At 34.8% G+C, this 57671-nt stretch carries 46 protein-coding genes (1 of these 46 only partly in view); 13 read left to right on the forward strand and 33 right to left on the reverse strand.

The window, feature by feature from the left end:
- Positions 1–196: 196 nt before the first annotated feature.
- Positions 197–2068, forward strand: a complete 1872-nt coding sequence (locus tag C8N37_RS20635; protein ID WP_108160706.1) for a DEAD/DEAH box helicase — start codon at positions 197–199, stop codon at positions 2066–2068.
- 98 nt (positions 2069–2166) lie between these two features.
- Here C8N37_RS20635 and rlmB read toward each other — a convergent pair whose 3' ends face one another.
- The 4 genes from rlmB to C8N37_RS20650 form a co-directional block, all read right to left on the reverse strand.
- Complete coding sequence (rlmB, locus tag C8N37_RS20640; protein ID WP_108160707.1) at positions 2167–2940, reverse strand: 23S rRNA (guanosine(2251)-2'-O)-methyltransferase RlmB; 774 nt, start codon at positions 2938–2940, stop codon at positions 2167–2169.
- Between the two features lie 107 nt (positions 2941–3047).
- Entirely contained in the window at positions 3048–4859 is a 1812-nt protein-coding gene (locus tag C8N37_RS20645) for a DNA polymerase III subunit gamma/tau (protein ID WP_108160708.1), read from the reverse strand.
- Complete coding sequence (locus tag C8N37_RS23310) at positions 4831–4926, reverse strand: H-X9-DG-CTERM domain-containing protein (RefSeq protein ID WP_373866220.1); 96 nt, start codon at positions 4924–4926, stop codon at positions 4831–4833. The genes C8N37_RS20645 and C8N37_RS23310 overlap by 29 nt, the downstream gene beginning before the upstream one ends.
- Before the next feature lie 173 nt (positions 4927–5099).
- Positions 5100–5765: an aquaporin gene (locus C8N37_RS20650; protein WP_108160709.1), complete on the reverse strand. Its 666-nt coding sequence runs from the start codon at positions 5763–5765 to the stop codon at positions 5100–5102.
- A gap of 264 nt (positions 5766–6029) precedes the next feature.
- Here C8N37_RS20650 and C8N37_RS20655 point away from each other — a divergent pair, with 264 nt between their 5' ends.
- Positions 6030–7232 (forward strand): hypothetical protein, encoded by a 1203-nt coding sequence (locus C8N37_RS20655; protein ID WP_244914494.1) that lies wholly within the window; start codon positions 6030–6032, stop codon positions 7230–7232.
- A 78-nt stretch (positions 7233–7310) separates the two neighbouring features.
- Here C8N37_RS20655 and C8N37_RS20660 read toward each other — a convergent pair whose 3' ends face one another.
- Together C8N37_RS20660 and C8N37_RS20665 are read right to left on the reverse strand one after the other, a co-directional pair.
- A complete protein-coding gene (locus C8N37_RS20660; protein WP_108160710.1) occupies positions 7311–8768 on the reverse strand; it encodes a hypothetical protein in 1458 nt (485 codons plus the stop codon).
- Positions 8769–8853: 85 nt separating this feature from the next.
- Positions 8854–11655, reverse strand: coding sequence for a TonB-dependent receptor (locus tag C8N37_RS20665; RefSeq protein WP_108160711.1), 2802 nt, complete (start codon positions 11653–11655; stop codon positions 8854–8856).
- A gap of 276 nt (positions 11656–11931) precedes the next feature.
- Here C8N37_RS20665 and C8N37_RS20670 point away from each other — a divergent pair, with 276 nt between their 5' ends.
- The 3 genes from C8N37_RS20670 (at position 11932) to C8N37_RS20680 (ending at position 14582) form a co-directional block, all read left to right on the forward strand.
- A complete protein-coding gene (locus C8N37_RS20670; protein WP_244914495.1) occupies positions 11932–12597 on the forward strand; it encodes an ABC transporter ATP-binding protein in 666 nt (221 codons plus the stop codon).
- Position 12598: 1 nt separating this feature from the next.
- Positions 12599–13954 (forward strand): ABC transporter permease, encoded by a 1356-nt coding sequence (locus tag C8N37_RS20675; RefSeq protein WP_108160712.1) that lies wholly within the window; start codon positions 12599–12601, stop codon positions 13952–13954.
- A gap of 151 nt (positions 13955–14105) precedes the next feature.
- Positions 14106–14582 (forward strand): hypothetical protein, encoded by a 477-nt coding sequence (locus C8N37_RS20680; protein ID WP_108160713.1) that lies wholly within the window; start codon positions 14106–14108, stop codon positions 14580–14582.
- A 52-nt stretch (positions 14583–14634) separates the two neighbouring features.
- On the opposite strand, the gene C8N37_RS20685 is transcribed toward C8N37_RS20680, so the two are convergent.
- The 9 genes from C8N37_RS20685 to C8N37_RS20725 all read right to left on the reverse strand — a co-directional run bounded on the left by C8N37_RS20685 (position 14635) and on the right by C8N37_RS20725 (position 23461).
- Complete coding sequence (locus C8N37_RS20685; protein WP_108160714.1) at positions 14635–15348, reverse strand: 16S rRNA (uracil(1498)-N(3))-methyltransferase; 714 nt, start codon at positions 15346–15348, stop codon at positions 14635–14637.
- A gap of 5 nt (positions 15349–15353) precedes the next feature.
- Positions 15354–16667, reverse strand: a complete 1314-nt coding sequence (locus C8N37_RS20690; RefSeq protein WP_108160715.1) for a hemolysin family protein — start codon at positions 16665–16667, stop codon at positions 15354–15356.
- 8 nt (positions 16668–16675) lie between these two features.
- A complete protein-coding gene (locus C8N37_RS20695) occupies positions 16676–17218 on the reverse strand; it encodes an inorganic diphosphatase (RefSeq protein ID WP_021188159.1) in 543 nt (180 codons plus the stop codon).
- Between the two features lie 5 nt (positions 17219–17223).
- Positions 17224–17874 (reverse strand): DedA family protein, encoded by a 651-nt coding sequence (locus C8N37_RS20700; RefSeq protein WP_108160716.1) that lies wholly within the window; start codon positions 17872–17874, stop codon positions 17224–17226.
- A 175-nt stretch (positions 17875–18049) separates the two neighbouring features.
- The gene (locus C8N37_RS20705; RefSeq protein ID WP_108160717.1) at positions 18050–18463 is read right to left on the reverse strand and encodes an HIT family protein; all 414 of its coding nucleotides are present in this window, start codon (positions 18461–18463) and stop codon (positions 18050–18052) included.
- A gap of 118 nt (positions 18464–18581) precedes the next feature.
- A complete protein-coding gene (greA, locus tag C8N37_RS20710; protein ID WP_045753662.1) occupies positions 18582–19055 on the reverse strand; it encodes a transcription elongation factor GreA in 474 nt (157 codons plus the stop codon).
- 142 nt (positions 19056–19197) lie between these two features.
- The gene (locus tag C8N37_RS20715) at positions 19198–19896 is read right to left on the reverse strand and encodes a response regulator transcription factor (RefSeq protein WP_108160718.1); all 699 of its coding nucleotides are present in this window, start codon (positions 19894–19896) and stop codon (positions 19198–19200) included.
- A gap of 13 nt (positions 19897–19909) precedes the next feature.
- Positions 19910–21568: a sensor histidine kinase gene (locus C8N37_RS20720; RefSeq protein WP_108160719.1), complete on the reverse strand. Its 1659-nt coding sequence runs from the start codon at positions 21566–21568 to the stop codon at positions 19910–19912.
- 6 nt (positions 21569–21574) lie between these two features.
- Positions 21575–23461 (reverse strand): alpha/beta hydrolase family protein, encoded by a 1887-nt coding sequence (locus C8N37_RS20725; protein ID WP_108160720.1) that lies wholly within the window; start codon positions 23459–23461, stop codon positions 21575–21577.
- A 158-nt stretch (positions 23462–23619) separates the two neighbouring features.
- Between C8N37_RS20725 and C8N37_RS20730 the strand changes: the two genes are divergently transcribed.
- Positions 23620–23904 carry a DUF4286 family protein gene (locus C8N37_RS20730; protein WP_108160749.1) on the forward strand — a complete coding sequence of 95 codons (285 nt, stop codon included), beginning with the start codon at positions 23620–23622 and terminating at the stop codon, positions 23902–23904.
- An 18-nt stretch (positions 23905–23922) separates the two neighbouring features.
- Here C8N37_RS20730 and C8N37_RS20735 read toward each other — a convergent pair whose 3' ends face one another.
- The 6 genes from C8N37_RS20735 to C8N37_RS20760 all read right to left on the reverse strand — a co-directional run bounded on the left by C8N37_RS20735 (position 23923) and on the right by C8N37_RS20760 (position 28036).
- Positions 23923–24330, reverse strand: coding sequence for a DUF983 domain-containing protein (locus tag C8N37_RS20735; protein ID WP_108160721.1), 408 nt, complete (start codon positions 24328–24330; stop codon positions 23923–23925).
- A gap of 11 nt (positions 24331–24341) precedes the next feature.
- Complete coding sequence (locus C8N37_RS20740) at positions 24342–24521, reverse strand: hypothetical protein (RefSeq protein WP_244914496.1); 180 nt, start codon at positions 24519–24521, stop codon at positions 24342–24344.
- A gap of 121 nt (positions 24522–24642) precedes the next feature.
- Positions 24643–25338 (reverse strand): RluA family pseudouridine synthase, encoded by a 696-nt coding sequence (locus C8N37_RS20745; RefSeq protein WP_108160723.1) that lies wholly within the window; start codon positions 25336–25338, stop codon positions 24643–24645.
- A 154-nt stretch (positions 25339–25492) separates the two neighbouring features.
- The gene (locus C8N37_RS20750) at positions 25493–26497 is read right to left on the reverse strand and encodes an MlaD family protein (protein ID WP_108160724.1); all 1005 of its coding nucleotides are present in this window, start codon (positions 26495–26497) and stop codon (positions 25493–25495) included.
- Between the two features lie 4 nt (positions 26498–26501).
- Positions 26502–27275, reverse strand: a complete 774-nt coding sequence (locus C8N37_RS20755; RefSeq protein WP_108160725.1) for an ABC transporter ATP-binding protein — start codon at positions 27273–27275, stop codon at positions 26502–26504.
- A gap of 2 nt (positions 27276–27277) precedes the next feature.
- A complete protein-coding gene (locus tag C8N37_RS20760) occupies positions 27278–28036 on the reverse strand; it encodes an MlaE family ABC transporter permease (protein WP_045753671.1) in 759 nt (252 codons plus the stop codon).
- Positions 28037–28293: 257 nt separating this feature from the next.
- On the opposite strand from C8N37_RS20760, the gene C8N37_RS20765 reads away from it, so the two are divergent.
- From C8N37_RS20765 to C8N37_RS20775, 3 genes are all read left to right on the forward strand, one after another.
- The gene (locus tag C8N37_RS20765) at positions 28294–29817 is read left to right on the forward strand and encodes a DUF6600 domain-containing protein (RefSeq protein WP_108160726.1); all 1524 of its coding nucleotides are present in this window, start codon (positions 28294–28296) and stop codon (positions 29815–29817) included.
- 162 nt (positions 29818–29979) lie between these two features.
- Entirely contained in the window at positions 29980–31152 is a 1173-nt protein-coding gene (gene pncB, locus C8N37_RS20770; RefSeq protein ID WP_108160727.1) for a nicotinate phosphoribosyltransferase, read from the forward strand.
- The gene (locus C8N37_RS20775; protein ID WP_108160728.1) at positions 31145–31846 is read left to right on the forward strand and encodes a class I SAM-dependent methyltransferase; all 702 of its coding nucleotides are present in this window, start codon (positions 31145–31147) and stop codon (positions 31844–31846) included. The genes pncB and C8N37_RS20775 overlap by 8 nt, the downstream gene beginning before the upstream one ends.
- Before the next feature lie 83 nt (positions 31847–31929).
- Here C8N37_RS20775 and C8N37_RS20780 read toward each other — a convergent pair whose 3' ends face one another.
- The 9 genes from C8N37_RS20780 to C8N37_RS20820 form a co-directional block, all read right to left on the reverse strand.
- A complete protein-coding gene (locus C8N37_RS20780) occupies positions 31930–32403 on the reverse strand; it encodes a hypothetical protein (RefSeq protein ID WP_045753675.1) in 474 nt (157 codons plus the stop codon).
- 158 nt (positions 32404–32561) lie between these two features.
- Complete coding sequence (locus C8N37_RS20785) at positions 32562–33356, reverse strand: glycoside hydrolase family 16 protein (RefSeq protein ID WP_108160729.1); 795 nt, start codon at positions 33354–33356, stop codon at positions 32562–32564.
- A gap of 424 nt (positions 33357–33780) precedes the next feature.
- Entirely contained in the window at positions 33781–34944 is a 1164-nt protein-coding gene (locus C8N37_RS20790) for a PDZ domain-containing protein (RefSeq protein ID WP_186812866.1), read from the reverse strand.
- 357 nt (positions 34945–35301) lie between these two features.
- On the reverse strand, positions 35302–36804 hold the full coding sequence (locus C8N37_RS20795) for a RagB/SusD family nutrient uptake outer membrane protein (RefSeq protein WP_170114574.1): 1503 nt from the start codon (positions 36802–36804) through the stop codon (positions 35302–35304).
- A gap of 20 nt (positions 36805–36824) precedes the next feature.
- Entirely contained in the window at positions 36825–39998 is a 3174-nt protein-coding gene (locus tag C8N37_RS20800) for a SusC/RagA family TonB-linked outer membrane protein (RefSeq protein WP_108160732.1), read from the reverse strand.
- Positions 39999–41223: 1225 nt separating this feature from the next.
- Positions 41224–41742 (reverse strand): lipid-binding protein, encoded by a 519-nt coding sequence (locus tag C8N37_RS20805; RefSeq protein ID WP_108160733.1) that lies wholly within the window; start codon positions 41740–41742, stop codon positions 41224–41226.
- An 11-nt stretch (positions 41743–41753) separates the two neighbouring features.
- Positions 41754–42383 carry a DUF5011 domain-containing protein gene (locus C8N37_RS20810; protein ID WP_108160734.1) on the reverse strand — a complete coding sequence of 210 codons (630 nt, stop codon included), beginning with the start codon at positions 42381–42383 and terminating at the stop codon, positions 41754–41756.
- A 31-nt stretch (positions 42384–42414) separates the two neighbouring features.
- Positions 42415–43905 (reverse strand): SusD/RagB family nutrient-binding outer membrane lipoprotein, encoded by a 1491-nt coding sequence (locus C8N37_RS20815; protein WP_108160735.1) that lies wholly within the window; start codon positions 43903–43905, stop codon positions 42415–42417.
- 11 nt (positions 43906–43916) lie between these two features.
- Positions 43917–47132 carry a SusC/RagA family TonB-linked outer membrane protein gene (locus C8N37_RS20820; RefSeq protein WP_211322317.1) on the reverse strand — a complete coding sequence of 1072 codons (3216 nt, stop codon included), beginning with the start codon at positions 47130–47132 and terminating at the stop codon, positions 43917–43919.
- 1265 nt (positions 47133–48397) lie between these two features.
- Between C8N37_RS20820 and C8N37_RS22880 the strand changes: the two genes are divergently transcribed.
- From C8N37_RS22880 to C8N37_RS20835, 4 genes are all read left to right on the forward strand, one after another.
- Positions 48398–48535 (forward strand): hypothetical protein, encoded by a 138-nt coding sequence (locus C8N37_RS22880; protein ID WP_170114575.1) that lies wholly within the window; start codon positions 48398–48400, stop codon positions 48533–48535.
- Positions 48536–49263: 728 nt separating this feature from the next.
- A complete protein-coding gene (locus tag C8N37_RS20825) occupies positions 49264–50262 on the forward strand; it encodes a helix-turn-helix domain-containing protein (RefSeq protein WP_108160736.1) in 999 nt (332 codons plus the stop codon).
- A 262-nt stretch (positions 50263–50524) separates the two neighbouring features.
- Positions 50525–51100 (forward strand): MauE/DoxX family redox-associated membrane protein, encoded by a 576-nt coding sequence (locus tag C8N37_RS20830; RefSeq protein WP_108160737.1) that lies wholly within the window; start codon positions 50525–50527, stop codon positions 51098–51100.
- A gap of 149 nt (positions 51101–51249) precedes the next feature.
- A complete protein-coding gene (locus C8N37_RS20835; protein WP_045753684.1) occupies positions 51250–51573 on the forward strand; it encodes a hypothetical protein in 324 nt (107 codons plus the stop codon).
- A gap of 69 nt (positions 51574–51642) precedes the next feature.
- Here C8N37_RS20835 and C8N37_RS20840 read toward each other — a convergent pair whose 3' ends face one another.
- The 3 genes in view from C8N37_RS20840 to C8N37_RS20850 are tightly spaced (at most 17 nt apart) and all read right to left on the reverse strand, a layout consistent with a single transcriptional unit that may run on beyond the window.
- The gene (locus C8N37_RS20840) at positions 51643–52992 is read right to left on the reverse strand and encodes a RagB/SusD family nutrient uptake outer membrane protein (protein WP_108160738.1); all 1350 of its coding nucleotides are present in this window, start codon (positions 52990–52992) and stop codon (positions 51643–51645) included.
- A 17-nt stretch (positions 52993–53009) separates the two neighbouring features.
- Positions 53010–56207: a SusC/RagA family TonB-linked outer membrane protein gene (locus C8N37_RS20845; protein ID WP_108160739.1), complete on the reverse strand. Its 3198-nt coding sequence runs from the start codon at positions 56205–56207 to the stop codon at positions 53010–53012.
- Positions 56200–57671, reverse strand: the 3' portion of a protein-coding gene (locus tag C8N37_RS20850; RefSeq protein ID WP_108160740.1) for a TlpA family protein disulfide reductase. It continues 952 nt past the right edge of the window; 1472 of the gene's 2424 nt are visible here — the last part of the coding sequence; the start codon falls outside the window, past its right edge — the gene reads right to left on this strand; its stop codon occupies positions 56200–56202. The genes C8N37_RS20845 and C8N37_RS20850 overlap by 8 nt, the downstream gene beginning before the upstream one ends.

The following is a 57671-nucleotide window of genomic DNA, read 5'->3' on the forward strand; positions in this document are numbered from 1 at the left end:
GACTGAACCTTTTTTGATGGATAAAAAAACAACAGAACAGAGCTGCCATTAAAGGTATTTAAAATGGATTAAGATAGATTTTGTCATCCAAAAAACACAATATATCAAATACTTATGTCAAAAATTAGTTTGGTAAATATTATTTCCCTATATTTGCATCGCCTTAGGCAATAGAGCCTATTGTATAAATTAATTCATGAACCCATTTTTAGAACTGGGAATCCGTGAGGAAATTGTTAATGCCATCTCAGAATTAGGTTTTGAAAAACCTTCTGAAATTCAGGAAAAAGCCATTCCTGTTTTATTGACTGGTAACGACGATTTTGTCGGATTAGCCCAAACCGGCACAGGTAAGACAGCAGCATTTGGTCTTCCATTATTACAGCAATTAGACTTTTCTCAGAAACATCCTCAAGCGTTGGTATTATGCCCGACACGTGAGCTTTGTTTGCAAATCTCGAAAGATATAGAAAGATATGCTAAAAACCTAGACAACGTACATGTTGTTGCGGTTTATGGAGGTGCAAATATTAGTGACCAACTACGTCAGATCAGACGTGGAGTGCAAATTGTAGTAGCGACCCCAGGTCGTATGTTAGATATCATTGGCCGTAATGCTATTGATTTCTCTCAAGTAAAATATGTTGTGTTAGATGAGGCGGATGAGATGCTTAATATGGGCTTCAAAGAAGACATCAACAACATTTTGTCAGAGACTCCTGACACTAAAAAAACATGGTTATTCTCAGCTACCATGCCTTCAGAGGTTCGTCGTATTGCTAAAAACTATATGACTGATCCTGTAGAGATGACTGTAGGAACAAAAAACACAGGTAATGCAAACATTGAGCATCAATATTATTTGATTAGAGCTAAAGATAAATATGCTGCTTTCAAACGTATTGTTGATTCAAACCCTGATATTTTTGGTATCGTATTTTGTCGTACAAAAATTGAAACTCAAGAAATTGCAGAATCTTTAATTAAAGATGGTTACAATGCCGATTCACTACACGGAGATTTATCTCAACAACAACGTGACAAAGTGATGAAACGTTACCGTGACCGTAGTTTACAACTATTAATCGCTACAGATGTAGCGGCGCGTGGTATTGATGTAAACGACGTAACTCACGTAATTAACTTCTCTTTACCTGATGAAATTGAAAACTATACGCACCGTTCGGGCCGTACAGCTCGTGCTGGTAAAACTGGTATTTCAATCTCTTTAATCAACATTAAAGAACAAAGCAAAATCCGTCAACTTGAAAAAGTTATCGGAAAGCAATTTGAACGTAAACAAGTTCCTCAAGGAGCTGATGTTGTTGAAAAGCAATTATTGACAATCATCAATAAAGTTCAGAATGTAGAAGTTAATGAGGATCAAATCAATCAATTCTTACCAGCTATTATGGAAGGTTTTGAGTCGTTATCGAAAGAAGATATCGTAAAAAGATTTGCTTCATTAGAGTTCAATAGATTCTTAGATTATTACAAAGGTGCACACGATTTAAATATCGAAGCACGTGATATCAGCAGCAATGGCCGCGAACGTGGCGAAAGAGGTGAACGTGGTGAAAGAGGCGAGCGTGGTAGTTCAAAAGGATTTACTCGTTTGTTTATGAACTTAGGTTCTGTAGATGAATTCAGCCGTGGAGACATGTTAGGATTTATCTGTAACAACGCTAAAATCTCTGGTAAATCAATTGGTAAAATTGATCTAAAAGGAGTATTTACTTTCTTCGAAGTTGAAGATGCTGAAGTTGCTAAAGTATTTGAAGGATTCAAAGAAGTTGATTTCAACGGACGTAATGTTCGCATCGAAGTTTCTGGAGATGGAAAAACTGAAAACCGTGGTGGTGGAAACAGAAGCCGTGGTGGAAGTGGTGAGCGCAGAAGCTTTGGCGGTGGTGAAAGACGTGAAGGTGGATACCGTGGTGGAGATCGCAGAAGCGGTGGCGGTGAAAGACGTGAAGGTGGATACCGTGGTGGAGATCGCAGAGAAGGAAATGCTGGTGGTTTTAGAGACTTTTCTGGAAAAAGAAAAGAATCTAGTAACAAGTACTAATCTATTCAAGCTATACATAATAAGAGCGGCTATCCAAAAGATAGCCGCTCTTATTATTTATGTTATAAACTGTTTACATCAACAAAACAGCCCTATTGTTATTTCACTCGTTGACGAATAGCTTCGTAAAGTACTACTCCAGCTGAAACAGATACGTTTAATGAACCTATTTCTCCAAACATAGGTATCTTTGCTAAATGATCAGCAATACGAATTAAATCGTCTGATACACCTGTGTCCTCAGCTCCCATAATGATACATGTAGGTACAGTATAATCCACATCATAGATACTATCTTTTGTCTTCTCCGTACTTACGACCAACTGTATACCGGACTCAATTAAAAATTTACCAATCTTGGCCAATCCTTCATGACGACATACCGGGATTTTATATAGAGCACCTGCCGAAGTCTTAATCGCATCAGGATTGATCTCTGCAGAACCTTTTTTCGGTACGATGATCGCATGAACACCTGAACATTCGGCAGTACGTGCGATAGCGCCAAAGTTGCGCACATCCGTAACGCCATCTAACATTAAAAATAAAGGAACCTCACCTTTTTCATAAATTTCGGGAACAATGTCTTCGATTTTCTGATAAGTAATCGGAGAGATAACAGCAATGACTCCTTGATGGTTTTTGCGTGTGATGCGGTTTAATTTTTCAATAGGAACTTGTTGAAATCCTAAATCGTGCTCTTTCAAAAGAGCTTTCAATTCTAAAACTAAACTTCCACCTAAACCTCTTTGTATAAATAATGATTCAATTTCTTTACCACTATCTATCGCTTCTATAACGGCACGAATACCGAAAACCATCTGATTGGCTTCACGATCTGATGATCTATCGTGTCTTTGATAATTTTGCATGCTCAATATTCTAAATAAGAATTGGTTTTTAGCAATTAGCTAACCAATTTGAAAGGCAAAGATACAAAAAGAAATATGGGTTAGTGCAATAAATAGTTGGACTCGTGTTAACTTAAACCCAAGTTTAATTCTTTTCTTAATGTTTCTAAAAGTGGGTTCTTTTGAACCATTGCCTGATATTTCTCTTGAGAAGTATAAGGTTTACGAACTAAATCGTGTTCCATAATAACACCATGAAGATCGAGAGAGAAATTACGTAGCACTGGGCGAAGGTAATTTAAAATATCAATTTTTGCAGTGCTCAGCACATCCATTTGCACCATGTTTTCGACATCAACTTCTATTTTATTCCCAACTAACTTGGGTGGAACTGCAGTCATCAAGGTGTAGAGATTGATTCTATTTTCTTTTTTAATTTGAGTAGCTAAAACTTTCCAAGCTTGTATAAATTGCTCCTGACTGATCTCCTCTTGTTCTGTACCTTTAACTAAACTAGGTTCATCTCCACCATCCTCTTCTACTTTTGAATCAAAAATAGAATTTAGATCGGGCAATGATGGCATAGAACTTTTGGCTGATCCCCAAGCTCCTTTTTTTACTTTGGGAGGTAGATTTAAGGGTTCTGGTTCTACTGCTTGTTCTTTTACTGTAGCTATAGGTGCTGCTGAACTTGTATATGTTGATGGTTTTTCTTCATTTACTGGTACTGAGGGTTTTACCGCAGGAGCAGGTGTACTAGGAGCTTGTGCTAAATCAGGGCGTTTTTTTTTTAGTCCTTCGCTTGCTTCGGGCAACTGAATACTTCCCATCTGGCTTAATTTAATGGCACTGGATAAGTGACACATTTTTAAAAGCGCTAATTCAACTTGAAGTCGTTGATTCTTACTTGTTTTATAGTTAATCTCACATTGATTAGCAATATTCAATGCGGATAACAAGAGACCTGTTGACGATTTTTGAGCTTGATCTAAATATTTCATTCGTATACTTTCACTCACTTCAAGCAACTTTAAAGTACTAGGTTCTTTCGCTACTAATAAATTTCTAAAATGTGAGGCCAAACCAGAAATAAAATGGCTACCGTCAAATCCATTATTCAGAATATCATTTAATGTTAATAATACTTGTGCTGGATTTTCGATTAAAATAGCATCAGTCAGTTTGAAAAAGTAATCGTAATCTAAAATATTTAAATTATCAATGACTGCCTGATAGGTTACGTTCTTATTTGAAAAGCTAACGATTTGATCAAACATCGATAAGGCATCACGCAAACCACCATCTGCTTTTTGAGCGATGATATGGAGCCCGTCTTGATCATACTGAATATCTTCATGAGCAGCAATATGAGCCAAATGGTTGGCCATATCTTCTATACGAATACGATTAAAATCAAAAATCTGACAACGCGATAGAATCGTTGGTAATATTTTATGCTTCTCGGTTGTTGCTAAAATAAAAATAGCATAAGTAGGCGGTTCTTCCAAGGTCTTTAAAAAGGCATTGAAGGCTTGCTGAGATAGCATATGAACCTCATCTATAATATAGATCTTAAATTTTCCTACTTGTGGTGGAATACGAACTTGATCAATGAGATTACGAATATCATCTACAGAATTGTTGGATGCTGCATCTAACTCATGGATACTAAATGAATTGCCGTTTTGAAAAGAGATACAACTGTCACACTGACCACAGGCTTCACTTTTGTCGGAAATATTTTCACAATTAATTGTTTTGGCTAATATGCGCGCGCAGGTTGTTTTTCCAACACCTCTAGGTCCACAAAATAAAAATGCTTGCGCTAACTGATTGTTATGAATAGCATTTTTAAGTGTGCCAGTGATGTGTTGCTGGCCGACAACCGAATCGAAGGTGACTGGGCGATATTTACGAGCAGAAACAATAAAATTTTCCATTGTACGAAGATACAAATTTTGTATGTCCATCACAATATAAAAAGTGCTTCTTGAAAAAAGCGTTCAACCCAAATTTACATGCTCAGAATAAAGTAATTCAAATATGGGTATCACTGATGAAGTTAAGAGAATTAGTAAAACTCAATTTTTCTAAACCTTTGTATACGCTATTAAGGTTACTACTAAAAGAAAAAAGGGCTTTCGTGATGAATTAGCCCTTCTTTAAAGTTTAATAATTCGCTAAACACCTTTTGGGTCAAGAGTACGCCATACGATAGCCGCAACCACAGCTCCAGCTATAGGCGCCACTATAAACAACCAAAGCTGCGAAAGCGCTTGTCCCCCTGCTAATAACGCTGGTCCAAAACTACGTGCAGGATTAACTGATGTACCTGTGATTGGGATGGCGACTAAGTGAATCAAGACCAAGGTAAGACCTATTGCTAACCCAGCCATGGTAGAATTTCCTACTTTAGAGGTAGTCGCTAAGATGACAAATAAAAAAATAAAGGTTAAAACAGCTTCCGTTAAAAATGCAGCGTTAAGACCATACTCATTTTGATATCCTTTGCCCCAACCATTGGATCCATAAGCCCATTCTCCAGGCTTAAACCCAGCAATTTGCCCGCCTAGAATTTGTTGTAGCACAAAAGCTGCTAATAATGCACCAATTAGTTGTGCAACAATATATATAGAAGCGTCTTTTATCGAAATTTTCCCGGCAACTAAAACACCTATTATTACAGCAGGATTAATGTGGCATCCACTTATACCTCCTATAGCATAAGCAAAAACAACGACAGAGAGACCAAATGCAAGTGCAATTCCCAACAATCCTAAGCCTGACAATCCTCCTAATGTTGTAGCTCCCGCAATAGCGGCAGCTCCACAACCAAATAGTACCAAACCGAAAAGTTCCGATCAGTTCGGCAACAAATTTTGTAAAAGATTTAATTTCCATTATTTTTAAGTTATAATATATTCAAACAAAGTCAAAAAATTGAAAAATTAAATACTGTCTCAATTATTTAAATTAAAGTAAATATATAGCTACAAAAAGCTAAAGCAATTCCTATGAAAAAATAAGTCATATCGCTGTAACTAAATGAATATATTGAAGTTTTTAATATTATTTTTATGTAACTTCATTATTAATAAATTGTTAAGGACTTGAAATCTCTATTTTCATATTTGGCCGCAGGATTACTTTCACTACTGTTTATCTTTATACAGAAGCCAAAGGTGTATGCCCAAGACCATCAAGTTGATTTCTACAATGCTCCATTTTTCTTTTCATTAGATTCGACTTTCTTAGTTGATTTTCCTACTGAAATAGACGAAGGCCATGTACTTGATTTTTATAAAAAAATTGAGCAAAGTAAAGATTCTACTTTGATCAAATCCTTACTGGCTTATAAGAAAAAATACAATCTAAACGACTGGATATATTATCAGCTCATTCGTCAAACGGCACAAGAAATAAGCCCCAAACAGGATAATTATAGTCGATACACCTTATACAAATGGTATTTGATGTGTAAATCGGGTTATGATGCCCGTCTTGCTGTGGGTAATAATCAAATTATATTTTATATAAAAAATAATGAAGATATCGCTGATATTCCGTTTTTCTCCATTGACGGCAATCAATATACCTGCTTAAACTATCACGATTATGGAAAACTATTCCAACGTAACGGCGTTTATAAACCAGTCTCTTTGAACATCAATGAGGCGGTCAATGACTTTAGCTATAAAGTGACACAAATGCCTGATTTTAATCCGCATAATTATGTAGATAAAAAGATAAATTTCCAATACAATGAGCGATTGTACCATTTCAAAGTGAAGATTAATAAAGATGTCAATAAGATATTTGCCAATTATCCTGGGGTCAACTTCGAGACTTATTTTAATATTCCGCTCAGTCGTGAAACGTATCAGACTTTAATTCCTGTACTTAAAGAAAATATTAGGAAAATGGATACGATTAAAGGTGTGGATTATTTAATGCGATTCACACGTTACGCATTCCTTTATGAAAATGATGATGCTAATTTTGGTAAAGAGAAAAGATTATCCCCGGAGGAAACGCTAAACCATGCATATAGCGATTGCGATGATCGAGCTGCACTATTCTTTTATTTAGTCAAGGAAATCTATAATCTCCCAATGATCACCTTATTGTTTCCTACTCATATCACCATGGCGGTTCAATTTGACAAACCAATTGGTGATGCCATCTTGTACAATGGTAAATACTATTCGCTATGCGAACCGACTCCTCAGAGTCAGAATCTGGAAATAGGCCAAATGTCTGATAAATTAAAAAACGAATCGTATCAGGTGGTGTACCATTACGAACCGAAGTAATCAACAGAGTAAGTCGATCATTAGTGAAAAAAAAATCCTGCACAAGGCAGGATTTTTGATTTATAGCATTCAAGTATCTTATTTGACTTGACCTGGAGTTGTATAAGGTAAATTTTGAGGATCATAATGAGCCCACCCTTTCGTCCAATCTGTTGTTCCAAAAGCACCTTTGTAAGCTACCTTTTCAAAGAATGAACCACTTACTTTAGCATGGGTAAATAATGCTCCCGTAGCTGCTGCTGAACCTGATGATAAAGTAAAATCTGGATCGGCAGGAGTGCTTGAAATATCTTTACCATAATTATACGGTGCAACGAATAAAGATGATGCAAATTTGGTATTATCAAATACATTGCCTGCACGTAATAATGTATTTACTGCAGCAGAATTAGTCGTCGAACTTACTTTTAAGTCTGCATCTTTTGATCCATAAACCAAGTTATTTGCAAATATTGCAGAACCAGTTAAAAAGTTATTCGAAGTGGTATTAGCCGTTACCACTTTGGTATCGTCGATATACAATCCTGCAAATGGAAATCCAGAGATAACGGAGTTCAAAATGCTGATCGATGAATTACGGCGAATTTGTGCTCCATGCTGATAGTTACCGATAGCTGATTCACCCGCTTTTTTGATCGGGCCTAAGATCGTTACATTTGAAAATACGGCTGAAGTTTTAGGTGTTTGATCCGTACCCGTAGAATTATTGTCTGACTCAAAACCATTTGAACCAGATTGATCTGCCATCGTAGATGCTCTTTGTGCCAATGCAAATTGAACATTACCAGCATATCCAAAATCGGTATCAAAATCATCATCCCAAGTAGCTACAGCCAATAAGTGTTTCGCATTTACCGTACCACCAAACCACTCAAAAGCATCATCACCTGAACGATAGACTTGAATATAATCCAGTGTGGTACCATTTCCAACACCTGCTATTGTCAATCCATTAATTTCATTATCTGCTGAATACTCAATACCTGCATATTCAATACGTACATATTTCAATACACCAGAGTTATCTGCAGCATCAGTACCGCCGTAGTAGATGTAATTTTTAGCATCTTTATCTTTAGGTCCTTCTAAACCACCTTCGATCATCACATCGTTTCCTTGGTTTACTGGAGCTTTACCCAAAAGAATAACACCACCCCAATCACCACGAGTTCTAGCACCTGCAGGTAAAGCTGATGTAAATACAATTGGTTTATCAACAGTACCTGTTGCATTGATTTTTGAACCTCTTGTTATGGTCAATGTAGCCTTTGTTGCTTTATCTCCTTTAATAATAGTTCCGGGTTCAATCGTCAATGTAGCACCATTAGATACAAATACGAATCCTTTTAATAAATAGATCTTATTAGCAGACCAAGTTGTGTTTGCCGTAATCTCTCCGGTTACCACCACGACATCTTTATCAGTTGGATTGGTAGGTGTTTCCGTATTGTCACCGTCATCTGTAATCTTGGTTTCTTTACATGCGCCAGCAAATAATAAGGCTGCTAGTGATAAGAATAAAAATCTTTTTTTCATTTTTTAAGTTTTTAAAAATCTTGTTACAAAAAAATACTTTTGTTATGTCTTTATATTTAAAGTAATATTAAGTTTATATTATCTTTTAAAAGGTGTAATTGAATGATAATGAAACATTTGCACCAGGCTTATATTTAAACCAAGTTTCGTTATCAATATTTCTCACTTTATTATCAAAGTAGACATCTATCGGGTTGTTTAAAATATCGCTGGCATTCAGCTTAACCTCGCCTTTATTTTTCATCACTTTATATCCGACTTGAAAATCTAACACATTGCGCGGCGCTTCCCATGCACTTGCAAAAGTCTGGCCTCCTGGTTGGATGATACGTTTTCCAATGCGGTTATATAGGATATTCAGATTCAATTTATTGTCGATAGCAGTATGTTGTAAACCGGCGTTGATCACGTATGGAGACTGACCAACCATTGGTCTTGTTTTTTCTAAATAAAGCTGATCATCTGCGTTTGTAATTTCTGAATGAACATATGTCAAGTTTAAGTAAGCCGTCGTATTTTTAAAGAATGACTGCTCGTTTACAAAATCTAATCGCTTACGCACTTCTAATTCTGCTCCATAAATATTTGCTTTTGGTGTATTTCCAAAGCTGATATCAGGTGTAGAGGTAACGTCATAACGTCTTGGCTCGATAGCATTAGTAAATTGTTTGTAAAAAGCAGATATCGATAATATCTCACCTGCAGAAGGATAGATTTCATAACGTAAATCAGCATTATTGATAGATGCTCGCTTTAAATTAGGATTACCAGTAATCATTCCTAATTGTTCGAAATCATAAAACTTAAATGATGCTAATTCTCTTAACTCTGGTCTCGCAAGCGTACGGTAATAAGATGCTCTGAAATTTGACTTAGGAGTCAATCCGTATGTAAAATTAACAGAAGGTAAAAAGTCTAATTTCGTATCATTTACATCACTAACCATCTTCATGGCATCGACATCAAGGGCATCGATTTTTACGTTATAATTTTCGACTCTAAGACCGTAAACTACTCTAAATTTATCATTGAATTTTTGATCAAGCATGGCGTAGCCGAAAGTAGTCAGTGAGCTACCGGTATACTTGTCACCATTCATCATGATCTCTTTGAATTTAAAATAATTTTTATCAATGTTTTCCTTAGAAAATATTTGGTCAGCAGGCAATTGTGTTACCGTATTGATCAAATCCACATCATTTAAAACGTCGCCATTCAATTCTAACCCAATAAAGCGTGCATCAAAATTTCTTTTTCTATAATTGGTTCCTGCACCTACCTTTAAAGTGGAAGGTGTGGAAAGAAATGTCATTGGCAAATTATAGCTGGCTTCCCCAGAATAAATATTTTCATTTAGCTTGGCAAATAATCTCGCATTTTGCTTCCCGATTGAACTAATATTAGCTGCGTATGGTACTGATGGATCATTGGCAGATTCCATCGGTCTTACATAATTAAGTTTAACTTGGTTGGGCTGATCATTTAAGATATTGCTCCAAGATGCAGTCCATTTTATTTTGTCATTGCGATCACTTAAAACATGCTCCCCATCAAGTGTTGATTTTAACAAAGATTTTTGCATGATATCATATGCGGAGAATTTGACATCATAGGAAGATCCAAGGTCGGTACCTCTTCTGTCCGTGTAGGTGTTGTCATAATTTCTGTTATAAAGATTTTTCCATGTGATCTTACTTTTTCCATAAGTATATCCAAAGTTGGCTAAAGCACCTAAATTGGTCGAGAACTTATATTGATCATCTGTATAATCATATTGATGCCATTGACGCTTAACATTGGGCAAGATATTTTGCGAATTTCTGTAGGTCACAGAAAATAATGCACCAAAGCGATTGCTGTTTTCAAATTGTTTTACTTTACCTAAAGAAAACTGATAGTTTTGTGAAGGTAATGCCGTTTTATTTTTAACAGTAAGATCATTCGGTAATGATTTTAATGCTAATCTATTTTCTTTACTTGATAGTCCATCCTTATATTGTTCTCTAGAGTACATATTCGTAGCCAGATTACTTGATCCATCATCAAAACCTAAATAGTTTTGTAAGTTTTTCTTAGTCTGCAAGAAATCTTTGAATGTAGAAGCTGTATTATATCCATACCCTAAACCAAAGGAAACAAAGTTTTGATCTGGAATATCTTTTGTTGTGATCTGTACTGCTCCACCGGCAAAATCTGCTGGTAAATCTGGAGTTGCAGTTTTAGAAATTGTGATTTTATCAATTAAATTTGAAGGGATGATATCAAATGAAAATGCACGACGATTAGCCTCTGTACTTGGTAAAACAGTGCCATCCATCATAGAAACATTATAACGATCACTTAAACCGCGGACTACCACAAATTTATTGTCTTGAATAGTCGCCCCACTCACCCTACGAATAGCTTCCGATGTATTTTTATCCGGTGATCTTCTGATTTGTTCACTTGAAATACCATCGGATATGAGTGCACTATTTTTCTGCTGTGCATATAAAGCTCCAATGGATTCTTTTTTATAAGATCCTGTCACCACAACTTGATCTAACAATTGACCTTCAGAATTATCCATTACAACATCTAAATTTGTAATTTCATCTGCTTTAATTTCTACATCTGTAATTTGCTTTGTAGCATAACCGATGAAAGCATACTCTACCGTATACTTACCCACTGACAATCCAGGAATATTATACTTACCTGAAACATCCGAACTAGCAGCTCTTGCTGTCCCCATAATGCGAACAGTTACTCCAGTGATTGTCTCTCCATTTTTACTGTTCGTAATAGATCCTATTAACTTTCCACTACCTTGTGCAAAAACAGCTGTCGCTATTACCAATAAAATTAGTGTGGCAACAAATTTCTTAAGTGTTAATTGTGGTTTCAATTTATTTGTTTTTTTGTTTCTGCAAATCTATTACCATGATATTACGTGTACATTACCTTAACATTACTATTACATTAGTGACAGGTTAAAAAATTGTTAACAGCATCGTTTCCACCTACTATACATGTTTTACTGTGTTAACAATTGATTAACAAGGAAAATGTTAAGTGCGAACGGACTTAATAATTAATACATATGTGATGTAATAATCTCATAACAATTCGAATTATGTGCAGGAATTAAGTTAAATTTAGCTTTTGAAAGAATGATGATACTATGCACAAAAATCCAATGATAGCAACACAAGAACTTTCCTTCCAATATAAAGGAGGTACTCGGATAAAGTTTCCATCTGTTGAAATTCAAAAAGGGCAGCATACCCTTCTTCTGGGAAACTCAGGAACTGGTAAAACAACATTGCTCAATCTCTTGGGCGGACTATCGAAACCAACTGAAGGAAAGGTATGGATCAATCAGAAAGATATCTATCAATTTGGCACATCGGAACTCGATCAATTTAGATCGCAACATATCGGTTTTATCTTTCAAGAAGCGCATCTTTTGAAAAATTTGACTATTCTTGAAAATATACAGCTTGCACAATCGCTTGCTAAGAAAAAGGTGAATAAAAGTGAAATTATAAGTGTATTGCACAAACTTCAATTATCAGAAAAAGCTCATGCCTATCCAAATGAATTGAGTAGAGGTCAATTGCAGCGTGCAGCTATCGCTCGTGCTGTCATTAATAAACCATTACTTTTGATTGCTGATGAACCCACCGCTTCTCTTGATGATCAAAATACGGATCGGGTTTTAGCTTTACTCATGGAAATCGCCGATCAGCAAGGTGCAACGCTACTGATTGCTACTCATGATAAAAGAATCAAAAATAGTTTTTCGAACACCTACGATTTAAATACCATAAATCCTAACAATAACTAGCATGAATACTCTTCAAATAGTTTGGAAAAATATCAGCAAACAGACTGGATCGACTATTCTCAGTATTTTACTCACCGCCTTCGGTGTGGCTATACTTTGTGTACTTTCTATAACAAGTGAAAGTTTTGAAAAACAACTTGAAAATAATAGTAAAAATATTGATCTCGTAATTGGTGCAAAGGGAAGCCCATTACAGCTGATATTATCTAGTGTTTATCACATTGACAATCCTACAGGAAATATCCCATTGGCAGAAGCTGAAAAATTGCAAAATAATCCATTAATAAAATTAGCTGTACCGGTGTCATTGGGCGACAATTATAGAGGCCATCGCATCGTGGGTACAGATTCTAGTTTCCTAATCTTGTATGAAACCAAAGTTCAACAGGGAAAGTTATTTCAAAAAAATTACGAGGTAGTTATAGGAACTGATGTTGCAAATAAACAAAATCTTAAGATTGGCGATCATATTCACAGCTCACATGGGCTCAGTAAAGGTGGCCATAGTCATGACGATCATCCTTTTACAGTGGTAGGAATATTGGCCCACAATAATAATATTACAGATAATCTCATCTTGACCAGTTTGAGTAGTGTGTGGGATGTGCATGGCATAGCACATGATGAACATCATGAAGAGTTGACTACGGAAGAATTGCAAGCGAAAGAGGATCTTGCAGAAACTCGGGATGCGTATCTACATCACCACGGTGAGGCGACAGACGAAGAGCATGATCATGCACATGAAGATGATCAATCTGCTGATTCGGATAGGGTAGTCAAATCTATCGGTGCCGATATGATACATTCTTCTGGTCTTGAAATTACAGCATTATTGGTTCAATACCAATCTCCGGCAGCGATAGCCGTATTGCCTAAATTTATTGCTCAAAATACACAAATGCAAGCTGCTTCACCTGCGATTGAGAGTGCTCGTTTATTTTCATTATTGGGTGTTGGTATTGATTCATTGCAGATCTTGGCCTATATCATCATGGCTATTGCGGGGTTAAGTGTATTTATAAGTCTGTACAATGCATTAAAGCAGCGGAAATATGATTTAGCGATCATGCGTACCTTAGGTGCTTCCAAACTTAAGCTTTTCACATTGGTGATTTTTGAGGGAATGGTGATTACTATAATCGGTGGATTTCTAGGATTGATATTTGCACATATCGCGCTTTACTATATCAGCCTACAAACGAGCCAGAGTGCTGATTTTATCCATGCATTTAAACTCAATCCTGTTGAACTGATTTTCGTTTTACTTGCTTGTATCATTGGTATTATTTCTGCTTTAATTCCAGCAATCAAAGCTTATAAAACAACAATATCACATATTTTATCGGGTAATTAATAGACATTGAAATCTTCATGGGCAGAAGTAATCCATAATTGCGATAAAGATTTTGCTCATGATCGCCTAATCGCTTTTTAACATCACACTGAATGTAACATGGTTTTTCATATTGGAGAATGACAGATTACATTCATAAATATTATTTTAAATGAAAAAAACATTAGTATTCTTAAGTTTACTTTTCTCCTTTTGTTTGACGGTAAATGCACAAATAGGCCGTGACCCTAATACTCCAGACCATACCCCAATGATGAATAAGACCTGGGAAGCGATTGATAAAATGGCTTATAAGGTGTCTTATAATGGAAGTAAGAAAATCTACACCCCTTTCTACCCTACAGAATTAAAGGCTTTAGAAAATAAAACAGTTGAAATGCCCGGATATATGGTTCCATTAACCAGTGGCAGAACGCATAAAAACTTTATGATTTCGGTATTACCTGTAGCACAATGTATGTTCTGTGGGTCGAATGGAATTCCACCGATGGTTGAAGTATTCTTAAAGGGCGATGCTATAAAATTTACTGAAGAACCTATCAAACTAAAAGGTAAAATGGTTTTTAATAAAGATCCACTTAAAGGAAATTCGGAAATTATGATTGTAGATGCAGTCCTGATCAAATAAAATAAGCCGCTAATCGCGGCTTATTTTATTCGATATATGTAATTACATGACCCTATCTATTCAGCAAAGAAACTTCAACGCAAGAGGTCATAGCAGCAGTCTCAGTTCTTAACCGAGCATCTCCTAATGAAATCGGTTGATAACCTAAGTGCAGTGCTTGATCAATTTCTGTGGTAGAAAAATCACCTTCTGGACCAATCAATAAGATATATTGTGCATTGGGTTGCAAGACTTGATTTAAAAACTGTTTTTCACTATCGATACAATGTGCTATTACTTTTGTTGCAAGATTAGATTCTTGTTGCTTACAAAACTGTGAAAAAGTAATAGCAGGATTTAATTTGGGAATATAAGCTTTCAGCGATTGTTTCATTGCGGCTATAATGACCTTATTTAACCGATCCAATTTAACCTCTTTTCGTTCAGAATGCTCACAGATGATCGGGGTGATCTCCTGGATACCGATCTCTGTAGCTTTTTCTAAAAACCATTCAAAACGATCAATATTTTTTGTTGGTGCGACTGCTATATGCAAATGATAAGAAGATTTCTGATAGTTTTCCTGCACATTTAAGACCGTCAAAACCGTTCTTTTGGGATGTGGATCTAAAATTTCAGCTTCATATAACCCTCCTCTTCCATCAATTAAGTGAACCTTATCTCCGATTTGGAGTCGAAGTACGCGAATGGCATGCTTGCTTTCTTCTTCGCTTAAAATAAAGTTTTTAAAGTCAGGTCTAATCTCTTCTGTAAAAAAAAGCTGCATAATCTCTAATTATCTTGGTTATCATCCATAGACTCAACCAATTCTAATTTAACAAATTCTATATTCTGTTGTGTTTTACGAATGATCGTAAAGGTATAACCGAATACTTCTTTATACTCTCCTACTTCTGGAATCTTATCAAACAAATCACTTACTAATCCAGATACGGTATCGTAATCTTGGCTCTCTGGTAATTCTAAGGGTAAAAACTCATTTACATCATGAATACTTGCCCCAGCATCAACCATATATTCGGTTTCGGAGATACGTTCTACTACTGGTGTTTCTTCATCGTATTCATCTTGTATCTCACCGACTAATTCCTCAACAATATCTTCCAAAGTAACCATACCTGCTGTACCACCAAACTCATCCAATACAATGGCTAACTGAATTCTCTTCAACTGAAATTCGGCCATTAAATCGTTAATTTTTTTTGTTTCAGGGATAAAGTATGGTTTTCGCATAATCTCTTTCAACACCACTTCTTTACCTTTCATGACGATGGGTAAAATATCTTTGGTGTGTACGATACCTACAATCTGATCAATACTATCTGCATATATTGGGATACGGGAGTACCCTTGCTCCGTCACTGTATTGATGAAGTCTAAGGCGACGCAATCTTCTTCAACAGCAACAATTTTCGTTCTTGGAACCATGATATTCTTCACGATTCTTTCGTTAAAATCGAACACATTTTTAATTAATTCGTGTTCGGAAGTATCTAAGGCACCGCTTTCTTTACCTTTATCTAGTAAATATTGTAATTCTTCTGATGAGTGTGAAGATTCACTTGGATGTGGCTGAACACCAATTAGTTTTAACAGAAAATTTGCAAATCCATTGAAAACATAGATCAAAGGCATTAATAACCAATAAAATATACGTAGGGGTATAGCCACTTTCATCGTCGTGGCAACTGGTTTTTGAATGGCAATTGATTTAGGGGCTAACTCGCCCAATACAACATGTAAAAATGTGATGGTTCCAAATGCTAGCGCAAATCCAGTCCATTTTGCCCAACTCTGAGATGTATCTACCTGAAAAAATGAAAACACATTGGATACAATCTCCGTCATTACGGCCTCACCTTTCCATCCTAATCCTAATGATGCCAAAGTAATACCTAACTGCGTTGCAGCTAGGTATTTATCCAAATGTTCCGTAATATTTTTTGCAATTTTAGCAACATTGCTTCCAGATTTTGCTTGGAGCTCAATTTGAGAAGCTCTTACTTTGACTATGGCAAATTCTGCGGCGACAAAAAAACCATTTGCAACTACTAAAAATATTGTCCAAAAAATATCGAGGGCCATTATGGGGGTTATTTATTACCGAATTCTTTATTGTACAATTCTATACTATCCAATAGAATTTGTTGTGCGACTTCACGTCCTTGTACACCTTCTACAACAACATTTTTCTTTTCTAATGCTTTATAGCTTTCGAAAAATTGAACAATTTCTTTCATACTATGAGGGGAAAGTTGTTCGATATCTGTAATGTAATTATATACAGGATCATTTTTAGCTACAGCAATGATTTTATCATCTTGTTCGCCACCATCAACCATGTTCATGACACCGATAATCTGTGCTTCAACCAATGTCAAAGGCAGAATATCAACAGAACAGATTACTAAGATGTCTAATGGATCTTTATCATCACAGTAGGTTTGTGGGATAAAACCATAATTGGCAGGATAAACTACTGAAGAACTCAAAACACGGTCCAATAATAAAAGACCAGTTTCTTTATCTAATTCGTATTTTCCTTTTGAACCATTTGAAATTTCAATAATTGCATTTACCGAATTTGGCACATTAGTACCAGGAGATACTTTATGCCAAGGATTTTGTGTACTCATTTGATTTACTGTATGTTTTGTTTGTTTTTATTTGCTCTCATCTTACGTTTGATCAAGGCAATACCTATTGGTAAAAAGGCAACTGCGATCAATCCTACAATAATATATTCTACATAATTAATAATCCAAGGAAATTCAATTCCTAAGAAATAACCCGATAAGGTTAATAATAATACCCAAAGCAATGCTCCAGATATATTAAAAATCACAAATTTTTTAAAATCTAGTTTGACTACGCCAGCAAAAATAGGGGCAAATGTACGTACAATAGGTACAAAACGTCCAATAATAAGAGCTGTACCACCATATTTATGATAAAATTCTTCAGCCATTATGACGTATTTGCGTTTAAAGATCAGACTGTCCTTTCGTTTAAACAGCATAGGACCAGCTCGATAACCAAACCAATATCCCGCAAAATTTCCTAGTACTCCAGCACCGATTAAGCCTGCACAAAGCGTCACGATATCAACCTGAATTTTATTTAATGCACAAAATAGTCCAGCTAAAAATAACAAATAATCTCCCGGTAAAAAGAAACCAAAAAATAAACCCGTTTCAGCAAATACAATGAGTAAAACCAAATAAAAACCGCCAGAGCTCAATAATTCCTCTGGGTTCAATAATTGTTGAAAAGACAACAAAAGATCTTGCATAATTTCTTTTTTATGTTTTCACTTATTTTGTGAAAAAAATCATCCTAATATAATCACTATCGATGACTTTTTATATAGACATATAATTTCTATATAAGACTGCAAAGATATAATATATTATAGTCTTTTTTTATATTAATATTTAAAATACTACTTAAGAAAAGGATCTTTTCGATTAATTATCAGTTGTCACATTGATAATTGATTCTTTTATTGCTTCCGCAATTTCTGTAAATTCTTCATGAGTAAGCGACAATCTTGGTCGAGAAAAATTTAAATCTTCAACATTATTTAGCGGGACTAAATGAATATGTGCATGCGCCACTTCTAATCCGATAACGGCAATTCCAATTTTTTTACATGGAAAAATACGTTCAATACCTTGAGCTACAATTTTTGAAAAAACCCAAAGAGCCATGTATTCGTCATCATTAATATCAAAGATGTAATCAGTTTCACGTTTTGGAATAACCAATACATGACCTTTTGCCAAAGGACTCACATCTAAAAATGCTAAAAAATCATTACTCTCTGCTACTTTATAAGCAGAAATTTCTCCTGACACTATTTTTGAAAAAATTGTAGACATATTCCAATTGTTTATAAACCAAATATAAAAAAAGGCTGCTTGTAATGCAACCTTTAAATTGTATGATAACGTTTTAATAATATGCGGTTATGGCAAAACCGCACATAACCGTCATTATTTATCTTGAAATATCGATAATTTCAAATTCGATCTGACCTGCTGGAACATCTATTACGGCTACATCACCTTTAGATTTACCCAGTAAACCTTTGGCAATCGGAGATTTAACAGAGATCTTACCTAACTTCATATCTGCTTCAGTTTCAGACACCAATTGGTAAGTCATTTCAGCGCCATTTTTCTTGTTTTTAATCTTTACAATAGAAAGTGCTAATACTTTTGATGTATCTAATTTCGATTCATCAATCAATCTTGCCCCAGCTAATGTGTTTTCCAAGTTCGCTATTTTCGCTTCATGTAAACCTTGCGCTTCTTTTGCAGCATCATATTCTGCATTCTCAGATAAATCACCTTTGTCTCGAGCTTCTGCTATTGCATTTGAGATCAGGCTTCTTCCTTCAGTTTTAAGATAGTGCAACTCGTCCTTGAGTTTTTGTAATCCCTCTGCGGTGTAATAAGTTACTTCTGCCATAATTATTATTATTTATTTTTATCTTATTTTTTCAAAATGAAACAAGACCATGTTATCCTTGTCAGATAACATGGTCTCGTTCGATGTAATACGAAGGTAAGAATTGTTTTGAACAAAACAAATTCTAACTTCTTAATTCACATTAATTCTCTTCATCATCCACAAATCGATAACCTAACCCCCTAACAGTCTGTAAGTAATGTGGTTTATCTGGATTTTTTTCAATCTTTTTTCTTAGTCTAACGACGTGCATATCCAGTGTACGGGTATTAACATTAGAGCTATACCCCCATACGACTTCCATTAATTCTTCACGTGTTATTTCTTTACCGACATTTTGTAAAAAATGCAATAAAATTCTATTTTCCAAAATTGTCAATTCAATCTTTTTACCATCTCTAATTAATGAGTGGATATTGGGCTGATGTTCCGTCTTACCAAAATGATATACCTCTGGTGTATTTTTAGGCAAAAAGAAGCGAACTTTATTCTCGATCATAGCGATCAATACATCCATATTGAAAGGCTTACTGATATAATCCGTCACCCCAAAGCTATAGGCTTCAATTTTATCAATATCCTGAGATTTGGCCGTCATCATGATGACTATGTTTTCAAATCCTGCTTTTCGAATATTTTCACAAATCTCATTACCTTCTTTACCGGGCAACATCCAATCTAATAATACAACATCTGGTCTTTTTTCTAAAATCAACTTTTCAGCCTCATTTCCATCCCCCGTTTGAACAACATTGTATCCTTCCGTTTCTAATCTGTGACGAACTAAAAAGCGTAGATTTTCATCATCTTCAATAACAGCTACAGTTATTTCTTTGCTCATAATTAATTATATTTTAAACTGAAAAAATGAGTGTAAAGGTAGTTCCTTTACCTACTTCACTTTTTACAGAAATTTCTCCTCCCATAAATTCTGTTATCTCTTTACAAAAGGCTAAACCTAAACCAATACTTCCTTGTTGATTGTACTGACTCTTTATGCGATAGAATTTCTTAAATATATTTGAAAACTCACTTTTATTTATTCCTATTCCTTCGTCCCTAAAGATAATAACAAAATTCTTTTTATTTTGTTGTATTTTAATATCTAATATTTTCCTCTTTTGATCAGAATATTTATAAGCATTATCGATCAAATTTTGAAATACACTAGTTAATAAAACGGGATCTGCAAGTAAACTTGACTTGACATTAATTTCTTTTGAAATTTTGAAATCTGCATGTTTCAATTGCGTTGAAGCAACGATATTATCAACAAAAGAATTCAAATCAATTTCTTCTTTTTTAAACTTGATGGTCTTATTTTCAATTTGACTGAAAGACAATAATTTGTTCATCAAATTGTTTAACCGATCAGACTCCTGATCCAATATATTACCATACATAATACGCTCCTCGTCGGATAAATATGGTGCACTTTTAATGTTATTCCCTGCGATTTTAATGACGCTAACTGGTGTTTTGAATTCATGTGTCAGATTATTAATAAAATCGTACTGTAATTTAAATAATCTTCCATTAATTTCTAAATTCCTATATATTAAGTATAAAATCACTAGTAAAATCAAATATACGAGTGAGATACCAAGCACTATGGGGAAAAAGCTTCGGTTTACTTCTTTGGAAATAAATGACTCTCCCGAATGAAATAATAATTTATAATCTGCTAAAGCACCTGGCAAAGGCATTTCTGTGACGTACTCTTTCACATCTGAGGTGATTGGCGCCCTGACAATTGGGACAACTTCAATACGCTCATACAAATTTGGATAGATATTTTTAACCTCCAATAAGGTCGGATCCACGTTAAAAACAAACATATCCTGTTCATAATTTACGATATGATCTAATTTTGTATCCATAATATCTTTATAAACCAATAAATCATTGATCCTTGGAATATTGAGATAGGTTATTCTGCCGGGTTGGGTAGCATAAAAAACTCGAAGAATATCGCGATCTGTCAATTTGGAACTTGACTGTAATTTGTCAATATAACTGGCTATTTTGATACCCATACTATTCAACTCATCATTGAATGGTCCCATTTCTTCGCGCTTAGTGATATATCTTTTATTTAAGCCTCGATTATTGATGGTAAATATGGATAATGTTTTAGGCCTAATATTTAATCCATTGATCGAAAAGCCTGCCAAAGCATTGACATCATTACTAAATAGCATATCATAGAATGCTATTTCTTTGACAAAGGGATAGGAGCTTAAGACGCTATAAGCATATTTACCGGCTTCCAGAGAATCGAGATATCCCTGATAAAAAGAAACTTCAGGAACACGATTTTGAAAAAAATCATTGAAAGGTACTAATGTCAAATCAAAGACTTCTGATTTGCGATTGGTAAATTCATTATCAACATGATTAATCGTATAATTACGAGCGGCAAAAACAACAACAAAATATAGCAAGGTAACAAAGGCGAAAAAAACAAAAAGTAACCCAAAATTCTTACGATAATTATAACTTGTTTCTCTCATCACCCACTATTTACCGATGTATTTATCCAAAAACTTTTCTAATTCTTGATAATATTGAATAATATTTTCTTCCTTCTTAAAGGTCCTACCCTCTTCTTCTTTTAAAATATATTGAACCGGGATATTATTATTTTTTAATTTTTGTACAAATTGATTCGCATCTGTTACTGAACTAAATCTATCTTTTCCTCCTTGTGCTAGCAATACGGGTATCTTAACGCGATTGGAGTGAAATACAGGAGATATTTGCTTAAACATACCGGATTCCCTTACAGGATTACCAATGATTTGATAATACTTTTGTAAGTAAGGTTTTACATATGGGGGAATATCTCTAAAATAAGTAAATAGGTTTGTAAAGCCGGAGTACGATACTGCACAGGCATACATATCGGAGTTAAAGCAGGCTGCATGTAATGCTGAATATCCACCAAAACCTTTCCCAACGATAGCAATTCTATCTTTATCGGCGATTCCTTCTCGGATCAACCATTTCACTCCGTCGGTTATATCATCTTGGATCTTACCTCCCCATTCTTTAAATCCAGCTGACCAAAATTCTTTTCCAAAACCTATTGAACCTCGATAATTCATTTGAAAAACCACATACCCTCGATTAGCTAAAAATTGTGCTTCATGATCAAAACCCCACACTTCTCGTTGATTGGGTCCGTCATGAGGAAGAACGACCATTGGAAGATTTTTTCGATCTTCATGTAATGGATAGGTAATAAATCCGGTAATGATCTTACCATCTCGTGCTTGATACTTTATAAATTCTGTCTGGGATAAATCACGATCTTTCAAATTGGGATTATTGTCAGTAAGCTTATGAAGATCATTATCTTGACAGTCGAAGTAATAAATCGCTCCTGGATTGGTATCTGTATAGGTTCGGATTATAATTTTATCAAATTGGGCATCGACATCAATAACATCAAATTCTGAACCTTTGGTTTTTTCAGATATCTTTTTAAAAATTTGTGCAACTTTTTCATTGAAAAAATATCGTTTCTTTTTGGACACGGTATAAGATGCATAGTTCATCTCATTCGTGTAATGGGAATAGTCCCCCCAATCTAAGTCAACTTCCTTATTGCTAAATATTTCATGTACTTCTCTTTTTCCAACCAAATCATACTCTATCAAGGAGAGCTTATCTCTGCCGATATTGGAGAGCGCATAAATATTTGTGGTTGAATTTTTCACAAACCCCATGGGTATAATAGTCGATCCAAAATCATTTTTTAGGACTTGATGGAAAGGTTGAAGATTATCTGCGCGATACATCAAGGACTCTTCTACACTGTCATTGGCCATGACCAGTCTTACTTGACCATCATTGGAGATGTACCAAGAATTGATGTTTCCTGGATTTTGTAAGATAACCTCAGATTTGCGTCCATCAATATATAATTTATGAAGATCAAAAGTAGAAGAATCACGATTGTTGATCGCTACAATAATGCCTTTATCGTATAATCTTGAAGGTTGCACCCAACGAAATTTTGCTTTCATAGGTTTTATTAAAGGTTGAATCGCATCAGTAAGAATGTTGACCGCATACAATCTTAAACTATCATTAGTAGCCTGCTCTATGGAGAAAATAATTTCTTCATTGTCCCCCCACACAAAACTATTGACATTCATATCGTTTTGATAGGTGAGTTGTTTTGAACTATCTCGATTGTTTAAATTTAATAAAAATATATTTTTGCAATGATTATCTAAACCTATATATGCTATAAAATTACCATCGGGAGAGATTTTAAAAAAAGTTTTTTCAGGAGTTGAGAAAAAACTTTCAATAGGTATTCGCTCTGTTCTATTTTCAGAACAGCCCATACCCAGAAGTGTGATAATTACTATAGATAATATAATGTGTGCGCGCATAAACAATCTCATTCGTCAACTTAATCAAAGATTAAAATTAAATGCCAATAACAAATCATGTGCAACCTTATTTTTACAAGAACATCTTGATTTTATTGCATATCAATATAAATAATATATATTTCAATAAGGCAATTAAAGTTTATATTTTTGTCTTTATGTATTTATATAACATATCCATTATATCAGAAGAATCAGTACATCAGGAAATAGTTTCTTGGATTAAAGAAAATCTGCTAACAAACACGAGTTTCAATCCTCATTTTTTAGAAATGCTTCATTCTCCGCATGAAGGAATTACATATTGTTTACAGATTCAGGTACCTTCAGAGGATGATATTGCTCAATTTCAGCAAGATCATTTGATCCATTTACAAAATGTAATCTTATCTAAGTATAAGGATAAAGCTTTCATTTTTGATAGTACGATGAAATATCTATAAAAAAAGGAGCGATAATGACTATCGCTCCTTTTTTATATTTTCTTCGATCAGCTCCCACTTTGGATCATAACTAATTTTAGGAGTCATAAAATGCAACAATACTAACCTTGAATAACGAAAGTTGAAGGGCGCAAAGATAATAATCGTTGCGAAAAGCACTAACATGTAAGTCCAAGGTGATTCACTGCCAGTAAGCACAGCAGTTGCGAGTGCAAAAGTAACTACTTCGGCGACTGACATCGCATAGCTAACATACATAGCTGCATAAAAATAACCTGGTTCTATTTCAAACGTCAAATTACAAACGGAACATACATCCTTTGTTTTCTGCTTGCTAAAACCGTAAACAGATCCTTCAAACATATTTCCCACATGACATCTTGGACATTTTGAATGGATCAATGCATGAATTTTAGATGTTGGCATATATTTTTAGTTTAGAGGATTTTTTCTTGCGATTTATTCAGTTTTGAGGTGCGAAATTTTTTATACCATAATAACCCTAATCCAGCTGCTGCTAAATAGGGTATCGCAAGTAAAAATAAAATGCCATCATTTAAGCCCTTTCCTTGTGTATTGCCATTTTGGGTCGAGTTTTCGGCATTTAAAGAGCACATAGCGCATTGAGCCTGTACTGAACTAAGAGGTGTTACAGTAATTGTACAAATCAAAAACAATGTAACTAGCAAATACTTAAACATTTTCATATTACAAAGATACTTAAAATACCGATGAGATCTAGTCTTTAAACTTTGAAAATTTCTCCCAAAAGCCATCAGCTTGTAATGGAGCTTTTAATGTCATCATTTCTTTTTTGATTGGATGCATAAAAGTCAGCGACCTGGAATGTAAACATATACTTCCTTTTGAGCTACCTCTAGGATAACCATATTTATTATCTCCAACGATGGGGCAGCCCATAGTGGACAATTGTACTCGAATCTGGTGGGTGCGTCCAGTCAATGGCTCTACTTTCAACAGGTGAAACCCATTCAACTCGCCGATCAAGGAATAATCTAATTCGGCATAACTACTTTCTTTCACTTCTTTGTTGAATGCTTTAGTTACCATTTTTTCTCGATTCCGAACAAGCCAATTAATCAATTTTCCAGCGGGTTCCAATGGCCTTTGTCTGACCACAGCAAGATATGTTTTCTTTACCTGTCGATCTTTAAACAATTTATTCATACGCTCTAGTGATTTACTTGTCTTGGCAAAAACAATTAATCCACTAACAGGTCTATCCAAACGATGGATAACGCCTAGAAAAGCCTCATTAGGTTTATGGTATTTATGTTTTAAATATTCCTTTACCATCTCTTCTAAAGACTTATCACCTGTATCATCTACTTGAACAATATCCCCTGCTCTTTTATTGATGGCAATGAGGTGATTATCCTCATATATAACATCTTTATCTGTAATATAATGCATTTAAATAAAATAAAATCCTTCTATAATCAGAATTTATAGACTAAGTGATTTGCTGATTATTAAAACAAAGATACAGCTAATCGGAATACCGAAAAAAAGTAAAGGACAATTTTACATGAAAATTGTCCTTTACTTTTTGTTAAAATATAATATTCTATTGTATCGAATCTTTCAGTGCTTGCTGATTAGCCTTTTTTGTTTCTTTTTCTTTCTTTTTAAAGAAACCTCTTAGCAAGAAGTTACTTTGCAAAGCTTCCATATTCTGGTCTAATTTAGCTGTACTTGTATTTAAATTCCGTACGACCTCTCTGAGTTCATTGCCAACTGTAGGGTCGTTGATCAATGTACCGATAGCATTATCTTTATTATTTAATTTATTTGATGCGGCATTTAAGTTTGTCATCAAAGCATTAGCCGTTTGAGATACCCCCTGTAACTGCGCTGCCGATGATCTTAAACTTGCGAATACTGCGGTATCCGTTGCCAAATCGTGTACTAAACCTTTTTTAGAATTTAATTTATCAGTCAATAAAACAAGATTTGAAGTCGCTGTATTTGCGCTCGCCATCACTTGACTGATCGAACGTAAGGATTGCTGTAAAGATGATACTAAAGCGGTATCGGTCAATAAAGATCCAACCACTCCTCGACCTTCCACCAACCCGCGTGAAATCTCTACGAAATCTGTAGTAATTTTTGCCAGATTCTGATTATTTAACTGCAAAGTTTCCATCATTGCCTCCATATCAGCAGCTTTTGCCGAACGAAGAAAGTCGTTCGCTTCGATTGAAGGTGCATTTTGAGAACCACCCGATATCACAATAATCTTATTACCAATAAGACCGTCAGATCCCAATTTGGTAATGGCATCTTTACGGATATATTCAGCAGATTTTTCTTCAATAGTCATCACGACTTCTACATCTTGTAAGTTTTTAAAGTGGATATTTTTAATAATACCGACTTTAACTCCTGAAAACCAAACGTTACTCCCCACTTTCAAACCAGCGACATCAGGAAAAGATGTCGTAATCTCAAAGGTTTTTGTAAATTTCTTTTGCTGGCTACCCAGTATAAATATACCCGCAATCAGAATAGCTAATCCTATAAAAACAAATAGTCCAACTATCACTGCTCTCTTATTTTCTGCTTTGCTCATTTAATTAAACAATAAAATTATAATCATAAAACGCTTTAACTCGCGCATCATTTGTTTCAAATATTTCTTTAAAAGATCCCTGTCTCTCAAATTTCCCATCTAATAGCATTACAATGCGATCACCCACTGATCGCGCGCAAGCTAAATCATGTGTAATAATAATGGATGAGGTTTTATAACGCAGCTGGACTTCATTGATTAGACTATTGATATCTAAACAAGTGATCGGATCTAATCCCGCAGTAGGCTCATCGTACATCATAATATCTGGACGTAAGATCAATGTACGCGCGATACCAATTCTTTTTCGTTGACCTCCTGATAATTCTGAAGGCATTTGATTAATCGCTTGTGATAACCCTACACCCTCCAATACATCTTCTACTTCTTTATTAATTTCTGTTCTTGTCAGATTTCTTTTATTACGTATCAATGGAAATTCCAAGTTTTCCCGAACAGTCATACTGTCGTACAAAGCACTGTTCTGAAATGAAAATCCAATTTTTAAACGGAGCTTCATGAGATCATGATCTCTTAGATCGTTGACCGAAATCCCTAAAACATCGATTGTTCCGTTATCTGGCTTCAATAAACCCGCAATAAGCTTAATCAGGACTGATTTACCTGTACCTGATCGTCCCAATACGACTAAGTTTTCTCCACGGTATAAATCTAGATCTACATTTTTCAAAACATGATTTTCACCAAATGATTTACTGACTCCACGTAGGGTAATAACAGCATCCTGATAATCAATATGTGTTTTAGCTTTTTCCATACCTAATTTATTATCGCTAAAATTTGTACAATAATAATCTCTTCAATAAAAACTAAGAACATAGAGGCAACAACCGCAGCATTAGCTGCTTTACCCACACCCTCTGTCCCTTTTGAGGAATAATATCCACAATAACAACTTACTGCTCCAATTGTAAAACCAAATACGACAGCTCTAAACACCATCGCCCATAAATCTTGATAGCCAATGGTTTCAAATACTTGCGTAAAGAAACTTAAAAAGCTTAAATCATCTTTGGATGCCAAACTCAGGTATCCACCTAGCAGTCCAATTCCTGCAACATAAAAAGTTAAAATAGGGATACTGATTGTTGTCGCGATGATGCGACTAACGATTAAGAATTTAAATGGATTGGTCCCCGATACCTCCATGGCATCAATCTGTTCAGTCACATTCATAGAGCTCAACTCTGCTCCTACCTGCGAACCGATTTTACCTGAAGCAATTAATGCTGTCACTAAAGGTGCTAAAGCACGTACGATCGCAATAGAAATCAAAGAAGGCAACCAAGAGGTAGCTCCGAACTCTTCCAATGAAGGACGTGACTGTTTTGTAAAAACAAACCCGACAATAAAGCCCGTTACACTAATCAAGGGCAAGGATTTCCAGCCTATCTCAAAACATTGCCGTATTATTTCCTTAAATTCATATGGTGGCGTAACAAGTTCGCGCCAAAATCGAAGTAAGAAACGATGAATATTTGCAAATTCAGTAAAAAATGATCGAAGTTTATTTAACATTAAAATAAATATTTCCTGTGTATAATAATTCTATAACACGAATGAAGGGATAAAGGTACAAAAAATAGGTAATTATTATCATCCCATAATCACTTACTTTGAGACTAAGCTTTCTTATAATCCTAGAAAACAACAAAATAATCTCCATAAAGTTTTGCCTTCATCAAAAAACATACCATGGATTAAACCATTTGCTAATTCAACATGTCATACCTACAAAGATTCTATAATTTCACAATTTATAAAATTGAATTGTCATGAATAAAGTTAAACATATAAAACTAATCGCTATAGCAGTATTTACTATACTATTTTTTGCGATTCCAAAGTCATCCATAGCGCAACGTGGATACTCCAATTATAATAGTGGTGTATCTTTTCAAACATTTTATGATGAATTAGCTCCCTATGGTGATTGGGTAAACGATCGTACTTACGGCTATATATGGATTCCTGATGTAGGTCCTAATTTTCAACCTTATTCTACTAACGGATATTGGACTATGACTGAATATGGCAATACCTGGGTATCGAACTATTCTTGGGGTTGGGCACCATTCCACTATGGAAGATGGGAATACAATAACAATTATGGTTGGGCATGGATTCCAGATTATGAATGGGGACCTGCATGGGTAAATTGGAGAGAGGGATCTGGTTATTATGGCTGGGCACCTTTGGGAATAAATATCTCGATCAACCTACCTATGAATTTATGGGTATTTGTTGGATCATCTAACATTTATAGTAATAGATTAGACCGTTACTATGTACATCCTAGAAATTATAATAATTTTTATAATAATACGACAATTATCCACAATACGGTTATTATTAACAATAGAAACTATTATGGTGGTCCAAGAAGATCGGATATTGAAAGAAGTACAGGTAGACGTGTTAATGTAAGAAGTATCAACGATGCAGGAAGACCAGGAGCATCACGTGTGACTAGAAGTAGCGTTGATATGTACCGCCCAAATGTGGATCGTAACTCTAGAACAGATGCAAGACCAAGCCGAGTTGCTGAAGCTTCATCTCGTACAAGAAGCAACAATACGACCTTACAAAATAGAAATGATCGAGTGATCTCCACGAGAGATAACATGACCAGTACAAGAGGTAACCGCGAATTGTATATTGACAATAGTGGAAATGCGACCGTAAGATCAAGCACAGACTCAAACACAGGGAATAAAACAACTGAGCGTTCTGGAAATAATAGCAATACTGTGGATAGAACACAAAATGTAGACAGTCGTGTAAATAATAATGGAAATAACAGTAATAGTCGGACAAGAACGAATACAACTACTACAGGAAATACGAGAGAAAGAGTACCGTCAACTGAAAACAATAATACTTCAGTTCGTACTGAACGATCTTCAAGTAATCCTCCTGCTGTAGAACAATCGAGAACGGAACGTCCTGCTAGGGTACAAAATACTTCTGGAAGTGAAACTAGAAGTAGCAGAACTGCTCCATCGAATACGACTGATCGTCCAACTAATGTGCAAAATACTTCTGGAAGTGAAACTAGAAGTAGCAGAACTGCTCCATCGAATACTACTGAACGTCCAGCTAGGGTACAAAATACTTCTGGAAGTGAAACTAGAAGTAGTAGAACTGCTCCGTCAAATAATACTGAACGTCCAGCGAGAGTGCAATCTAACTCGGCAGAAAGAGGTTCTTCGAGTAGAGCTTCAACCAGCAATGTGGAAAGAAGTTCATCACAATCAGGCACAGCACGTAGCACAAATAGTGGTTCGCGCACCAGATAAACAAAAACAAGATTCGTTTAAAAGAGGTTTGGTATTGGATTATCAAACCTCTTTTTTATTCCCCATATACCATGGCGCAAAAGTTTCATTTTTCGAACAATTACCTTAAATTGATGTTAATTAGTAAATTTACATCATTATTTATTTAATAAAACGAGGCGAATGGCTCAACTTACATCTATACTAGATAACGATTTTTACAAGTTCACTATGCAATATGCTGTTGTCAAGCTCTTTCCCAAAGCAAAGGCTCGATATCAATTTATAAATCGTGGACAGCATAAATATCCTCCAGGATTTGATCAAAAACTAAGAGAAGCAATTGACGCAATGGCAAAATTAAAATTGACCAAAGCTGAAAAAACATTTTTTGCGCAAAACTGTCCCTACATCGATCCAACTTATTTTGACTTTTTACAAGGCTATCGGTATGATCCTGAAGAGATCACCATTATCCAGAATGGTGATGATTTAGAAGTTAAAATTGAGGGATATTGGTATCGTACCATCCTATGGGAAGTTCCGGTTATGTCTTTAATATGTGAGCTTTACTATGAAGTCACGGAACAGGAGCGCTTATCAGATGAACAGGTAATCACTGATGCTAGAAATAAAATTGAGAAATATAAAAAGTTGGCCATCACGATTGCAGATTTTGGTACAAGAAGACGACATTCGTATCAGGTACATCAACTTGTTGTGGAAACTTTAAAAAAATATGGCGCCGGTACCTTCATCGGAACAAGTAACGTACACCTTGCTATGCAATATCAAACTAAACCAATCGGCACGCATGCGCATGAATGGTTTATGTTTCATGCTGCTAAATATGGATTCAAAATGGCAAATTTACTAGGCTTAGAGCATTGGGCAGATGTGTATCGAGGTGATTTAGGAATTGCATTATCCGATACCTATACAACAGAAGTATTCTTTAGACAATTTGACAAGAAACTTACGAAACTATTTGATGGGGTAAGACATGATAGTGGAGATCCAATAGAGTTTGCCGAGAAAATAATTTCGCATTATGTCAATAAGGGAATCGATCCTTTATCAAAAACTATTATTTTTTCCGATGGATTAGATTATGAAAAAGTCGCTCATATTACACAATATTGCAAAGGAAAGATTGGGTATTCATTTGGAGTTGGAACAAATTTCACTAACGATGTGGGATTAAAACAAATGAACATCGTGATTAAGATGACTGAAACTCAGCCCGAGGATGACGAATGGACTCAGGTCATAAAACTATCTGATGAACCTAAAAAAAACACAGGAGACCTCGCTACGATCAAATTGGCAAAACAAATATTAATGATACATGACTAGAGATATATACGGCGAAGCCTTAAATGATTATTACCTTCACCAAAAAGAGATAGCTCCTCTACTTTTACATAGTAGTTATGGAGATATTGAAGAAATGCCGGTAGATATATTTTTTCGTGACCAAGAAGAGATCCCTGAATTAGAATTTATCGCACTTTCTCTATGTGACGGTCGTGTTTTGGATGTTGGTGCTGGTGCTGGTTGTCACACCTTATATTTACAAGACAAAAACTTTGATGTTGAGGCTTTAGAAATATCGAATATTGCATGCCAAATCATGCAGCAACGGGGTGTTCAAAAAATCCATCATACCGACTTCTATCAATTTAAAGGTGAGCAATATGATACACTTTTATTCTTAATGAATGGGATTGGACTGGCTGGAGATATTGACGGATTTAAAAAATTATTACATCATGCTGAATCATTATTGACTTCAAGAGGTCAACTTATTTTTGATACTTCAAATATTGATTATCTTTATGAAGAGTATAAAATAAAGCGTCCAGAACATTATTTTGGAGAAATTAATTACCAATATCAATATCAAGGAAATTTTGGAGAGAAATTTAAGTGGTTATATATGGACCAAAAAATGCTCATTAACATTGCTCATGAATTGAACTGGGTTGTTCAAATTTTATTTGAAGATGAGCATGACCAATATTTAGTTCGAATGGAAAAAAGAAAATAGCATCTGCTGCGATCCAAAACTGACTCTATTAAAATAGCCTCTGTTCTTTTATCATGAAACTTATATCAAATTCAAATATTACCTTATTTGAATTTGATATAAGTTTCAATAATAATCTGCTTCACTCCTAATTCTGGAAGATTTTCTTCTCCCTTTTGAATGAGGGTGTCTCCTTTTTGAATCAATTCGAAATCAAAGATATTATTTTCCCAATCTCGCATACTGCAGTATTGAAGTCGTTCTTGATATTTGTTACCATTTAATGTATAAGTTCCACCTCCAGAAACAAATAAAGGATCTTTTCCTTTGCCCTTCTCTTTGTCGTGATTAAAGAAAGAAAAATGATTTTCATTGAACATTTTAAACATCTCTGTTTTTAATGTATCTGAAAAAGCAATAATAGTATCCCCTCCTTTGATGGTTTTACTTTCAATTAAACGATAGGTTCCTGAAAGGTTTTGATCACTTTCGACTGCCTTATCTATTTTTTTAGAACAAGAGGTACACAAAATAAAGGACAACAAGACTAGCAGCTTTTGATTTTTTAGGTTTTTCATAAAATGGTTTTATAATAATAGCGTTCAAATAATTATAGTCTGAACGCTATTAAAGATGCAAGAAATTATTTATAGCACCAAATTGCTATTTTCAATTTCCCGTTTATATAAAAAATGTATCACAGTAAACCGTTGGACATGCGGTGAAGAATAATAAATTACTGATATACTTTCACCCAATCAATCAGCATTTCCACGGGTAATTGTTTCGAATCAACTTTCCCGACCCAATTACCTCCTAATTGTTGATCTATTAATAAAAAGAAAGGTTGGTCATATGGCCATTGTGCTTGATCTAATTCAGTAATTCTAGGATATGTAAACGTATCTTTACCATTTAACTGGAATACAATCCGATCAGGATACCAGCTTATGCCATATATATTATATGCAGCTGCATTGATTTTAGCTGTTCCGGAATGTGGCGGATTATTTTTTCTTCCGAGATCCAATGTATAATAGGAATGAGTTGTCTGATAGATGATCGAATCATGATTAAGATGTTCCATAATATCAATTTCTCCATTTTTAGGATACTTGCCATATTTATCTAATTCAGCAAGCATCCACATAGCCGGCCATGCTCCTTGTGCACTACCAAGCTTAGCGCGTATTTCAATTCGACCATATTGAAAGGCAAACTTTCCTTTACTCCAAATACCACCTGTTAAGAAAGGACGGGAATCTCTGGACGAATCCGAATTATTAATGCCCTTCAAAATCAGTTTACCATCTTCCATTGCAAAACAGGCAGTATCCATACTCATATGTCTATTCCAATCAGACTCGCCTGCGGGTATTTTACTCCATTTTGTCGTATCCATAGAAGTGCCATTAAAATGATCTTCCCAGATCAATTTCCATTTTTTTGCTTCACGACCCTTATGTTGTATAAACACATGTGGATGTGTTTTTAAGCGATTGCTAACTTGACATGAAGTTAAAAATGCCATGCATGTAAAATATAGAATAAAATAATTAGTCATCTGCATAAAAAATTGCATTAATATATGTAAAATTACTTAAAAACACTTCTATTATGATTAAGTATGTGAACCAGTTAGCCAATTATTATATTTGAAATCATTTATGAGGTTTATCTCTCTAAACTTCTCATTGAGACGCTAACAGTAAACAGCCCAATGTAGGTACAAGATCATCAATAAACATGAGCAAATTAAATTTCACCTTGTGGCACTCTTTAAAACAATCATAATAAATGGTATTTCTACTTCTGCTAATGGATCTTTATCTATTCTACTATGATCAGCGACTGTAATAAAAATAGTTTGTTTTTCTATTCCAATAGTTTGTTTGGTTAACTAACAGATTTCAACAGCTGATTAATTTCAAAAAATATAATTATTTGCTAGAAAATCAATTCTGTACAAAAGGTAGTGGATCGCGTAATGTAAAGCGAACATCTATCTTAATTCCATTTCGTTCAATTTTCATTGTGATTTCTTTGCCTTCTTCCGATTTCATTAAATTAGTCAAATCCTCCAGTGTGTAAGCTGAAACACTTTTACCATTGACAGCTAAAATTTTATCATCTCTCCTTAAACCCGCCAATTGAGCAGGAGAAGCTTCCCTGACCATATCGATTTTAAATAAAGGTTTTAACACAAACTTAAACTGCAGTTTATTATTAAAATTAATATCCTTACTATCATCACGCTTTAATGTAACTGGTACTTCCTGCTTTTCCCATTTCATTCCGTTGTGTACAATTTCTAAACCACTCATATTCAAATAATAAAATTTATCAAAATTTCTATTCTTACTTAGATAAATCTGTTTATTGGGATAATCAAAAATAATTTTAAACCGCCGTAACAACTCATTGCCAATAGATCCAATTCTCTCATTTACGATCTTTGCATTTTGAACGGATTCAAACTCTGGGTAAGCCACCAGTGGAAATGACATTTGGAATGGACCTATGGTCAATTTCTTTATCCGATTTCGCAAACCATAAATTTCACCATTAAATCCCTGACCGATATAATCCGAGATAAAGGGGGGGCGAACTTCATAATCTTTCAATCTATTTTTCAATAACAATACCGCATCACTATTTCCCATATCGATAAGTGCTTTACCATTAATCTCCAGATTATCTTGCTGTACAGAAATTTTAACAAATGGGCGACTTCCGATAACCTCAATGGCTAATATCGTTAGCTTTGACCATGACTTTGGGGTATTTTCATTAGGAAATACTTTTATTCTCTTTTTCAAAAAGTCAAATTCAATTCTATAGTCTGAAAAGAAGCGACTGCCCAATATCCCATTGACCTCGACACCAATTCGTGATGATATATCAATATGCTCATTATCTAAAATAAAAATAGGATGATCTATATCTTCCATTTTTTTCCCAACGATCACATGATTATTGATCGCTAAAATACCATCCACACCGGCATTCCGTCCAAGACCCTGAAACTTATTTTTAAAGATTGTACTGTCGACTTCACCTAGAGACTTGCCAAAGACCATTGTTTCTTTTACTCCGGTGTCGAGCAGAAAATTCATCATAAAACCATTTACCTCTACAGGTATTATAACGAGATTATGCACAAATATAAAGGGGAAACTTAGCTTCTTGTTTTTATGCAAAACAAACCCTGATTGCCCAAAAGCAACTTGGAAAAGCAAACATATCAACAATAGGAGGCCTATTTTCATGAAAGTCTATATTGGTATAGACAATATACCAAAAAAAGAGGGAAAAGAAAGAATAATCCGAACTACTAAATAAACTAGCTTTGATTTCACCAAAAGTCCTCAATAGACCAACTAAAAATGAATCCGGTTCAATAAATCATATCAAAATAAAAGGGGGAGCTATAGCTCCCCCTTTTATTTTGATATGATTTATGATTAATCGATCAGTTATGGATTTTGAGATCCGATATTTGGATTTGACTCCATTTCTGAACGTGGAATCAAAAATTGCCATCTTGGATCACCAGCAGGTACATCCATTAAATCTCCTACAGATGCCGAAACATAATTTGGAACTGCAGTACGATTTAAAGGCTGATTTAATCTTTTCAGATCAAGAAATCTAAAACCTTCACCCCACAATTCAACACGTCTGTTTGTTAAAATTTCATTAATTAAATCTGTACCGGTTTTACTTGAGATAGTAGCTGAAGCATCTCTTGCTTGAACCAATTTAAATAATGCTTGTTGAGCTAAAGAAGTTTGATTACTTTTAGCATATGCCTCTGCTAAAATTAAATGCATTTCTGCACTTCGAATATATGTTACATCTCCTAAAGTTCCACCATCAGCCTTAATAGAAAATTTTCTACTCATATAATCCTGTCTAGCAAAAGCTGTTGTAGGCAAAGGAAAGTTTGCAGCTGTAGGTTTCGGTTCCCACATTTTCTTTCTGACATCCGTAGAAGAGATCTGATCGTATAAAACTGAATTAATTCTCTTTGGATTAGCTCTCATATAAGAAGTATTCGCATTATATGCAATCTGCGCAAACCACGAACCAAATGCATCTCCCTGGTCAGCCGAAGGCATCGCCGCCCACATAACTTCAGACATAACACTAGCGTCATTAAATCCTTTTACATAGACTTCTTGATTCATTAAAGGATACTTGTTTTCATCAATAACCTTTTTAGCATATAAAATCGCATTCGGATAATCTTGCATTGTTAGAGCAATGCGAGCTCGTAAACCCAAAGCTACATCAACGTTAGCTTGAGATTTATTCGATCTCGTAGCTGTATTTAATGCAATGGCATCCTCCAAATCTTTAATAATTGCCTGATATATCACTTCAACAGACTCACGTGGTTTAGCGGAGTCGTTACTTGATAATAACAAAGGAACTCCCAATTGGGCATTTGGTTTTACTGCAGCATCGTATCTTTTACCGTACAATTGTACTAAATAAGAATAACAATAAGCTCTTGTTGTTAATGCTTCTGATTTTATTCTAGCAATTTCAGCAGGTGTACCTGTCACGTTATCAATATTATCAATAATAAAATTTAAATTACCTATGATTTTATAAAACGTACGATAAACAAAGTAATTAACCTGATGATTATCAGCTCTATGAGCTACCCAATTCCCCTCTCCTGTACTCGTAAACCAGTTTCCAGCGCTAATACCTAAATCTTCTCCCATAAAATCCATCGATAGCAATATACCTCCGACTCCTGGTTTATTTTGAACATTAGATGTTGTAACTGTTGTTCTTTCAAACATGAAACGATATACCCCATTTATTGCTGTATTGGCATTTGCAGTACTTGTGAATATATTTTCTTGACCAACCTTATCTGTAGGTGCTGTTTCCAAATAATCTTTCTTACAACCTGAAAATAATAAAACGGTTGCAAGAGTAGATAATAAAAGTGTCTTTTTCATTTTCATTAAAAATCTAAAAATTACAATGATAAATTAATACCCAAACTAAACATTCTGTTAGGCAAGTAAGTGCTTGAGTTAGTTCCATCAAATGCCTCAGACGGGTTCATTCCCCTTCTCTTAGAAATTAAACCTAAGTTTTCTCCAGCGAAGAAAACACGAGCAGAACTTACATCAATTTTACTTAACAGATTTTTAGGTAAAGAATAAGAAAAATTCACATTTCTAAAACTGATGTAACTTGCATCGATTAACCATCTGCTAGAAGCGGCATTAATATTTGCAGAATTTGACGCATCAAGCCTTGGAATATCACTTGTTGTATTTTCTGTTGTCCATGCGTTTAATGCATCTGCATGATAAGCTTTTCCAAAACTTGCAGTTCCCATTAAACCAGCGTAGTTACTATCATAAACCTTACCACCTAATTGATAAGTGATTAAGAATGATAATGAGAAATCTTTATAATTAAAGGTATTCGTAAATGCTCCCATGAAATCTGGAATCGCTGAACCTGAATAATCAAATTTAGCATGGGTTTGATTTACAACGTAATCTTTACCATTGACAGTTCTAATATTTGCTGCTGCAGTTCCTTCCGCTGGTATATAAAGTGCCGATCCATCAGAAGCATCAACTCCTGCATATTGTCTAAGCCAAAAAGAATAGTAATCTTTTCCAACTTCACGTCTTTTAGTTCCAGTTGTAACGACCTTATTTTCATCTGGCATTTTTGTAATTCTATTTTTAAAAGTAGTAAAGTTTGCAGATAAATTCCAGCTAAAGTCTTCTTTACGAATGATATCTCCGGCCAATGTTAATTCAACACCAGTATTATACATTGCCCCAACATTGCGAATTTGTGATTCAAATGCATTTGAAGTAGGCAGAGGCACATTCATTAATAATTTATCAGAACCTCTTTTATAAAATTCCAACTCACCTGTCAAACGACCCTTAAAAAATGAAAAATTGGTTCCAATATTAAAAGTATTAGATGTTTCCCAAGTAATATCGGGATTAGGAGCACTATAAATAATGACACCAGGAAAAGCACCATTATTCGATCCTAATTGGTACAATGCTTGATAAGCATAGTAATTTGGATCTCCGTTTTCATCTAAAATATTATTATTTCCAACCTGGCCAAATGATGCTTTCAATCTCAAGTCATCAACCCAAGATACATCTTTCATAAAATTTTCTTTGCTTAATGCCCAAGCACCACCCAATGAGAAAAATGTACCCCAACGATTTTCTTTTTTAAAGATAGAGGAACCATCACGGCGAATTGAACCATCTAAATAATATTTTTCATCAAAATTATAGGATACCTTCGAGAAATAAGATTCGATCTTATTTTCATTCGTATATCCGGCTATAGAAAATGGCGTCACGAAATTATTAAATTCATAAATACCGGTTGACACAACTCCTCTTTTCTCAGCAGAAGATACATGATAATTATAATCGTAATTTTCATGTCCTAAAATAGCGGAGACATTATGTTTATTAATCGATTTACGATAAGATAGAATTTGATTGAAAGTATAAGATTTAGTGGTCGAATTCTGTTCATATCCCGATCCATTTAATGTAGCTCCATCTCCGATAAGATTATTATAATAAATGCTATTACTACCATTTCTTATATCAATGCTGAATGTTGGCGTAAAAGTAAAATCTTTTAAAAATTTAATCTCCGCAAATGCTCTACCGCCAATAAGATTTCTCTTATTCACTCTAGGATTTAACATAGTTTCATAGATTACATGACGGCCAGGAGAAGCACCACTAGGTCTATTGACTGAACCAGCATGCATACCATAATCATACATTTGGATTCCAGTAATAGGATCTAGAACAGCTTTTCCAGTCGCATCCCACGCATGTACAGGATATATTGAGCCTATTCCACGTATAAAGTTGAACGGATTAATAAACGAATTAGCTGAATTAGTTGATGCATCAGAAGCTACACTACCGGTTGAACTGCTTGCAGATAAATTAACCCCAGTTTTTAACCAAGATTTTACCGTTGTATTTAAATTTACACGACCATTAAATCTTTCAAAATCAGAACCTATTACATATCCTTCATCTTTCAGATAACCCAAAGAAACATAATAATCCGTTTTTTCAGCACTCCCACTTACACTTAAATTTGCATCTGAACGCTTACCTGTTCTCAACATTTTATCGTACCAATCAAAATCATCGTACTTAAGTGATGCATCAGGATTCATCTTGCCATCTAAACCTACGACTTCATTATTATCAACATTAAATGGATTATACATCAAAGTCGAGAAAATTGTATTTTTAGCTTTTAGGGCTGCATCAGATTCTAATAAACCTTTTCCTGTTGTTGGAAACATATATGAGTTTTTCAAAGCTTGAAAAACTGTTGGATAATAATCCATTGTACCAACACGGTCATATTCAGGAATTCCTCTATTCGAAATACCTTGTGTAAAACCCGCATTCAATTTTGGTGCACCTTTACCTTTTTTAGTAGTAATAATTATCACACCATTTCCAGCTCTTGATCCATACAATGCCGCTGAAGTGGCATCTTTCAATATCGATATGCTTTCAACATCAGAACTGTTAATATCTCCAATATTACCATCAAAAACTGAACCGTCGACAACATAAAGTGGAGCGCTTGAGGCAGACATTGAACCAAAACCTCTTAAACGAATTGCTGGCCCTGTACCGGGTTGACCATTTCCTGCATTAACAGAAATACCAGGAGCAGATCCCGCCAATGCATTAGTAATATTTGTTACAGTACGTTTCTCTAAATCTTTAGAACCAATAGTTGCAACAGAACCAGTAATTTCTGTTTTTTTAGCTGTACCATACGCTACCACTACAACTTCATCTAAAGCATTATCGGAATTATCCAATGTAACATTAAATGAAGATTGTCCTTCTTTAACGATTAATGTTTTATCTGAAAAACCGACTGATCGAAAAACAATAACCTTTCCTGTAGGCACTGAGAATGAGTAATTTCCATTCGCATCTGTTTGAGTAGCTTGGTTAGATCCTTGGACAGCTATCGTCACACCAACCAATGGTTTCCCATCAGCTCCTGTTACACGACCACTAACTTTTTTCTCTTGCGCAAATGCAACAGAAGTCAGAATCATACTACCCACAAAAAAACTGAGTAATGTTTGTTTCATATGTTTATATTTATTTAAGTGTGTAAAGTCCTAAAAAAGACTTTGGTTAAGCAATCTTGTTTTCTAAACAACTATCAGGCAATACTTTACATTACAATCAAACAATTCATCGGCAATCGACCCCACGCAATCGATTGCATATTCTCTCATGCATTTGACCAGTGTTAATATTTAAGAAGAAATACGAATGTATACTGTTAGAGTACTTTTCAAAACGGCGAATTGCAAATTATCTAAAATATCTGCGTACTGCCTAGTGTTAAATAATGTTAAAACCAAAGTTAAAACATTATTTCAAATTAGCAAATTTTTGCAATTAAAATCTTTATACCATTAAAAAAATGCATGCAAGTAAGTTTAAACACATGAATTTTTATTACTATTTTTTGAAAATTAATAGCGAATGTAACATTCCTATGATTCAAAAATGATATCATAAAACTCAGAGTATGATAACTTGAAAGCATAAATTAATCGTTCGAAATAAAGAAATGCTCATCATAATGAGAAATTTGAGAGTAATTGATCGATTACAGCTATAATAAAGTTTAAGTTTACAAATAATAAATATTGATACGAAATGCAATAAACTGCAACTTCCGCATCGGCTGAGATTAGGTTGTGATGAGTACATTTTCTATAGATTAATGATTACCTAGAAATATAGATCAGCATTAAAATATCAAATTTCTAAATCCTAAAATTAAGCTTAAATTTTTAAAGATTATACAATTAGAGACTTTCTATATTCATTTTTCTTTATTCGTAGTATATCGTTTAAACTTAAACCTCATTAATCTGTAGGGTTATTACGAAATAATATACATAAATATAAAAAGGAAGCTTGCATACTGTTATTTAAATTAATTGTAATTGTCCTAAGAGAACTAGGAAAAGCAAATATGCTAGTAATTGGGAGACTATTTCTATCAAAGTGTATATGGGTATAGACAAAATACCAAAAAAGATAATACAAATTAAACTAAAGGATGCTGTGTCATTGATGAAAGCATAAAAAAAATGAATAAGCGGAAACAACATTTTATACTTTCATAAAGCTAGCATTTTTTCAATTTAAAGTTTATATAATTCGATGTCTGCTTAAATTGAGTTTGTATAGCTTGGAATGACACCTTGCATCGATTCCGTATAAAAAACAAGTAAGGGATTGTCTATTGTGTTATAGACAATCCCTTAAGATTTAATTAAATATTAAATCAAATAATTAGTCATTCTCAACTAGACCTGAATATCTAACACCTGAAATTCTATAGTGATCAAATCCTGTTGGACTATCATCACTAAATTTAACTTCAAATACGATACTATCTGCAACTGTTCCATTTGGATATTTTGCAGCGCCTTTTAGTACTTTACCATTTGTAATATCAAATGTAATCTCGTCTCCTTCAGCAGCGGCATTCTTAATTGTCTTTCCAGAGAAAGATTTATCCGATAAATTTAGATCGACTTTACCTTTAAATGTCCAAAAATTATCGTAATCATCCAGCCACATTTTATCAGATGTGTTCTCTACTGTATTGTAGGTACCTATTTTAAAATGGCCTAAACCGTACACGTCCTTTTCAACGAGAGAACCGTCAGCCTTAACAGCATCGGCTGTAACATACCATTCACCAGCAGTTTCTTGTGTAGCTGTCCCTTCAACCTCATCTTTCTTACAGGAGGTAAAGCTTATTGTAGCTGTAAGAAAAAATATTAATACTCTATTTGTTAATTTCATAATATTTCAGTTTATTTTTTAACCCAAATTCTTGGAGTGTTTGGTGCTGTAGCTTGAGCAAGTAATGTAATTTTGAAAGTTAAAATATTTCCACTCATCACAGCAGAACCAACAGCCGGTCCAAAACCGCTTAATGCCCACTCTGGTACGACAGCATTAATTCCATCAGTCGATAATACAAATACTGGAATAGTTGATGCACCCCAGACATTGCTGAATCTATAAAATCCTGGAGCTAATTTGGTCATAGTACTCGAGTAAGCCGCATTGGCCTGATATGAATAATTGCCAGATAGATCTCCTTTTGGAGCCGCTGATAATACTGCTATGTAACGGCTAATAGATCCCGGAAAACCATCCGAGTTTATTGCACTATATTTCAATTCATAGATACCTTCTTTCGCAGTATTCACAGAACCAGCAATTTTTACTTCAAGTGGCTTATCACCTTCTTTTGCCGTCACTCCAGCTTCAGTATATTTTCCACCCACGACCATAGACTGATACGCATCACCAGTTAATGTCAGAACAGGATAGGTTGTAATATGAGTCCCCCCCCCAGTTGTTTCATCCTTTTTACATGCATGAAATAAAAGCAAGACAAGCATAAAAGGAATAATATTATATATAAATCTTTTCATTATTTTGTATATTTAAATCTATAACCAAATTTTATTTCGCCCAGAATACCGGTTCTTTATCTGGTTTAACGGCTGGAGCATTACTATTTGCATTTGTAGAGCTCTGAGCATAACGAATACGTTGCAAAAGCTGATTATTACCCACCGTATTAAACACATCTATAGGTGTATACAAAGTTCCGGGAACAAGTAGTTCAGGTTTAAAAACATCATTAGCGACATTATATATAGCAGCTCCATTTACAGTACCAAATGCTGGATATTTAAGACGTCTCAACTCACACCATGCTTCAAAATTATTTGTACCTGATAGAGCCACCCATTTTTGAATACCGATTAGCTTCGCATAATTAGCATTGTTATAAGCATAAGTGCCAGTAATTACGTTTTGTGCATCAGAAGCTTTTAATCCAGCTGAAAGGAATGATTCAGTAATTGCATTGTCATAATGTGTTTTTGCAACTGCGGCCGAACCATTTTTGGCATAGTATTCCGCCAAGAAGAACTCTACTTCAGATTTAGTAATCAGATATACAGGAGAATCATATCTCATCGCAGGTCTGTTAAAGTTTTCGGCTTTGTATAATTTTGAAGTCGAGTAATTTGTCCCTGAGACTCCACCTAAAAACTTACCATCTTTGTTCTTATCAAAAAAAGCAGACAGCCTAGCATCATTGGAATCCTCCATAACTGCTGACAGGGCTAAATTCAATGTTACGTTTTTTTGAGTAGATCCGAAATAGGCTGCAAATTCCTCTTGATAATATGGGTTTGCCTTACCTGTTTCATCTGCCCAAATTCCCGCCCAAGCCACATCTTCTGCAGGGAAGTTATTTTGAGAAATCAACGTTGCCAATTGGCTTTTAACATCCTGAACTTTACTCATGCGCATTAGAATTTTTAATTTCAATGCATTCGCAAATTTAATCCATTCCGCTGAAGTCGATTTTCCAAAAAGAAATGACTCTATTACTGGTGTATCATCGGACACTTTAGACAAAGCGTCATCCAATTCAGCTAGTATACCCTTATAAACAGCATCACCATCATCATATTTTGGGGCGAGGATATCTTTTTTCCAAGCTTCAGAATAAGGTGTTTCTCCATAGGCGTCCACTAATGCTTGCAATGTAAACGCTCTCAAAGTAGTCGCAGCAAGGTTATCTCCCCAACTATTAGTTGCTACAGATTTCTCGCGGATTGTTTGCAAATTGTTTAACACACGTGTATTAAGCTGAGTATATGTGCCACTTGAACGTGTTTGAGATGTAATAAACTGTGAGTAGTCTACATAATTGCTTGTACCAAATAAATGGGCATATTGTTCAGAATAATATCCACCAAGAATACGGAAAAAGTTTCCATAACTTGTAGCCAAGTTCATCTCTACTCCCGGAAGGATCAAATTACTTGTCACATTTTCCGTTGATGGTGAATTTGGATCCACATTGATATCTAAATATTTTTTACAAGATGTGACTCCTATTGCTATTGCCAATAAAGGCAGTATAATTTTTTTCATTTTGCTCAATTTTAAAATTTAAGACTTACGTTAAATCCATAAATGCGCGTTGCAGGATTGATGTATAATTCACCAAACTGCCCGTCTAACCCCATACCACCAGTTGAACCTTCTGGATCAATAAACTTATTACTTTTCGGTGTCCACACAAATGGATTGTTGACAAATGCAGTAAGAGCAATATCACTTAGTTTTACTGAATTCACCCAAGTTTTTGGAAAGTTATAAGTCAAAGAAAGGTTACGGATCTTTCTGAATGACCTATCTAAAAGATAGTATTGTCCTCCATCGACACCACCTGTCTTATTCCAATAATTCTGAAGTCCACTCGTAGACATTTTTATTGGATTATTATTTTCTGAAAATGTTCCGCTTCCATTATCAACTACCGAATTAGGGATAATAAATGGGTTCCTATCATTGTACATGGTTTCAATTCCGTTCCCCGTAAATTGCATTAAATTCTTTGTCCGCGAAAACATATATCCTCCTTCACGTATATCCAATGCCGCACTCAAAGTAAATCCATAAGCACTAAAAGATGTGGTAGCACCCCCAACCCATTTAGGTTGAATATTTTTACCCGTACTTTGAACATCTGGTGTTAAAATTGGTAAACCATCTTCACCTACAATTAATTTGCCGTAATGCTCGCTATTTTTATCATCAACATGTTGTGCAAGATAAGTGTAGAAGGTTCCTAGAGGTTTCCCTTCTTCCGCATACATGTATACAGCATCATTTCCTGCTGAAAAACTATTTACCTGGAACTTACCACCAAGTTCTTCTGGCAAGGAAACCACTTTATTTTTGTTAACTGTCAAATTCAAATCTAAATCCCAACGGAATTTATCAGTTTTTACAGGAGTTGTACTTAATAATAACTCTATACCCCTATTGCGTACATTACCCACATTGGTAACAATTGTTGCAAAACCTGTAGCTGGATCGGTCGACAATGGGAAAATTTGATCAGTACGGGTACGACTGTAATAGACAGCATCTAATCCAATACGACTATTTAAGAATTTCAAGTTAACTCCAGCTTCAAATTCCTGATTCATTTCCGGTTTTAGCGTATTACTTCCATTTTGAGTGCTTAACAAGAATGAATTTTTATTATTGAAAGGGAAGGCCGCAATACTACCCGCATAATAACCAGCAGCTGCAGCTTGTATATATCTTGCAGAAGTTTGATAAACACCAGCATCATTACCTGTTTTACCATAAGCTAAACGGGCTTTACCAAAATTTAAAATACTATTCTTAGGCAAATTATTTGTGAATATCCAGCTTAAAGTAGCTCCAGGATAGAAATAATGATTTTTTTCTACAGGCAATGTAGAAGACCAATCATTACGAGCTGTTAGATTCAAAAATACAGTTTCATTATATCCGAACGTCATATCACCGAAAAGTCCGATTAATCTACGTTTCGATTGTGATTCACCTAAAACTGATCTTGTTGCACCATTACTTAATTGCCAAAAACCTTCATATAATGCTAGGCTTTCAGTAGTACCATTCATACTTGTTGCATATCTTTCATTTAAATTCATCCCTAAAATTCCAGTGAAAGAAAATTTATCAAAACTTTTATCATATGTTGCCAAGAAATCATGGTTCAATTCATAGTTACGTCCATAAGATACCGCCACAGAGCCAGACTGGTTCATATTTGAAGGCGCATAACCATAATCGTTATCAATCAATTTATCATCAAGATTAATTTCAGGTGTTCCAACTTTACGATCATAATCAATATGATCAAATCCAAAACGGTACGTTAAATTTAATTCTTTAATGGGTTTGATATCCAACTGCAGTTTACCGTTAAATTGCTTAGAATTTAACCTATTATAATTATTTGCAAGAGCCCAATAAGGATTTGTAACGCCATAAGGTGTAAAATATGCCTCAGGTGTATTGAAAGGATTTGTTAAATCTTTTTTATCAATTACCGAAATGTCTCTCGGTAATTCCAGTAAACCATCAATGATCGAAGTTCCTTGATAATTCCCCGCTACATCAGTCTTACTTGTATTAAAATTTAAATTTGAAGATACTTTCAGCCAATCTGCAGCCTGATAAGAAGTACGATAAGCAATTGTATTTCTTTTGTAAGAGTCAGCATCTGTAGGCATAATACCATCGTCTTTTACATTAGAATAGGACAAATAGTAATTCATCTTTCTGTCCTCAGATACACCATTAAAAGAAACACTGTTATTGAAGGATTTACCGATATCAAAAAAATCTTTTGCATTATTTTCTTGAGCAGAATATGGGTGAAAAAGTTGCTGATTATTCCATATAGGGCCAAATACTTGTTGACTTCCATCTAAGCGAGGTCCCCACGACCCATTTTCAATATAAGTTTGTTGACCATTCCAGCCTTGACCAAACTCATTTTGCATCAAAGGAAAAACTGAAACTTGGCGCAATTGAATACCACCATTATAGGCAATAGAGAAATTCCTACCATTTCCAGCTTTACCAGTTTTAGTTGTAATAACTATTACACCATTTGCTGCGCGGCTACCGTATAGAGCTGTAGCGGCGGCGCCTTTAAGCACGGTCATTGATTCAATATCATCAGAAGATACAGCAGAAATACCACCACCTTGTATCGTATTACCTTGGGTGTTGAAAGTAGTAGATTGTAAAGGGACTCCATCAACTACGTATAAAGGTTCATTGCTACCGGTCATTGAACCGTAACCACGAATAGTGATAGACGATGCTGAGCCAGGAGCTGGTCCAGTAGAATTGACCGTTACTCCGGCCACCTTACCTGCTAATGAGCTCAACACATTTGTATTTCTTGCAGCAGCTAATTCATCACCCCCGATTTTAGTTGCAGAATAACCAAGTGTTTTTTCGGAACGTGTAATCCCCATCGCAGTAACAATTACCTCTTCTAACTCATTATCAGAATTATCCAAAGTAACATTAAAAGCAGATTGCCCTTCCTTAACGATTAAGGTTTTGTCAGAATAACCAATAGAACGGAAAACGATAACTTTTCCTGTCGGTACAGAAAACGAATAATTTCCATTCGCATCTGTTTGGGTAGCTAGGTTAGATCCCTGAACAGCAATCGTTACGCCAGCCAATGGTTTACCATCAGCACCAGTTACACGACCACTTACCTTTTTATCCTGTGCAAATGCAACAGAGGTCAGAATCATACTACCCACAAAAAAGCTGAGTAATGTTTGTTTCATATGTTTATGTTTATTTAAGTATTTAAAGTCTCTAAAGACTTTGGTTAAGTAAATTTCTTTTCATAAAATTTTAAAAACCGAATCTCTTCACAGTATTCTCAATCTTCAAAATTCATACGCAATCAGAATTTGCACTCAATTTCTATCTTTATCAAGACGAAAAAACGCAATCGATTGTTTATTTATTGTTTAACGTATTCTTATAAAAACTACATTAAAGCTCTATAAATGTTTCTTTGGTCAATTTGGTATCAGCTCTTTACTAAGAGAGATTTAACCTAACAAACTCTTTAATTTCAAAATAACCAGCTTGTTAAAAAATGTTAAAAGCAAAGTTAGAATAATACTTTAATTAACCAACAATCCAAACAAAAGGTAAAATTAGACCTCATTAAAGTATAAAATGATAAGCTTATTAAATGTAATTAAAACGCTTTTTTAATAGGTTTTAATTAACAAAATCTATGATAAAGCTTTTAATCCATCAGTTTTGTTACTATTATAAATTGTAAAGCAGTATTTATTTTTTTAGTTTTCTTTTTTAAAAGATCAGTTAGTACACTTTGTTAAAAAAATGTTAAAACAAATATATACCATTTTTTAAATTTGAAATAGCAAAATGATATGCAAGCATATAAAAATATTCAAAAATATTATAACTACTTGATATTCAGTAAATTATTTTTAACAACATATGTAACAAAAAACTTTACCTGTCAGTTAATCTTATAAAACTTATACTTGTCAATTATTGTCTAAACAATGATTAACGACATAATACAATGAAAACCTAGGTAAAAATTGGTATCCTACCTATACACTGTTATATTTATTCAAAAGAGGCGCTACAGAAATCTTTCAGAAAAATAATCAATACTAGCTCACATCTTAGAATAGTCTATCTCAAAAGAAATAATTTTTTAATTCTAAAAAAATTCACAGCAACAAGAATTTTACAAAGCAAATAGTCCTTTTCTAAAATATGTATGTAGCTTTAAGTTTAAATAATAATAACACACAAAAAAATAAACCATTTACGATCCGATTAATATTAAAACTACATAGATCATAGGAATTATGGTACTCCATTTGAACCAAGAAGAACGTTCTAAAGCCAAACAATAACTACTATCTGTAATATCAAAATTAGAGTTAGATTCCAAATCCTTTCATCTTAGCGACGCCAGGCCAGATATAACTCCTTATTCCTTTTACTTGTTTTACAGCCAGTTCCGCAGACGCAAACTATATAATCAGCTATTCGAATGAAAAACAAGCAAGTTGATGAAGTTATCATTAGACACCATCAGCTCTTAAACAGTTGCGAGGACGTGTACCGTAAACACATTGATATTCAAGAACAACCTAAAGATATCAAATCAATCTTATACACAGCAAAATAAACCAAACACTTCCACTCACCATTTACGTTCTCAAAGAAATGGGAATCTCCTAAACCTTCCTGCAGGAAATCCGATATGCTGTCAACGAACACTTTGATGATATAAAAGTCAATCTCTCCTGTTAACGTTATTGTTTGAAAATTGAGTATATTTTTACTACTAAAGTTTTTACGCTCACAAGACTATTTCATTAAATAAGTTCAACTCCCATGAATATCCTGTATCTCCCAAAAAAAATTGAAGATCATAAATAAATTAGTTGAAAGACACCCTGATTCAAACAGATAATTATAAAAAGAAGGGGTATACCCCCGTTACCCCTACATCATCCGATCAATCTCTCCTTAAAAACAAGACCTAGATCTCTGTAGAGCTGATTATAAAAATCCGCTTAAAAAATCTCATTTCCTACAGGCTACCCCTCCCCCCCACTTGAAGCATCATTCAAGTCCTATATCAGGTGTAGAATACCCTGTTTACTACCCCTAAGCAACACCATTATCCGATTTACCTTTGTTTTAAAGCGTATTTATAATCAGAAGCTGACACTTAAACAGTCCGCTACCTGAAAACGGGAAATAAAGCACAGTAAAACCTTGTTTTAGAAAAAATGAATAGTAAAACACAAATAATTGGGCTCAAAAACCCAATTATTTGGATTTCCTTTTTATGAACTTTAGGTGAACATTTATAAATATCAAAAATTAACAATTTTAAAACTCATAATTATGTTAAAATCACTACAACTCCAGCTCGATGCTACATTTGGCACTGCCGTTGAGGCTCATCATCTCACAATGAAATCACTTATTGTTATGAAAAATGGAAATAACCAGCATTATGAACGGGCACAATCCGAAGCCATCCTACAAGAATTTGATGGTCTATTAGCATTTATCAATCTATTGGACGTCAAGTCTACAGATAAATGTATTATCCCCTTTAAGATCATAAAATCAGATATCCACTTAATCCACCTACTAAAATCAACTGGATCAATCCTGATTAAAGATCTGCAGGGAAATAAAACCTATACGATCAATCCCTTAAGAGGTCGCTACATTTACTTACCAGCAGGTCTGTATGAACTGCATATACCAAAAGGCCAGAGCCATTTATCTAATCTCTATTTTCGTTGTAAAATCTTTCGTGATGGCAATGAACGACCTTTCCATTTTTTACATCCTCTCATTGAAGCCCATCGTAGTCAAATTATATATTCCTGTGTCAGTATAGATTTTGAAGTCGGTACACGTACACGCGCACATATCAAACATTTAGTCAATAATCTAAAAAAAGGAAAACTAGAAAATGAAGAACATATTTTTACCGCTGTCAAAGAATTGATTAGGCTCTCCTCTGAAAAAATTTTTAATGAATATGAACGTGTTGATGGTCATGAAAAAACTGCACTTGCATTGCATGACAGTATCAGAACCTATTGTGAACTCGAAGGACATTCCTTTACTTTAACAAAACTTGCTGAAGACTTTGGCGCTAACTTTAGAAACTTGAATAAGATACACTTCAAATATTTCAACAAAACAATGCAGCAATACAAGAACGAAGTGATTCTAAAACAAGCTACAGATTTAATTTTAGCTGGCAATCCCTCTTCAAATGTATCTGACACCTGCAATTTTAAACATCGTGAAACTTTCAATCATTTCTTTTACCGTCATACTGGTATGAGTCCCACAGAATATTTCAAAACACAAGGTAAATAATTATTCACAGATACATTCCATAAAAAAATAAGAGAAGCAGTTTCACCAAAGACTGCTTCCTTTCTTTATACCTTTCTACATCGCCCCCATTCGGAAGCAACCACAGCAATACAAAAGGCTAAAATCGTCAGGTTCTAAGAACCAAAATCGTCAACCCATCCTCAATCTAAGTCCCGACCTTAGCCTTAGCAATTTAAATAATTAGCCTTAGCAATTTAAATAAATAGCAAAGCGAAGAAAATAAATAGTAAAACTATCAATCATGAAAAAGAAGATAAGACATATCACCAGCAATAGCATCCATATCTTTATGATCATATTTTGGCTATTTGCAGCTACAGATAAGCTATGGAACTTGGAAGCTTTTCACAGTGCGTTACTTAAACAGCCATTTCCATCTTTGTTGGCAGATACCCTATATTGGAGTCTTCCTATTGGAGAACTGATTATCGGATTATTATTTATTGGACAGTACCGTCGCTGGGCTTACCTTCTTTCAGCAATTTTGTTACTCATCTTCAGCATCTATATCAGCCTTGGGGTGATGGGATTGTACTCAAAACTACCATGTGGATGTGCTTCTGTCTTTAATGAACTTTCGTGGCATTGGCATCTTATTGTGAATATTATTCTTTTCAGCCTATCTATATTGGGATGGTACTTGACTGGACCAACCAACCCCATAGATAATAACCCTGATAAGTGCACAGTTCAACCAATCTCCTATAAGAAGTTTTTCGTTCTACTTATCATCTTCTTTCGTACTGAATTTTGTAGGTTAAGAAAAATATTTCCGAAAAAATTCGCATTATTCCCGGGTAGGCCGGTACAAATTTAAATTATGATACGTGATGGTACACCCCGTAAAAAGAGATCCCGAGGAACAGACAGATCGGTTCACCTCGCTAAAGCATGTTACTGATCAATGACAATAAAATAAAGTTTTTTGGAGGACGTTTTTTGCTATTATAAAAACGGGAACACAAGATGAATATCATTAATTTCATCAAAAAAAATGCAATGGCTATGGTAGCTGCAGTTGCAATAATCGGTTTTAGTTCTTTTAATTTGGTGGAAAACTACAATTCAGCTGGTCTGATGTGGTATCCAGTGGATGCTACTGGAAATATCTCCAGTACAGGTAATTCGTCCCCTACGAGTGGATGTAGCGACCAACAACTTCCGATTGTTTGTGAAATACAGTTAGAATCAAATCCAAACGGAACTCCACCTGCAAATCATATCGATGATACGCAGTTAGAGGGAGGATCAGTTCCTTTCTCTTCAGCCAAATTTCGTGAAGAAAACTAAAATCTAACGAATATAATTAAATACCTCCCGCTAATACATACTTTGCGGGAGGTATCTTTTTATATATCATCATTGTGCATAGCTACCTAGATCAACTACCACTTGCGGGAACGGCATAGCGTATCGTAAACTATTTGGTTCTAAAGAATATGTCTCTCCTTCTACGATCTTAGTAACTGTTCGTTCTGTATTTTTATGAAGATTCAATCTTTTCAAATCAGTCCACGCAACTCCACGTAATAACAGTTCTTTACGTCGCTCCAATAAAATACGGCTCAATAATTCATCACTTGAAAGATCTGCTATAGGCTGAAAATCTTTATATCTATTAGACAGCAAAAAATTCAGATCTGATCTACTCTTATCAAGATCGCCACTCCGCAAATAACATTCCGATCTAATTAAGTATAGTTCATCTGTTGCAAGACCTCCAAAATAACCATTCGGACCAGTATATGAACCTTTAAAATTAGTAAGACCATTTTTCAATACAAAAAAACCTTTTTTGCGAAGATCATTATCGCTGTACTCTTTGAGTAATTCCGGACTAATATCAATACGTACTGCCGACATGACCTGCGCATAACTTATAGAAGTATAAAAAACAACCTCAACATTGCCATCTGGAAATGGATAGGCTTTAGTAAGATCCAAATTATTATAATTTAAAAGCTCACCATCTAACTTTATAGCTTCATCACTATTATGCAAAGCACTTTTATAATCCGCCATTATTAAATTAACACGAGATAATAACATGAGTGCTGCTCTCCTATTAGGTTGGTACATATTAATAGATGTTTCATCAAGCAGCTGAATAGACTCCGACACATCATTTTTCATTTGTAAATAAGTCTGTCCAATAGTAGATCGAATTAATTTAACATCTAAATCAGTACCATCTCTTAGCGGCAATCCCGGTTTACCTATATTTTGTTCGCTATAAGGAAGGCAATAAATCTGTGCCAACTGGTAATAAGCCCATGATCTAAAAAACAAAGCTCTACCTTTTACATTGTTATATTTTTTTTGATCGTCAATTTTATCAATTTTATTTAAAATTTCTAAAATCAAATTTGCATAGTAAATCTGTTGATAAAAATTCCCCCAGTTTTCCAAACCAATATTGTCAACAAACAATTCTTCTTTCCACAAATAAGCATTTGCCTGCCATGGAACAAGACTTCGCCAATATGATGAAGGTACTATAAAATCTCCTGCAGCAATATCGCCAAGTGGGCTTGTTCTCCCTTCATTCATGATTGTTGTCCTATTCAAAATAGCTTCGGCATCTGACAAGGTACTTGGAATTACCAACCCTTTTGAAGAACGAATCTCCAACCATTCTTTTTTACATCCCTGAAGAATCACTGTAAAAAGAAAAGTTAAGAGAATGAATATTATCTTTTTATTTTTCATTATAGCAGTTTTAAAGTTTAATAATTCATTTTTAATCCAATCGAAAGCATACGAGGAGATAAATAATATGATGCTGATGGAAAATCAGGATCCAAACCCTTTCTATTTTTCCTCCATAGAATACCCATATTGTTTAAATAGCAATAAACAGATAAATTTGAGATTTTAGATCTACTTCTCAAAAACTGAGACATTGCATAATCTAGTCGGATATCGCGAAGTCGAATATGGTCTCCTTTCTCCACCAATATTTCAGAACGAGTGTACACCATATCTCTATTTGCTACATTTGCAAAGGGATTAGATGGAACATTCGTTTTCAATTCATCTCCTGGTTGCTTCCACCGATCCAAATAATCAGCATGCATCCCTTTTCCATTAGTTACCAAAAGACTATATTCCACTGAATTTCTTCTAAAATAATACCCAAATTTGAATGCGATATTAAAACTAATAGACAGATATTTCCATTGAAGATTATTTCTAAACGCTCCACTATAAATCGGAATACTGCTTCCGTGATCAACGAGTTTATCTAATGCGAGTCCATTAATATATTTGGTATACTCCGTGTTTAATACTCCATCATTTTCTACCAAAGGATTACCAGTCTGTGGATCCAGACCATACCAAGGCAGACTATACATTTCATCAATGGACTTATTTTTTATAGGACGATTATCCATACCTCTAGTATATCCTGAGACTGATACCGTATTATCACCATAGTAGTCTGTTACCAAATTACTCGTGCGTGATATCCAGAATTCATTGGACCATTTCACCTTATTCCCTATTCCATTCAATCCTAGGGTTAAATCGAATCCCTTTGTTTCCATCTTCGCATAATTACGCTTAAGCTTTGCTTGCGTACCTCCGTAGTACACCGTCGGATCAATCAAGTCTATTCCAATAAGGTCGTCTGACTTCTTCCGATAATAATCAAAGGAGCCGTTAAGCTTCCCTTTTAACAATCTAAAATCAGCACCTAAATTAAAAGTAGTGACCTTCTCCCAACGCAAATTTTGATTTCCTGGAGACGTAATTAAAGCCTGCTGTAGATTAGTTGTCGAATTTACACTGTAAGAAACGGTTGGAAAAGCAGTCATACTTCGGTCAATATTACCATTCTTTCCATAGGTAACTCTCCATTTCAACATTTGCACAAGATCATTTTTAAAAAATGATTCTTCCATCATATTCCATGCAACACCTGTTGACCATAGCGGAACACCTTTTTGATTCGTATTCACACCAAACAAATTAGAGGCATCCCATCGGATACTACCAGAAATCATGTATCTGGATCTCCAATCATAACCAAAATTGGCATAATAAGACAAGTAACGGTCAATGTTCTCTCTCAATGCACTAGACGGAAAAGGAATACGACCCGATGATTGCGGACGCAGTGGATAAACTTTTGTATAATCCAAAATCATTTGAGAAGTAAGTAATTCGTCATCATAACCATAAAGAGTATAGTCGTCGAGTTTACTTTTAACTTCCCGTTGTTCCGTTCCCATAAGTAAAACAACACGATTTGATCCAAATTGCTGATCGACATCCAGTTGCAGTCTTCCAGATCTAGAAAGCAGATTTTGTTTACCTTGATTTAATATATCACCATATGGAAAGGCTCGAAAACCATCAGGCTGGGTATAACGATTGACCAAGTTCCTGACATAGTAACCATCTTTTGAATTCAGATTCCGATTATTAGTTATAGCTTTCAAAGATTGTAGATTAAATGAGAACCGTACTCCTTTCAATAGATTATAGTTGACCCCAAAAGTCCAACGATTTTCATCTCTATCCGAGTGCTTATCCTGCAAAATAAGTTCATCCAATGGTCGATAAGACCAATCCAATAAACCTTCCGAAGATGCATTTTTTACGTAGTCAAGATTATAGTCTTTTACAATAGATGCATGGCTTCCATCATCTTCTTGAAGTGACATGTAGGGATATAGATAAGAAAAGCTTCTAAAATCAACTGCATTGGACAGACTATTCTCGGCTATAAAACCATATGAAAAATCGACATTTAAGTTTTTAATCGGACTATAGCTGAGCGAAGAAGAAAATGTACTCCTTTGTTGCTGATTACCCATATCAGTCATTCGCTTTCCATCCCATCCGCCAGAAAAGAAATAGCTCAATTGCTGAGAACCACCTTGCATATTCAAATTATACTGTTGTGAAAAAGCAGGTCGATATAAATAACGTGAAGCTTGGTCACGAACATCAATTTGAGATAACTGCAGCAACATATTATTTAATTCTGAGTTGCTCAACTCCTTGTTCCTGTGTTTAAATAACATCATAACAACGGGTGATAGTGGAGATTTTGCGACATCATTATACTTCGCATCATAGATACCCCGATTAAAATATTCCTTCTCAAGGTCGAGGTAATCTTTTGTTGGAATAAAGTCATCTCCATACTTTAAGTTTGGTTTGGAAGAGAATGAATTTAATGCATTTAAGGATACTGAGAGTGGATGATCTTTCTTTCCTTTCTTGGAAGTCAAGACAATTACCCCATTTGAAGCACGCGCACCCCATATGGAAGTCGCAGCTGCATCTTTAAGTACGGTAATTGACTCAATATCGTTAGGATTTAGACCCATTATATCACCATCATAAGGAAAATTATCCAAGACAACCAAAGGTGAACCGTCAGCATAAATAGTATTAGCCCCTCTTAATCGCATAGCTACGCGTTCATTATCACCACTAATTTGTCCCACCCTTCTTTTGTCAAATTGCAGCGAGGGTGTAATATCCTCAAGCCTATCCAAAATAGAAGAAGAGGTACTCCGCTGTATTAATGTATTGTCAATAAAATCAAAGCTTCCAGTAGCCCGTTCTTTTGGCAATGAATAATACCCCGTACTGATCTCTACTTCATCCATCAAAATAGAATGAGGTATCAAAGTTACTTGGAGATTAGTTTTATTGATCGCCACTTTTTTAGCCCTGTATCCAACAGACGATATCCAGATTGAATCCTGTATGTCTGAAATGATCTGAAAATTTCCGTCAGCGCCAGATATTGCCAACACTTCAGATCTTAAGTTTTTGATCGTAGCGCCTTTTATTCCGACTTTTGTAATGTCATCAACTACAGTTCCAGTATACCAAGATTGCGCAAAAACTGTATTAAAAAGGTATACTAATCCAATAATAATAAAATATTTAAATTTATTCATCGCTACCACTCCTTTCTACGATCAACATAGGTAAGGTTGACATACCCCTTTTTATACCCAACCCAAATTGATAAAGCGCCTTATCAACAGCATTCAAATCCTTAGGATCTGCTTCCAGCTTGAGACTTACATTACCAGTATAATCTGTCATGTCAGCTATTGGAAGACTATTTCTAAAATTGTTGGTGCGCAAATAGGCAATTAGATTTCTTAATGGTCTATTGACCAAAGTATATGAATTTACATCGGAAGATGTTTTGGGAGTACCATTCTGCATTTGGAATTTTTCAAAAACGGTTTTATCTTTTACATAAAGACAGAATGATTCTACACTTTTATCAACGACATAAGCCTTAACATTAAATCTTAAGGAAAGAAAACGAGAGAGATCCTGTTTGTATAAATCCATCTTTTGTTTTTCCCCCAATTCATTTACATGAGTAAGATAATAGCAATATAAATTAGATTTTTTCCATTGCCTAAGATTGCTTTCGGTCTTATAATCCTTCGTATTAATGAGCTCCAAGGGCAATTCCATCCTTTGCCTAAGCGAATCTGAAATACGCCATATAATCCGATTTTTCATACCACTAAACGGTATATTATCACGGTTTGCATAAAGTAGCAATCCGATAATAGAATGATTGAACAATGTCAATGATTGTTTTTTTTCAGATACTGCAAATATGTTATAAGGCAAGGCTTTTGTAAATGAGCTGCTAAAAATAGTATTATCTGCAATCATTTGACTCGTATCCGATATTGTTAATTTATTAAGGTCTGAATGGTCTATCTCTGATTCTTTTTGCAACAATTGAACGGGTTTGTTCATTACAAAATCATTGATGTTAGCAACTGTGGTAAGATTTCCATCCGTTATATAAGTCACTATCCCATCTTTAATCCATATCTGATGAGGGACACTCACATGAGGAAAATATCGGATTAGCATGCTATCGGCATAAATAGTGAACAAATCCACATCATTTTGCTTCAATATATGTTGAGCCGAACTTGTATTATTTTTGGTTACAGGAACCACAATAGCATTCTCATCCAACAAATTTAATTGAGCAGACAACTCTTTTAATTTATTTATGCACGGAACACACCATACAGTCCAAAAATCCAACAGGATCAACTTTTTATCACGGAAATTATTTAGAAATATCCTCTGACTTCCCTGAGCGTAGTTCAGTACGTCCAAAGGTAAATGCCACAACGCTTCGGGAATAGTATCTCCCACCATAAGTGGCTTAATCTTATTAAGCCCATCAGCCCCGCTGTCCTTGCGGGGCGTCTGAGCTGATAAACTAAACATAGAAACCATCAGGACTAATAGCGAGTAAGTCCTGATACTCTTCAATTCCGTTAAAACACAATCAAGAAGATTGAAAAACATAAGCACCCGTAAAGAAAAAGCCCTTCCTGCTTTCATTATCTTACAATGATTACGTTGAACGA

Source organism: Sphingobacterium faecium (genome assembly GCF_003054045.1).
Classification (GTDB): domain Bacteria; phylum Bacteroidota; class Bacteroidia; order Sphingobacteriales; family Sphingobacteriaceae; genus Sphingobacterium; species Sphingobacterium faecium.

Excerpts from the sequence above, each read along its gene's own strand:
- C8N37_RS20635 (WP_108160706.1), top strand. The coding sequence starts at position 197 with ATGAACCCATTTTTAGAACTGGGAATCCGTGAGGAAATTGTTAATGCC.
- rlmB (WP_108160707.1), bottom strand. The coding sequence starts at position 2,940 with ATGCAAAATTATCAAAGACACGATAGATCATCAGATCGTGAAGCCAAT.
- C8N37_RS20645 (WP_108160708.1), bottom strand. The coding sequence starts at position 4,859 with ATGGAAAATTTTATTGTTTCTGCTCGTAAATATCGCCCAGTCACCTTC.
- C8N37_RS20660 (WP_108160710.1), bottom strand. The coding sequence starts at position 8,768 with ATGAAAAAAAGATTTTTATTCTTATCACTAGCAGCCTTATTATTTGCT.
- C8N37_RS20670 (WP_244914495.1), top strand. The coding sequence starts at position 11,932 with ATGCACAAAAATCCAATGATAGCAACACAAGAACTTTCCTTCCAATAT.
- C8N37_RS20675 (WP_108160712.1), top strand. The coding sequence starts at position 12,599 with ATGAATACTCTTCAAATAGTTTGGAAAAATATCAGCAAACAGACTGGA.
- C8N37_RS20680 (WP_108160713.1), top strand. The coding sequence starts at position 14,106 with ATGAAAAAAACATTAGTATTCTTAAGTTTACTTTTCTCCTTTTGTTTG.
- C8N37_RS20685 (WP_108160714.1), bottom strand. The coding sequence starts at position 15,348 with ATGCAGCTTTTTTTTACAGAAGAGATTAGACCTGACTTTAAAAACTTT.
- C8N37_RS20690 (WP_108160715.1), bottom strand. The coding sequence starts at position 16,667 with ATGGCCCTCGATATTTTTTGGACAATATTTTTAGTAGTTGCAAATGGT.
- C8N37_RS20695 (WP_021188159.1), bottom strand. The coding sequence starts at position 17,218 with ATGAGTACACAAAATCCTTGGCATAAAGTATCTCCTGGTACTAATGTG.
- C8N37_RS20700 (WP_108160716.1), bottom strand. The coding sequence starts at position 17,874 with ATGCAAGATCTTTTGTTGTCTTTTCAACAATTATTGAACCCAGAGGAA.
- C8N37_RS20705 (WP_108160717.1), bottom strand. The coding sequence starts at position 18,463 with ATGTCTACAATTTTTTCAAAAATAGTGTCAGGAGAAATTTCTGCTTAT.
- greA (WP_045753662.1), bottom strand. The coding sequence starts at position 19,055 with ATGGCAGAAGTAACTTATTACACCGCAGAGGGATTACAAAAACTCAAG.
- C8N37_RS20715 (WP_108160718.1), bottom strand. The coding sequence starts at position 19,896 with ATGAGCAAAGAAATAACTGTAGCTGTTATTGAAGATGATGAAAATCTA.
- C8N37_RS20720 (WP_108160719.1), bottom strand. The coding sequence starts at position 21,568 with ATGAGAGAAACAAGTTATAATTATCGTAAGAATTTTGGGTTACTTTTT.
- C8N37_RS20725 (WP_108160720.1), bottom strand. The coding sequence starts at position 23,461 with ATGCGCGCACACATTATATTATCTATAGTAATTATCACACTTCTGGGT.
- C8N37_RS20730 (WP_108160749.1), top strand. The coding sequence starts at position 23,620 with ATGTATTTATATAACATATCCATTATATCAGAAGAATCAGTACATCAG.
- C8N37_RS20735 (WP_108160721.1), bottom strand. The coding sequence starts at position 24,330 with ATGCCAACATCTAAAATTCATGCATTGATCCATTCAAAATGTCCAAGA.
- C8N37_RS20740 (WP_244914496.1), bottom strand. The coding sequence starts at position 24,521 with ATGTGCTCTTTAAATGCCGAAAACTCGACCCAAAATGGCAATACACAA.
- C8N37_RS20745 (WP_108160723.1), bottom strand. The coding sequence starts at position 25,338 with ATGCATTATATTACAGATAAAGATGTTATATATGAGGATAATCACCTC.
- C8N37_RS20750 (WP_108160724.1), bottom strand. The coding sequence starts at position 26,497 with ATGAGCAAAGCAGAAAATAAGAGAGCAGTGATAGTTGGACTATTTGTT.
- C8N37_RS20755 (WP_108160725.1), bottom strand. The coding sequence starts at position 27,275 with ATGGAAAAAGCTAAAACACATATTGATTATCAGGATGCTGTTATTACC.
- C8N37_RS20760 (WP_045753671.1), bottom strand. The coding sequence starts at position 28,036 with ATGTTAAATAAACTTCGATCATTTTTTACTGAATTTGCAAATATTCAT.
- C8N37_RS20765 (WP_108160726.1), top strand. The coding sequence starts at position 28,294 with ATGAATAAAGTTAAACATATAAAACTAATCGCTATAGCAGTATTTACT.
- pncB (WP_108160727.1), top strand. The coding sequence starts at position 29,980 with ATGGCTCAACTTACATCTATACTAGATAACGATTTTTACAAGTTCACT.
- C8N37_RS20775 (WP_108160728.1), top strand. The coding sequence starts at position 31,145 with ATGACTAGAGATATATACGGCGAAGCCTTAAATGATTATTACCTTCAC.
- C8N37_RS20780 (WP_045753675.1), bottom strand. The coding sequence starts at position 32,403 with ATGAAAAACCTAAAAAATCAAAAGCTGCTAGTCTTGTTGTCCTTTATT.
- C8N37_RS20785 (WP_108160729.1), bottom strand. The coding sequence starts at position 33,356 with ATGGCATTTTTAACTTCATGTCAAGTTAGCAATCGCTTAAAAACACAT.
- C8N37_RS20790 (WP_186812866.1), bottom strand. The coding sequence starts at position 34,944 with ATGATGAATTTTCTGCTCGACACCGGAGTAAAAGAAACAATGGTCTTT.
- C8N37_RS20795 (WP_170114574.1), bottom strand. The coding sequence starts at position 36,804 with ATGAAAAAGACACTTTTATTATCTACTCTTGCAACCGTTTTATTATTT.
- C8N37_RS20800 (WP_108160732.1), bottom strand. The coding sequence starts at position 39,998 with ATGAAACAAACATTACTCAGTTTTTTTGTGGGTAGTATGATTCTGACT.
- C8N37_RS20805 (WP_108160733.1), bottom strand. The coding sequence starts at position 41,742 with ATGAAATTAACAAATAGAGTATTAATATTTTTTCTTACAGCTACAATA.
- C8N37_RS20810 (WP_108160734.1), bottom strand. The coding sequence starts at position 42,383 with ATGAAAAGATTTATATATAATATTATTCCTTTTATGCTTGTCTTGCTT.
- C8N37_RS20815 (WP_108160735.1), bottom strand. The coding sequence starts at position 43,905 with ATGAAAAAAATTATACTGCCTTTATTGGCAATAGCAATAGGAGTCACA.
- C8N37_RS20820 (WP_211322317.1), bottom strand. The coding sequence starts at position 47,132 with ATGAAACAAACATTACTCAGCTTTTTTGTGGGTAGTATGATTCTGACC.
- C8N37_RS22880 (WP_170114575.1), top strand. The coding sequence starts at position 48,398 with ATGAAAAACAAGCAAGTTGATGAAGTTATCATTAGACACCATCAGCTC.
- C8N37_RS20825 (WP_108160736.1), top strand. The coding sequence starts at position 49,264 with ATGTTAAAATCACTACAACTCCAGCTCGATGCTACATTTGGCACTGCC.
- C8N37_RS20830 (WP_108160737.1), top strand. The coding sequence starts at position 50,525 with ATGAAAAAGAAGATAAGACATATCACCAGCAATAGCATCCATATCTTT.
- C8N37_RS20835 (WP_045753684.1), top strand. The coding sequence starts at position 51,250 with ATGAATATCATTAATTTCATCAAAAAAAATGCAATGGCTATGGTAGCT.
- C8N37_RS20840 (WP_108160738.1), bottom strand. The coding sequence starts at position 52,992 with ATGAAAAATAAAAAGATAATATTCATTCTCTTAACTTTTCTTTTTACA.
- C8N37_RS20845 (WP_108160739.1), bottom strand. The coding sequence starts at position 56,207 with ATGAATAAATTTAAATATTTTATTATTATTGGATTAGTATACCTTTTT.